This is a genomic window from Streptomyces sp. NPDC046925 (assembly GCF_040644915.1).
Lineage (GTDB): Bacteria > Actinomycetota > Actinomycetes > Streptomycetales > Streptomycetaceae > Streptomyces.
On sequence record NZ_JBEYWZ010000003.1, the window covers coordinates 336,907 to 394,577 of the forward strand.

A 57,671-nucleotide genomic window follows, 5' to 3' on the forward strand; every position below is an offset into this window, starting at 1 on the left:
GGTTGTTGGGCGTGGTGATGAAGACGACGTCGGGCCGGTTGTCGGTGACGGCCCGCGCGGCGGCGTCGGCGTCGATGGTGAAGCCCTCGCCGCGGGGCCCGGAGATCCAGCCCGTGCCGGTGCCGCGCGCGATGAGGCCGTGCATCGAGTACGAGGGCTCGAAACCGATGGCGGTGCGTCCCGGCCCGCCGAAGGTCTGGAGCAGCTGCTGGATGACTTCGTTCGAGCCGTTGGCCGCCCAGACGTTGGCGAGGGAGACCTCGTGGCCGCCGGTCTTGGTGAGGTAGCGCGCGAGCTCCGTGCGCAGCTCGACGGCGTCGCGGTCGGGGTAGCGGTTGAGGTCGCGGGCGGCCTCGCGGACCCGCTCGGCGATGCGCTCGACGAGTGCGTCGGGGAGCGGGTACGGGTTCTCGTTCGTGTTCAGCCGTACGGGTACGTCGAGCTGGGGCGCGCCGTAGGGGGACTTGCCGCGCAGTTCGTCGCGTACGGGGAGGTCGTCGATCCGGACGTTCACTGGGTGGGTACCTTCCATCCGAACCGCGCCTTGACGGCCGCGCCGTGCGCGGGCAGGTCCTCGGCCTCCGCCAGCGTCACCACGTGCCGGGCGACGTCGGCGAGCGCGTCGCGGGAGTAGTCGACGATGTGGATGCCGCGCAGGAACGACTGGACCGAGAGGCCCGAGGAGTGGCAGGCGCAGCCGCCCGTCGGCAGGACGTGGTTGGAGCCGGCGCAGTAGTCGCCGAGCGAGACGGGGGCCCAGGGGCCGACGAAGATCGCACCGGCGTTCTTCACCCGGTCCGCGACGGCCGCGGCGTCCGCGGTCTGGATCTCCAGGTGCTCGGCGCCGTACGCGTCGACGACGCGCAGGCCCTCCTCCAGGCCGTCGACCAGGACGATCGCGGACTGCCTGCCCGCGAGGGCGGGGGCGATCCGGTCCTCGACGTGCTTGGTCGCCGCGACCTGCGGCTCCAGCTCCTTGACCACGGCGTCGGCCAGGGCGAGGGAGTCGGTGACGAGCACGGCGGCGGCGAGCGGGTCGTGCTCGGCCTGGCTGATCAGGTCGGAGGCGACGTGCACGGCGTCGGCGGTGTCGTCGGCGAGGACGGCGATCTCGGTCGGGCCCGCTTCGGTGTCGATGCCGATGCGTCCGGTGAAGTAGCGCTTGGCCGCGGCGACCCAGATGTTGCCGGGGCCCGTGACCATGTTCGCGGGCGCGCAGGTCTCGGTGCCGTACGCGAACATCGCGACGGCCTGGGCGCCGCCGACCGCGTACACCTCGTCGATGCCGAGGAGGGCGCAGGCGGCGAGGATCGTCGGGTGCGGGAGGCCGCCGAAGTCCTTCTGCGGCGGGGACGCGAGGGCCATCGACTCGACGCCCGCCTCCTGCGCCGGGACCGCGTTCATGATCACGGAGGAGGGGTAGACGGACCGGCCGCCCGGTGCGTAGAGCCCGACGCGCTCGACCGGCACCCACTTCTCGGTGACCGTGCCGCCGGGCACGACCTGCGTGGTGTGCGGGGCGCGGCGCTGCTCGGCGTGGACGATGCGGGCGCGCCTGATCGACTCCTCAAGGGCCTCGCGGACGACGGGGTCGAGGCCGGCCAGGGCCTCGGCGATGGCGGCCGCGGGGACACGGACCTGCGCCAGCCGTACTCCGTCGAACTTTTCCGCGTACTCGATCAGCGCCGCGTCGCCACGATGATGCACGTCCTCGCAGATGGGCCGCACCTTCTCCAGGGCGGCCGCGACGTCGAAGTCGGCACGGGGCAGCAGGGCGCGCAGGGCGGGACCCTCGGGGAGGGCGTCGCCGCGCAGATCGATTCGGGAGATCACATGGCCAATTCTCTCAGACCCGGATTCCCGGCCCGACCCCGTATCACTGGCTGATATAGACCCGCCCGTCACCCACCACCGCCCTACCCGAGACGCTTCGCGCCACCCCCTGCTTTTCGAAGACCACGTTCACCACTAGCGTTCAGCCCGTCACTGAACGGGCATGAAACAGGTGTACGAGACCAAGGCGCATCGCAGGACGAGAACGCGGTACGGGATCGCGGTACGGGGAGGACAACAGCAGTGGTCGACGACACCGGCATCGGTGACCCGCCGGACGGACTGACCGCCGCCGAGATCGGCATGTGGCAGGCCTTCCGCAACGGCAGCGTCTACGACCTCCGGTCGGGGGACCCGATGGCGGACGATCCGCACGGCGGCCACCCCTGGGGCCCGGAACGCAGCGTCCGCGCGCGCATCGTGTGCTGGCTGCTCCTGGAGGGCCCGCCCGCCCTCTCGGGCCGGGTCTCGTCGCTGAAGCTCTCCGGACTCCAGATCACGGACGTACTCGACCTGGCGGGCGGCGAGATCCTTCCCTACGCCGAGCTGAAGCACTGCCGCTTCGAGAAGGAAATACTGGTCCCCGAGGCCAAGTTCACCACCCTGCGCCTGGTCAACTGCTCGATCCCGCGCGTGGAGGCGGCCCGCGTGCACACGGAGGGCGACCTGCATCTGCCGCGCTGCCGGATCCACAACGGCATGCGGCTCACGGACGCCCAGATCGGCACCGACCTCCTCATCAACCAGGCCGTGATCTACCGCGACCGGCGCGGCAACTCGATCATGGGCGACGGGCTCTCGGTCGGGCAGGACCTGCAGGCCGAGATGATGGAGTCGCACGGCCAGCTGAGCCTGCGCGGCGCGAAGGTCGGCGTCTCCTTCAGCCTCCGCGGCAGCAAGCTCGCCAATCCGTACGGCCAGCGGGCGCTCAACGCCCCGCAGATGACGGTGGAACGCACGCTGTACATGACGCCCGCCGCGCTCGGCGATCCGCCCATGACCAGCGGCACGACTCCCCCGCGCGGCACCCGCGTCCAGCGCTTCGAGTGCCAGGGCGGCATAAGGCTCGACGACGGGCGCTTCGGGGACGCGGTCGACCTGGCCCAGGCGCGCTTCACCCTGGAGAACGACCAGGAGGTCTCGCTGCGCCGCGTCCAGACCCCCGAGCTGCGCTTCCTCGGCGAGGCCCCACAGCGCGGCAAGGTCATCCTGTCCGGCATGAAGGTCGTCAACCTCATCGACAAGTCGACGAGCTGGCCGGGCCCTGGCGGCCTCCAGATGGGCGGCTTCAGTTACGAGAACCTGGTCCCGCTCGGCAGTTTCCCGCTCTCCCGGCGGCTGAGCTGGGTGGCGGCCGCGACCGCCGAGTACAACCCGGAGCCGTACGAGAAGCTGGCCACCGTCCTGCGCAACGGCGGCGAGGACGCCGACGCCCGCGAGGTCCTGCTCGCCAAGCAGCGCCGCCGCCGCGAGACCCTGCCGCTCGCGGCCAAGCTCTGGGGCTTCGCCCAGGACTGGACGGTGGCGTACGGCTACCGGCCGGGCCGGGCCGCCCTCTGGATGGCGGTGCTCTGGGCGGTGAGCGCGGTGGCCTTCGCGCACTCCGAGCACCCGGCGATCAAGCCGGGCGAGCACCCGAACTGGAACCCCGCGCTCTTCTCCCTCGACCTGCTGCTCCCGGTGATCAATCTCGGCCAGGACAGTTACTGGCAGCTGAGCGGCGGCTGGCAGTGGTTCGCGGCGATCCTCATCCTGCTCGGCTGGGTCCTCGCGACGACGGTCGCGGCGGGGGCGACGAGGCTGCTGCGCAGGAACTGAGGACGGCCTCGGAGCCCGCCCGGTCCCACCCCGGGCGGATATTTTGCCATCCCTTGACCATGTGTCAGGCAACCGGACGATCGATGCGAAAGCTTCACCGGCTCTCCTCTGGCACTGCCCCGACCTGCGGTTTTCAATAAACGCACCATGGCACTCCTGCGCGCCCTGATCCGTACCGCACGAATGGTCAGGAACACACCGCTCCTCGCCGCCGGTCTGACCCCCGACGACGAGGTGCTCCTCGACGCACCCGACGACCGGCTCGGCCCCGCGCTCGTCGCCGCGGGCCGCGGCGACTACGACCCCGCGGCCAAACTGCTCGCCATGACCCGCGAGGGCAACGAGTGGGAGAACCGCGACCGCTACACCACACGCCTCGCCGCCTTCGCCCGCTCCCGCCCCGAGTGGTTCGACGACTGGCAGTGCGCGGCCCCGCACGATCCGGACGCGCTGCTCGTCAAGGCCGAGCTCGCGGTGGTCCGCGGCTGGGAGTCGCCCGCCCGCGCCGAGCTGCTCCGCGAGACGTCGCCCCTGATCGCCGCCGCCGCCGAGGCGGACCCGCGCGACCCCGTGCCGTGGCGGATCGCCCTGGACCATGCGCGCGGCACCCACGCCCCGCACTCGGTCTTCGACACGATCCGGGCCGAGGCGGAGCACCGCTCCTCGCACCACTACGGCTGGCACGCCTCGGCGCTCCAGTACCTCTCGGCCGCCTGGTACGGCTCGCACCGCCAGTGCTTCGACTTCGCCGAGCAGGCCGCGCGCGACGCACTGCCCGGCTCGCTGATCCAGGCGCTGCCCGCGCGGGCCGCGTTCGCGTATCTCACGAGCGCGTCGGGAAGCGTGCCGCGCGAGCGCCTGGACGCCGCGGCCGACCTCGGGATCGCCCTTTCTCGTGAGTACGAGGCCGGGGACCCCTGGCCCGCGGAGGTCCGCAACGTCCTCACGTACGTCCTCGTGCGCCTGGAGCGCTGGCGCGATGCACTCGAACAGATGCGCCTCATCGGGCCGCACGCGACGTCCTTCCCCTGGGACCGCATGTCCGACGACCCGCTCGGCCAGTTCCTGGAACTGCGCGACGGCATCCGCATCGAGGTGGCCTCGGTGACCCCGCTGGGCACCGGTGGCGGACGCCGGGACTCGGACGACCATTAGGCTTCAGGCTCGTGACCACCGTCCGGCTTCCGCTCTTCCCGCTCAACTCGGTGCTGTTCCCGGGGCTCGTACTCCCGCTGAACGTGTTCGAGGAGCGTTATCGCGCCATGATGCGCGACCTGCTCAAGACCCCCGAGGAGGAGCAGCGCCTCTTCGCCGTCGTCGCGATCCGCGACGGCCTGGAGGTGGCGCCGAGCGCGCCCGGCCTCCCCGACCCCACCGCGCAGCCCGAGCAGGGGCCGACCGCCGGCTTCGGCGACGACCCGCTCAAGGCCTTCCACGCGGTGGGCTGCATCGCGGACGCGGCGACGATCAGGGAGCGGGCCGACGGCGGCTTCGAGGTCCTGGCCACCGGCACCTCACGCGTGCGCCTGCACTCGGTGGACGCCTCGGGCGCCTTCCTGACCGCGGAGGTCGAGGAGCTGCCGGAGGACCCGGGCGAGGAGGCCGGCACCCTCGCCGAGGGCGTCCTGCGGGCTTTCCGCTCCTACCAGAAGCGCCTCGCCGGGGCGCGCGAGCGGTCCCTGTCCACGGGCGCCGAACTGCCGGACGACCCGTCCGTGGTGTCGTATCTGGTCGCGGCGGCCGCCGTCCTGGACACCCCCACCAAGCAGCGGCTCCTGGAGGCGCCGGACACGGCGTCGCGCCTGCACGACGAGCTGAAAGTCCTTCGCGCCGAGACCGCGATCATCCGTAATCTGCCGTCGTTGCCCGCGACGGACCTCACGCGCGGCACCACGAGCCTCAACTGACACGAAGCCGCAACTGACGTAAGGCGCGAGCGCTTTGGCGAAGAAGCAGAAGAAGCAGTCGGGTACGGGCGGCACCCCCGCGACGGTCGCCCTCACGGCGGCGGGCGCCGACTACACGGTCCACGCCTACGAACACGACCCCGCGCACCCCTCGTACGGCGAGGAGGCGGCGCAGGCCATGGGCGTCTCGCCCGACCGGGTCTTCAAGACCCTGGTCGCGGAGGTCGACGGCGAACTGACGGTCGCCGTGGTCCCCGTGGCGGGCACCCTCAACCTCAAGGCCCTGGCCACGGCGGTCTCCGGCAAGCGCGCGGTGATGGCGGACCCCGCCGCCGCCGAACGCACCACGGGCTACGTACGGGGCGGCATCTCGCCCCTCGGCCAGCGCAGGAAGCTCCGCACGGTCCTGGACGACTCGGCCTCCTCGCACGCCACGATCTGCGTGTCGGCGGGCCGCAGGGGCCTGGAAGTGGAACTGGCGCCCGGCGACCTGGCCCGCCTCACGGCCGCGGTACTGGCGCCGATCGGGCGTGAATAGGCCCTCGACGGGGTCCTCCGGCTCGACTAGTACCACCCTCATGTCGAAGAAGACGCGCAAGAGGAAGTGGCGGGTGCGCAAGGGCAAGGCGAACCACGGGAAGCGCCCCGCCTGACGGCGGTCGGGCGCCGGACCGTGTCCGGGGGGCCGGAGCGTCCTGAGTGTCCGGGGGCGTTCTCACGCCCCGGCGGAGTCCGAGCGGCCGTCGGCCCGGCCGGGCTCCCCGTAGGGCGCGGCGTCCCCGTACGGAGCACCGCCGCCGTAGGGCGCGGGATCTCCGTAGGGCAGGGGGTACGGCTCGGGGTCGCGCGGTCCGAAGAGCCCGGTCAGGCCCAGGTGCACGAGGAGCGCGGCCACGGGCCAGGCGAGGAGCGCGCCCTTCGCCTTGAGCTCCAGAGGGGCGTCGAACGCGACGCCCTCGCCCACGGCCTTGGCATGGGCGGCGACATTCGTCTCGGGCCCGAGGAAGACGCCCAGACGCCAGGCGAGCACGGCCCCGAGGAGACCTCCGGCCGTGAGGCCGAGGACCAGCGGGATCCCGCCCCGCTTGCGCAGCAGGAACACCACGGCACCGGTCACCGCGCCGAAGGCGAGCGCGAGCAGGGCGAACGATCCGTCGACCCCGATCGCCTGCTCCCCCTCGGTGTCCTTGAGGTACACCGCCTTGTCGTCGGCCACCAGCGGGACCCGCGGCGCGAGCCACAGCCACAGGAGGCCGAGCAGGATGCCGCAGACAGCGACCGCGACCATGATCACTACGGCCTGCCGCACTTCGGTCTTCATGCCGGGACCGGCCTCCTCGTCCGCCGGAGAGAGAACGGCTCCGGACGGCTGGGCAGTCTGCTGCCAGGTGTCGTGCGGGGGACGGCCGTGGGGCGGCTGGGAGGGCGTCAGCGGTGCAGTCACCCACACATGGTGCCAGTACTACCTGATTACCGCTTCACCGCACAGGCGGTGCCGCGTCACCGTACGGCCGCGCGGCGGTACGCCCAGGTGGCGATCGCCAGCGAGGCGACGCCGACCCCCGCGCAGACCGCGAGATCCAGGGCGACGGCCGCCCAGTCCGGATGCGGCCCGAACGTGCGGGCGAACGCCTCCACCCCGTACGTCGAGGGCAGCAGGTCGCGCGCGTACTGCAGGAAGCCCGGCATCCGCTCGGCCGGGAGCACGCCGAGCAGCAGCGCCGCCGACATGCCCAGCTGGCCCAGCAGCGTGGCCAGTTCGGGCCGCGGTGCGAGCAGCCCGAGTGCGGCGCCGAGCCCGGCGAGCGCGGCACCGGCCAGCGGGATCACCGCGGCGAGCACCCACAGGTGCCCCAGCGGAAGCCCGAAGAGGCCGCAGCCGACGATCGCGGTGACGACGGTGCCCGGCACGGTGAACGAGGCGTAGGCGGCCGCGGCGCCGAGGACCACGGCGGCGGGCGGCACGGGCAGCGTGGCGTAGTGGTCGAGGCCGCCGTCGGCCCGCAGCTGCCCGAAGTACTGCGCGAGCAGGTTGAGCGCGACGAAGGCGACGACGAGCACGGAGGAACCGGCGACGACGGCACGCGCCTCGCCGCCCCCGTCGACGACGCCCCGCATCAGGATCATGATCCCGACGGACTGGAAGGTCGCCACGAAGAGCAGCGGAATCCGCGCGACCCGCGCCCGGGACAGCTGCGCCCGGTAGACGGCCGCGAGCGCGGGAAAGAGCCGCGCGCGGGGTCCCAGGGGCGCGGCGGCTTCGGCCTGCCGCTCGCGGTCGTCGGCCCGCACCGCGGCTTCCAGGGGAACGGCACTCACCGAACGACCCTCCTGCTGTTGCTGTTCGTCCGCCTGTTGCTGTTCGCCCGTCCGGCGAAGGTCATGCCTTCACCAGCCCTTCTCCGTTGCCGCCCAGTGCGAGATACACGTCCTCCAAGCTCGGTGTGGCCAGTGTGAAGTCGTCCAGGGCGGCGAAGGCCTCGCCGCCGGTGACCGCGGCCACGGCGGCCCGTGCCTCGTCCGGGGCGAGCCGCAGGGACCACCGCCGCCCGGATTCCACCGCGGAGGAGCGCAGCGCGGCGACCTCGGGGACGTCGAGCGGTGCCCGCTCCCGCCACACGAGCTCCACCCGCACCTCGCCCGCCACCTGCTCCTTCAGCCCCACGGGGCTGTCGCAGGCGATGACCTTGCCGTGGTCGAGCACGGCGACGCGGTCCATGACCGTCTCGGCCTCGATGACGTTGTGGGTGACGAGCAGGACCGTCGTGCCGCGCTCGGCCCTGCGCCGGTCGACGGCGCCCCAGACGGCGCGCCGCGCGATGGGGTCCATGCCGGTCGTCGGCTCGTCGAGGACGAGCAGCGGCCGCTCCCCCACCAGGGCGGTGGCGAAGCAGGCGAGCCTGCGCTGGCCGCCGGAGAGCTTCTTCAGGGGCCGTGAGGCGAGCGGGGTGAGCGCCAGCTCTTCGAGTACGTCGTCCCGCTCGGCCCGCGCCGCGCGCACGTCGAGGCCGCGAAGGCGCGCGGTCGTCTCGACGGCGAGCGAGACGGTCAGCTCGTCGAGCGCGGTGGACTCCTGCCCCAGATACGCGAGGATCCGCGCGGCCCGCTCGGGGTGGCGCAGGATGTCGTGCCCGAGGATCTCGACGCTCCCGCTGTCGGGCCGCATCAGGCCGGTCAGCTGGCGTACGAGGGTGGACTTGCCGGCGCCGTTGGGCCCGAGCAGGCCGAAGATCTCGCCGCGCCTGACCTCCAGGCTGATGCCGTCGGTGGCGCGCACCTCGGGCGTCGCGGGCGTGCCGCGCCTGCCGCGGGCGGCCGGATATGTCTTGACGAGGTCGCGCACCGCGCAGACGGCATCGCTGCCGTGACCCTGTCGGAGCCCCTGTCGGACTCCCTGTGCCGAGCGCGTACTCACGAAGGACGAGGGTACGGGGTCCGGCGCCCGGTCCGGCGCCCGGGGCGCCCCGTACGCCCCGTATCAGTCATCTGGGGTGGTCTTCCGTCACCCGTTGGCGTGCAGGTGCCCTCACTCGCCGGAGCGGTCGCCCACCGGCGCGTGCTCGACCGCCGTGTGGACGTCGATCTCGCGCCAGAAGCCCGCCCTGATCGCGTACCGGTCGTGTTCGTCGATCTGGTCGTCCTTGTGGGCGAGCAGTCCGAAGCGGGCGGCGTAGCGCAGGAGCTCGCCGTCGACGCGGTGCGGGATGCGCGGGTACATCGTCGAGAGTTTCTGCAGGTTGTGCTGTTCCGGCAGGCGGGCCATCCAGCGGCGCGCGAACACCTGCCCGACCTCGAAGGGGTCACCGCCGACGGTGGTGATGTCCTCCTCGCGGTCGGCCCAGCGCTGTTCGGCCGTCGTCAGCTGGGCGAGCGTCGGCAGGGCGGCGGCCTCGGGGCTCTCGGCGGCGCCGCCGGGGCGCTCGACCCAGCCCTTGTCCGAGGACCAGCGCAGCGTGGCGTTCGGGGGGTGCTGCGCGGCCTGCGTGCCGGGGCCGCGCAGGGCGGCCAGGTCCTTGGGGGTGGGCACGCCCTTGCCCGGCGGGATGTGGTGGGCGGCCGCGCCGTCGCCGTTCGTGCCGGCTTCGGCGTGCTGGGCGTGTTGGTCGTGCTGATTGGGGTGCACCCCCGCTGCCTCGTCGGCGGCCCGCTGGGCGCTGGCCGCGAGCGCGGACTCCGGCAGGGGCGCGGAGAGGATCGCGGCGATCTCGGGGCGCGGGACGGGCGAGGGGGCGCAGACGCCGGTGAGTTCCTTGGGGCGTACGGCTTTGGTGATCCAGGCGCGGTCGAGGACGCGGCGCTCGTCGGCCTCGGCCACGAGATCCTCGGACTGGTTGTAGTCGCCGTCGGCGGCCTGCACGGCCCACAGGTGGACGGCGACGCCGTGCTCCTTGGCGGCCATCATGCCGGGCAGCAGGTCCCCGTCGCCGGTGACGAGCACGATGTCCGAGCAGGCGCGGTTGCGGGCCAGCTCCGTCAGCTCGGCGTGCATGGCGGCGTCCACGCCCTTCTGGGCCCACCGCCCGTCGCTGCGGGTCAGGGCGCCGAGCCGGACCGTCACGCGCGGCATGACCCGCAGCCTGCGGTGCTCGGGCTGGGGCACGCGGTCGGGGGCGCCGTCGAACCAGTAGATCCGCAGGAGAGGGCGCTCGGTGTCGGATTCCGCGCGCTCACGGATGCCCTGGATCAGGGCGGTGTGATCGACGGTGATCCGGGACCGGGACGGCTCGCCCGCGAGGAGACTCGCGGCGGCACCCAGCAGATACCCGGCGTCCACCAGGACGATGCAGCGGTCCACGCGATCCACCCTCTTTCCCTGGAGATTCCCTGGAAGCAATGGTTCGGGTTTTCCTTCGAGTCTGCCCGACCCTGCGGAGGTTAACGGCCGGAACTCGATCTTCGGCGTGGCGTATCGGGACTTCACTCTCGGGCAGGGCGCCGACAGGGCTTATTACGCACGGTAATTCTCTGAAATGCGCAGCTTGTCGCCATATGTGAATCTGGTCGCGTCCTGGCCCCCAGATTTCCTTCAGGAGGAAGATCACTATGGCCAAGAACAAGAACCGCAAGCAGGGCGGCGAGCAGAACCGCGCGTCGGCCGCGGAGCAGGCGCAGGAGCAGGCCAAGTCGTCCGCGGAGCAGGCCGAGCAGCGGGTGCAGTCCGCGGTTCAGTCGCAGGGCAGCCCGGCAGAGGTCGCCCGCAAGCATCAGCGACGCTTCGGTCACAACTGACGGGCGCACAGGCGTATATGCGTGAAGGGGCGCACCCGGAAATCCGGGTGCGCCCCTTCCTGTGGGTCTGAACCTATCCGGCCAGGCAGGACGCTCCGAGCAGCACCTTCAGATCGCCGAAGAGGGCCGCGTCCGGTTGCACGCGGTGACGGTCGAGCCGGAGCAGGGTCGTCTTCTGCGCCCCCTGGAGCTTGATCCGCACCTCGCTGTTGCCCCGGTGATGGCTGAGAATCTCACCGAGGCGGCTGACCATCGGCGGGGTCACCCGCACCGTCGGGATGGTGATCAGGACGGGCGCGTTGGTGCCCGCGTTCGACAGGTCGGGGACCTGCATCTCCATGGCGACGAGCCGCGGCACGTCCTCGCGCTTGTCGAGTCGGCCCTTGACGAACACCACGGCGTCCTCGACGAGTTGCGTCGACACCAGCTGGTAGGTCGCCGGGAAGAACATGCACTCGATGGAGCCCGCGAGGTCCTCGACGGTCGCGATCGCCCAGGCGTTGCCCTGCTTGGTCATCTTGCGCTGGAGGCCGGAGATGATGCCGCCGATGGTGACGATCGAGCCGTCCGAGTAGTCACCGCCGGTGAGCTGGCCGATGCCCGCGTCGGCCTTGTCGGACAGGACGTGCTCCAGGCCGAAGAGCGGGTGGTCGGAGACGTACAGACCGAGCATCTCCCGCTCCTGGGCGAGGAGATAGGTCTTCTCCCACTCGTCGGTGGAGAACTCCACGTCGAGCCCGAAGCCCGGCTCGTCCCCGCCGCCCTCGTCGCCCATCCCCCCGAAGAGGTCGAACTGCCCTTCCGCTTCCTTGCGCTTGACCTGCACGACGTTGTCGATCATCGGCTCGTACTGCGCGGTGAGGCCCTTGCGGGTGTGCCCCATGGTGTCGAAGGCGCCCGCCTTGATCAGCGACTCCGTGGTCCGCTTGTTGCAGGCGGCGGCCTCGACCTTGTCGAGGTAGTCCGGGAAGGAGGCGAACTTCCCCTTGGCCTTGCGGGAGCGGACGATCGACTCGACGACGTTCGTACCGACGTTGCGGACGGCCTCCAGGCCGAAGAGGATCACGTCGTCGCCCTGGGCGGCGAAGTTGTGCACGGACTCGTTCACGTTGGGCGGCAGGACCTTGATGCCCATGCGCCGGCACTCGTTCAGATAAATGGCCGACTTGTCCTTGTCGTCCTTCACCGAGGTGAGCAGCGCGGCCATGTACTCGGCGGGGTAGTTCGCCTTGAGGTAGGCCGTCCAGTACGTGACGAGGCCGTACGCGGAGGAGTGCGCCTTGTTGAAGGCGTATCCGGCGAAGGGGACCAGGACGTCCCACAGGGCCTGGATCGCGGTGTCCGAGTACCCGTTCTTCTTCGCTCCCTCCTGGAAGAGGACGAAGTTCTTCGCCAGCTCGTCGGGCTTCTTCTTGCCCATCACACGGCGCAGGATGTCGGCTTCGCCCAGCGAGTAACCGGCGATGATCTGCGCGGCCTTCTGCACCTGCTCCTGGTACACGATGAGGCCGTAGGTCAGGCCGAGCGTCTCCTTCAGGGGCTCTTCGAGCTCCGGGTGGATCGGCGTGATCTCCTGGCGGCCGTTCTTGCGCTCCGCGTAGTTGATGTGCGAGTTCATGCCCATCGGGCCCGGACGGTACAGGGCCGAGACGGCGGAAATGTCCTCGAAGTTGTCGGGCTGCATCTGGCGGAGCAGCGAGCGCATCGGTCCGCCGTCGAACTGGAAGACGCCGAGCGTGTCGCCGCGGCAGAGCAGTTCGAAGGTCTTCGGGTCGTCGAGCGGGAGCGAGAGCATCTCCAGGTCGATGCCCTTGCCCGCGCGCACCATCTTGACCGCGTCGTCCATGATGGTGAGGTTGCGCAGGCCCAGGAAGTCCATCTTGAGCAGGCCGAGCGACTCGCACTGGGGGTAGTCCCACTGCGTGATGGTGACGCCGTCCGTGTGCCGCGTCCACAGCGGGGCGTGGTCGACGATCGGCTCGCTGGACATGATGACGCCGGCCGCGTGCACGCCCATCTGCCGGACCAGGCCTTCGACGCCCTTGGCGGTGTCGATGACCTTCTTCACGTCCGGTTCGTTCTCGTACATCCCCCGGATCTCGCCCGCTTCGCTGTAGCGGGGGTGCTTGGGGTCGGTGATGCCGGAGAGGTCGATGCCCTTGCCGAGGACGTCGGCGGGCATCGCCTTGGTGAGGCGGTCGCCCATCGCGTACGGATATCCGAGCACGCGCGCGGAGTCCTTGATGGCGTTCTTCGCCTTGATCTTTCCGTACGTGCCGATCATGGCGACCTTGTCGGCGCCGTACTTCTCGGTCACGTACCGGATCACTTCGACGCGCCTGCGCTCGTCGAAGTCGATGTCGACGTCGGGCATGGAGACGCGCTCGGGGTTGAGGAACCGCTCGAAGATCAGGCCGTGCGTGATGGGGTCGAGGTCGGTGATGCCCATGGCGTACGCGACGATCGAACCGGCCGCGGAGCCTCGGCCGGGGCCGACCGCGATGCCGTTGTTCTTGGCCCACATGATGAAGTCGGCGACGACCAGGAAGTACCCCGGGAACCCCATCTGGATGATGATGTCCATCTCGTACTCGGCCTGCTTCTGCCGGTCGTCGGGGACACCGCCCGGGTAGCGGCGGTCCATGCCGACCCGGACCTCCTCCTGGAACCAGGTGACCTCGGTGAAGCCCTCCGGAATCTCGAACTTCGGCATCAGGTCGCGCTTCTCGAACATCCCGGTGGTGTCGATCTGCTCGGCGACCAGGAGGGTGTTGCGGCAGCCCTCCTGCCAGGCGTCCGAGGAGTCGATGGCGTACATCTCGTCCGTGGACTTCAGGTAATAGCCGGTGCCGTCGAAGCGGAAGCGGTCCGGGTCCGAGAGGTTCTTGCCGGTCTGGATGCAGAGCAGGGCGTCGTGCGCGACGGACTCATGGGAGTACGTGTAGTGCGAGTCGTTCGTCACCAGCGGCGGGATGCCGAGCTTCTTGCCGACCCGCAGCAGGTCGTCGCGGACCCGGCGCTCGATGTCGATGCCGTGGTCCATCAGCTCCAGGAAGTACCGGTCCTTGCCGAAGATGTCCTGGTACTCGGCGGCGGCCTTCACCGCCTCGTCGAACTGGCCCAGGCGCAGCCGAGTCTGGAGCTCTCCGGAGGGGCAGCCGGTGGAGGCGATCAGGCCCTCCGACCACTGGGAGATCGTCTCCTTGTCCATGCGCGGCCACTTCTGCAGCCAGCCCTCGGCGTACGCGTCCGAGGAGAGCCGGAAGAGGTTGTGCAGGCCGGTGCTGTTCGACGCCCAGATCGTCTTGTGGGTGTAACCACCCGAACCGGACACGTCGTCGCGCTTCTGGTGCGGCTGGCCCCACTTGATCTTCCGCTTGTTGCGGCGTGACTCGGGGGCCACATACGCCTCGATGCCGATGATCGGCGTGACGCCCGCCTTCTGCGCGGAGTGGAAGAAGTCGTACGCCCCGTGGAGGTTGCCGTGGTCGGACATGGCGACGTGCGTCATGCCCATCTCATTACAGGCGTTGAACATGTCCTTGAGCCGCGCGGCACCGTCCAGCAGCGAGTACTGGGTGTGGACGTGGAGGTGCGTAAAGGGCGGCTTGGTCACGGCGGGAGGCCTCCGGAGAACATCGGGCAACGGACTGCGGGCAGTCTGGGGGGACAGCGTGGAAGTCTAATCCGGAGCGCTGACAACCGACGGGCACTCGGGGGTACCGTCGTGCGTTGGACAGGTCGGAACACCTGTCCCAAATGTTCGGAACACCCGTCCCACAGGTCGAGCACGACCCTGTACCAGGAGGCACCCCGCGATGTCGGACCCGCAGCCCACCGCTGAGCAGCGCGGCGAGCAGATCCTCTCCGTCTTCGACACCGCGTTCGGCGAGCTGCTGGCCGCGGACCCCGCCGCGTTCCGCGTGAAGTTCCGGAAGATGGCCGCCTCCGCCTTCGCCTTCTACCGCGGCACGGCCTGCCTCTTCTACGGGGACCTGGAGCGCGAGCAGCACGGCGGTCCGTACCTGGACGAGCGCACGGGACGGGTGTGGATCCACGGCGACCTGCACGCGGAGAACTTCGGCACGTACATGGACGCCCAGGGCCGCCTGATCTTCAACGTGAACGACTTCGACGAGGCCTATGTGGGCCCCTTCACCTGGGACCTCAAGCGCTTCGCCGCCTCCGTGGCCCTGATCGGGTACACGAAGGCGCTCAGCGACGAGCAGATCACCGACCTCGTCCGGATCTACGCGACGGCGTACCGCGAGCGGATCCACGACCTGGCGACCGGCGCCAAGAGCGACGAGGTGCCGCCCTTCACCCTTGACACCGCCCAGGGCCCGCTCCTGGACGCGCTGCGCGACGCGCGCTCGCTGACCCGCTTCGGGCTCCTGGAGTCCATGACGGAGATCCGCGACTTCGAGCGCCGCTTCGCGCCCGGCGGCGGCTCCATCGAGCTCGACGCGGCCACGCGCTACAAGGTGCTCGCCGCCTTCGACGGCTATCTGGAGACGCTCCCGGAGTCCTCGCTCACCCGCCCCGACTCGTACCGCGTCAAGGACGTCGTCGGACGCCGCGGCATCGGCATCGGCTCCGCGGGCCTGCCGTCGTACAACATCCTCCTCGAGGGCAACAGCGACGCCCTGGAGAACGACGTCGTGATCTACCTCAAGCAGGCCCAGACCCCGGCCGTCTCGCGGCACATCACCGACGGGGCCGCCCGTGACTATTTCCGGCACGAGGGCCACCGCACGGTCATCTCGCAGCGCGCGCTCCAGGCGCACGCCGACCCGTGGCTCGGCTGGACCGAGCTGGACGGCGCCGGTCAGCTGGTCGCCGAGGTCTCTCCGTACGCGGTGGACCTGGACTGGTCGGACATCGACGACTGGGACGAGATCGCCGCGGTCATCGCCGACCTGGGCCGCGCCACCGCCACGATGCACTCCGCCGCGGACGACGAGAGCGGCCACTCGGACCTGGTCCCGTTCTCCACGGAGCGCGCCATCGACGCCGCCATCGCGGCGGACGAGGAGGGCTTCGCCGACCTGCTCGTCGACTTCGCCCACGAGTACGGCGCACGGGCCCGCAGGGACCACCAGATCTTCGTCGACCTCTTCCGCAACGGCCGGATTCCGGGTCTGTAGGCACGAAGAGGACGCCGTGTGACTCATAGGCACCCTTTAGGGCTGCCTTACGGGAGCACATGGCACACTCGGCTTCGCGATGGACATATCCGGGACCCAGCTCAGAGCCGTGCGCGCGGCGCTCTTCACGACGCTCGTCGTGACGCTCTCCGCCGCGTCGCACGTGCTGCTCTCGCGCGCCCCGCTGCCGCTGCCCACCGTCGCCGTGATCGCCGCCGCGGTCTTCGTCATCGCGTACGCCCTTGCGGGGCGCGAGCGCGGTTACGGCCGCATCGCCGCCCTGCTCATCCCGCTCGAGCTGGCCGCCGACACCGTGTTCACCACGGGGCAGCACGTCTGTTACGGCCAGGCGGGCGGGCCCGTCGCGGGTCCGCTGCGCTCCGTCGGCTTCGACGTGCTGTGCGGCGGCGGCAGCGTCGGCACACCGCTGGCCCAGATGACCGGCGGCGACGGACACCGCGCCGCCGTGCTGCTCGCCGACGCCGAGCCGGGCGCCGCCTGGCTGCTGCTCGGCGCGCACATCGGGGTCGGCCTGCTCGCGGCGTTCTGGCTGCGGCGCGGCGAGCGTGCCCTGGCCCAGCTGCTGCGCGCGGTGGGGGCCTCCACCTTCCGGCCGCTGCTCGTGGCGGTCGCCGCGGTGAGCATCCGCCCGCGGCCCGTCCGCCGCGCTCCGCGGCCCGCCCGCCGGGTGCGGACCGCGCGGACCCGGCTTCTCGTGCACTTCGTGGGACGGCGTGGACCGCCGTGCTCGGCCGCCTTCGCCTGAGCACCACCGTCCCCACGCACGTCATTCCTACGGAGAACATCATCATGAGCAAGCGCAACAGCCAGGCGGCCAAGTCGGCGGCCCGCGAGCGGATCCGCGCCCAGCAGGAAGCCGAGCGCAAGCGGCAGAAGCGGAAGCGGTCGATGATCGTCGGCGTATCCGTCGTCGCGGTCCTGGCGATCGCGGGCGGCATCGGCTACGCCGTCATGCAGGCCAACAAGCCCGGTCACTGGGAGGCCGCCGCCGACGAGAAGCTCGTCAAGCCGGCGAACTCCGAGGGCACGCAGGGCACGACCGTCGTCCTCGGCAAGGACAGCGCCAAGAAGACCCTCAAGGTCTACGAGGACCCGCGCTGCCCGGTCTGCGCCAGCTTCGAGCAGACCGTCGGCCCGACGGTCGAGAAGGACCTGAAGGACGGCAAGTACAAGATCCAGTTCATCGGGGCCAGCTTCCTCGACCGCAACCTCACCGGCGAGGGCTCCAAGAACGCGCTCAGCGCGCTCGGTGCCGCCCTGAACGTGAGCGACCAGGCCTTCCTCGACTACAAGAAGGCGCTGTTCTCCAAGGAGAACCACCCCGAGGAGACCACCGACAAGTTCAAGGACGACTCGTACCTGACCAAGATCGCGGACCAGGTCCCCGAGCTCAAGAAGAGCAAGACCTTCGCGAAGGACGTCAAGAACGGCACGTACGACCGCTGGGCCCTTGAGATGTCGAAGAAGTTCGACGACAACAAGGACGGCGTGGAGGGCACCCCCTCCTTCGTCATGGACGGCAAGAAGCTGACCGGCCCCGACAAGAAGAACGCTCCTTCGACCGTCGAGGACTACAAGACGGCGATCGACGCGGCGCTCAAGGGCTGACGCACTTCACCGAAGAGCGGGCGAACGTTTCACCGTTCGCCCGCTCTTGGCGATTACCGATCAGTAAGGTGATCGCCCGTGACCAGTCGAAACAGCGCCCACAGATCGCTCAACTCCGCGGCTCCGCGCCGCCGTACGGTCGTCAAGGCCGCTGCCGCCACCGCGGCCCTCGCGCCGCTCGCCGCAGCTCCCCTCGCCCATGCCGCCGAGGGGCCCGCGTTCCACCACGGGGTCGCCTCGGGCGACCCGCTGCCCGACGGCGTCCTGCTGTGGACCCGCGTGACACCGGTACCGGAGGCCACGCCGGGTTCCGGCACGGGCCCCGACACCGAGGTGCGGTGGGAGGTCGCCGAGGACAAGGGCTTCACCCGCGTCGTCGGCAGCGGCAGCCTCACCGCGCGGGTCGCTGCCGACCACACGGTCAAGGCGGACGTAAGGGGCCTGAGCCCTGCCACCACCTATTACTTCCGCTTCTCCGCGGGGGACGCGCACTCCCCCGTCGGCCGCACCCGCACCACGCCCGCGCACGAGGCGTCGGCCCCCGGTGTCCGCTTCGGCGTGGTGTCCTGCGCCAACTGGGAAGCGGGCTACTTCTCCGCCTACCGCCATCTCGCCGCCCGCACCGAGCTCGACGCGGTGCTGCACATCGGCGACTACATCTACGAGTACAAGAGCGGCGAATACCCGGCCGCCGAGTACGGGGTGCGGCAGCACGAGCCGCGGCACGAGATCATCAGCCTCGCCGACTACCGCGTCCGGCACGGCGTCCACAAGACCGACCCGGACGCGCAGGCGATGCACGCCGTGCACCCCCTGATCGCGATCTGGGACGACCACGAGTTCGCCGACAACACCTGGTCGGGCGGCGCGGTGAACCACTCCCCCGAGACCGAGGGCGGCTGGGCACAGCGCATGGCGGCCGCCAAGCAGGCGTACTTCGAGTGGATGCCCGTACGCCCGTCCACCGAAGGGACCGTCTACCGCCGGCTGCGCTTCGGCAAGCTGGCCGATCTGCACCTGCTCGACCTGCGCTCCTTCCGCTCCCAGCAGGCGGGCTTCGGCAGCGGTGACGTGGACGACCCGGACCGTACGATCACGGGCCGCGCCCAGCTCGACTGGCTGAAGGCGGGGCTCGCCGCGTCCGACGCCTCCTGGAAGCTGGTCGGCACCTCGGTGATGATCTCGCCGGTCGCGTTCGGCTCCGTACCGGCCCATCTGCTCGAACCCATCGCGGAGTTGCTCGGCCTGCCCAAGGAGGGCCTGGCCGTCAACGGCGACCAGTGGGACGGCTACACCGACGACCGCAAGGAGCTCATCGCGCACCTGGTCGACAAGGCCGTCCGGAACACGGTCTTCCTCACCGGCGACATCCACATGGCCTGGGCGAACGACGTGCCGGTACGGGCCGCCACGTACCCCGGATCGCCCTCCGCGGCGACGGAGTTCGTGGTCACCTCCGTGACCTCGGACAACGTGGACGACCTCCTGCACGTGGCCCCGCACACCCTCTCGCTGGTCGCGGTGGGCGCGGTGAAGGCGGCCAACCGCCACGTGAAGTGGCTGGACATGGACTCGCACGGCTACGGCGTCCTCGACGTCACCGCCGAGCGCTCGCAGATGGACTACTACGTCCTGTCCGACCGCAAGGACCCGAGGGCGACGTCCAAGTGGGCCCGTTCGTACCGCACCCTCAGCGGCACCCAGAAGGTCGAGCGGGCGTCCGCCCCCGTGCGCTGACCGGGTCACATGCGCGGCTCCCTGGGGCGCCCTCTACTCTGACGGCATGAGCGACCCGGGGGATGTGGTGGACGGCCGTTTCGAGCTGCTCGAACGGCTCGGCAGCGGGGGCATGGGCACGGTGTGGCGGGCGCGCGACACCGTGCTGCACCGCGAGGTGGCCGTCAAGGAGGTGCGGCCCGCGCGGCACGAGCTGACGGACGAGCAGTCGCGCGTCCTGCGCGAGCGGGTGCTGCGCGAGGCCAGGGCGCTCGCCCGCCTCAACCACCCGCATGTCGTGACGATCCACCACATCGTGGACGCGGGCCCGCACCCGTGGCTGGTGATGGAGCTGCTCCCGGGGCGCACGCTGCAGGATCTCCTGGAGCAGGGCACGTTGACGCCGCGAGAGGCCGCGCGCATCGGCCGCCAGCTGCTCTCGGCGCTGCGCGTCGCCCACGCGGCGGGCATCCTGCACCGGGACGTGAAGCCCGCGAACGTGCTGCTGCGGGACGAGGTCCATGGCGGCGGGGGCCCCTCCGTGGTCCTCACCGACTTCGGCATCGCCTCGCTGCTCGGCGCCGACCAGCTCACCGCGACCGGCGACCTGATCGGCTCACCGGAGTACATGGCGCCCGAACGCATCCGCGGCACGGACCAGGGCGCGGCGGCCGACCTCTGGTCGCTCGGCATCGTCCTCTACCTCGCCGCGGAGGGCATCAGCCCGCTGCGCCGCGCCACGACCCTCGCCACGCTCGCCGCCGTCCTCGACGACCCGGTGCCGCCGCCCGCCCGCTCGGGGCCGCTCACTGCGGTCCTGGCCGCGCTCCTGGTGCGCGACCCGGCGCTGCGAGCGGACGCCGAGCGGCTCGACGCGATGCTCGCCGCGGTGGCCGACGGCATCTCCCGGCAGCCGACCGAGATCACGGACCGGCCGGTGGTCCCGACGTCGGTGGTCCCGCCGTCGCACGCCGTGCTCCCGCCGTCCGACGCCGTGGTACCGCCGCCCGCCGCGCCCCGAAGACGTGCGCCCGCCATCGTCGCGGCGGTCGCCGTGGCGCTCGCCCTGGTGGCCGGGGGCGCGCTGTTGCTCGCGCTGCGCGACGGATCGGGGAAGGACGGCGCGGAGGGCAAGGGCGGCGGGGCCGCGTCGCCCGGGGCGTCGGCCAAGGCTTCGCCGGACCCCATCAAGGCCCCCGAGAGCCCGGACGGGAACAAGAGCCCCACCACGTCGCCTTCCCCCGGCGCACCGCCCGCTTCGGGCAGCTGGATCGCCCAGCTCTCCTCCGAACCCGTCAGCTCGGGCACGGACGTGCGCGACCACAGGCTCGCGGTCGTGCGCGAGGACGTGCCCGGCGCGCGATACCTGCGCAGCGACGACTACGGCTCGCTGCGGGCCGGCTTCTGGGTGATCTACGCTCCCGGGCCCTTCGCGGACGGCCGGGCCGCCCTGCGGTTCTGCGCCGAGCACGGCAGGACCACCGACGACGACTGCGCCGGGCGCTACATCAGCTCCAGCGGCGACGACTTCGGCCTGCTGTGCAAACCGCCCGCGAGCGCCCCGGTGGGACGCTGCACGCGCCCGTGAGCGACGGCTCCCGCCGCTGCCGCTACAGCGTCTCCAGGAAGCCGATCGCGGTCCGCCATGTCGCCTCCGCCGCCTCGGCGTCGTAGTCGTCCAGGTCGGGGTCGGTGTAGATGTGGCCCGCGCCCGCGTAGCGGTAGACCTCGACGTCGGCGCCGGCGCGGCCCATCTGGAGGTACCACGCGCTCAGCCAGTCGTCCGTCTCGAACGGGTCCGGCTCGGCGACGTGCAGCTGCACCGGCAGCTCGTCCACCGTCGCGCTCTCCGCGATGTCCGACGTGCCGTGCAGGAGCAGCAGGCCGCGGGCCTTGGCGTCGCCGAGCGCGAGGGTCTGCGCGGTCGCCGCGCCGAACGAGAAGCCCGCGTAGACCAGACCCCGCTCGGAGTAGGGCGCGGCGGCCAGAATCGCCCGCTTCAGGAGCTCGTCCTTGCCGAGCTCGTCCTTGAAGGCCATGCCTTCCTCGACGGTGTCGAACGTGCGCCCTTCGAACAGATCGGGCGTCCACACCTCGTGGCCCGCCGCGCGCAGCCGGTCGGCCGCCGCGTGCACCGCGGGCCGCAGCCCGTGCGTCGAGTGGAAAAGCATGATGTCCATGGGGCCATCGTGCCACTTACCCTCGGGGGCATGGAGAACGTACTGCGTCCGTTGATCGTGGTCGGCGGCTCGGTCGTGATCACGCTGGCCGTCGTCTGGCTGGCCGATGTGCTGTTGCGCCGTGCCGATGACCGCCACCCCGACAACCCACTGTGGGGTCTGCTGCGCCGCTGCCGGCTCCCCTTCCAACTCGTCATGTGTGCCGCCCTGCTGCGCGGCTCCTTCGAACAAGCAAAGATCGCCAAGGATCACTCCGCGGGAATCGCACAAACCCTGACCCTGGTCCTCATCGGGTCCGTGGCCTGGCTCCTGGTCCGTATCGCGACGGCCATCGTCGAGTCCACGTACGCGCGCTACGCGGGCGCCCACCGCGATCCGGCCCGGGTCCGCCGCGTGCGTACGCAGGTCACCCTCATCCAGCGGGTGGTGACCGCGATCGTCGGCGTCGTGGCCGTCGGTGCGATGTTGCTCACCTTCCCGGCCATGCAGGCCGCCGGAACCTCACTGCTCGCCTCGGCCGGTGTTCTCGGCATCGTCGCCGGTGTCGCCGCCCAGTCCACGCTGTCCAATCTCTTCGCGGGCCTGCAGATCGCCTTCGGCGACATGGTGCGGATCGGCGACACGGTCGTCGTGGACGGCGAGTGGGGCACCGTGGACGAGATCACCCTGACCTTCCTCGCCGTGCGGACCTGGGACGAGCGCCGGATCACGATGCCGGTGTCGTACTTCGTCTCCCAGCCCTTCGAGAACTGGTCGCGCGGCGGCTCCCAGATGACCGGCACGGTCTTCTTCCAGCTGGACCACACCGCGCCCATCATCGAGATGCGCGAGAAGCTCCAGGACATCCTGCGCGAGTGCGCCGCCTGGGACGGCAGGGACTGGGGCCTCGCGGTCACGGACACGACGCCGAACACGATCCAGGTCCGCGCCCTGGTGACCGCCAAGGACGCGGACGACATCTGGACGGTGCGGGTCACGGTCCGCGAGCAGCTGATCCGCTGGCTGACCGAGCACCACGCGTACGCGCTGCCGCGGGTCAACACCGCCTGGGCCGAACTGCCGCCGGAGGACGACCACCCGCATCCGCCGCCGCCGATCGTGCCGCGCACGGGCCGCGGCTGAGCCGTCAGGACCGCAGGCTGCGTACGTCGAGATGGTGCAGGACCCGGTCGACGATCTCCGGATCGGCGCCGGGTTCGCTGCGTGCGGCGAGGATCTCGTGGCGGGCGGCCGACATCATGTCGCGCTGGATGCGCTGGACCGCCTTGAGACGCGTCGCGCGCTTGGAGTACCGCTCGCGGCGCTCGTCGTCCACGATGTCGGGGCTGATCCTGGCCCCGATGTCGAAGGCCCCGCGCAGCAGCCGCTCCGAAAGATCCTCGGGCAGCTCCTCGACCTCTTCGATCTCCTTCAGGCGGCGCTTGGCCGCCTTGGCCGCCCTGATGGCGAGTTCGCGCTCGATGGCCCGCTCGGCGTCGGTGTCCGCCCGCACGCCGAGCTTCCTGACCAGCCAGGGCAGGGTCAGGCCCTGGACGACGAGGGTCGCCATGATGACGCAGAAGGCGATGAAGATGATCTCGTCGCGGGCCGGGAAGGGATCGCCGTTCTCCGTCTTGAGCGGAATGGCGAGGGCGAGGGCGACCGACGCCACGCCCCGCATCCCGGACCACCACATGACGACGGTCTCGCGCCAGGTCGTCGGGATGTCCTCGTCGTAGTCCCGCAGTTTGTGCAGCCGCTTGGCGAGCCAGGTGGCGGGCAGCAGCCACATCAGGCGTACGCCGACGACGACCGCGACGACCGCACCGCCCCAGCCGATCATCTGCAGCTCACGGCCGTTGGCCGTGCCGAAGACGTTGTGCAGTTCGAGCCCGATGAGCCCGAAGGCGACACCCGTGACCAGGGTGTCGACGATCTGCCAGAACGTCTGTCCGGTGATCCGGCCGAGCACGTCGTCGGCGTCGGCGCCGTTCTCCGCGAGGTAGAGCGCGGTGGTCAGTACGGCGAGCACGCCGGAGCCCATCAGCTCCTCGGCGAGGACATAGCTCACGAAGGGCACCAGGAGCGTCAGGCCGGTCTGCAGGGTGGCCTCGCCGAGCAGCCCCATGAGCTTGTTGGTGAGCCAGCCGAGCGCGATTCCTATGGCGACGGCGACCACCCCGGAGAGCACGAGCTGCCCCACCGCGGAGGGCCACGAGAACGTCCCGCTGACGGCCGCCGCGATCGCCACGTGGTAGAGCACGATCGCCGTGACGTCGTTGAAGAGGCCCTCCCCCTCCAGGATCGACACGAGCCGCCGCGGAAGCCCGAGCGACCCCGCAACGGCCGTCGCGGCGACCGGGTCGGGCGGCGCCACGAGCGCGCCGAGCGCCACGGCCGCGGCAATCGGCAGGCCGGGGACGACGGAGCCCGCCATCGCGGCGACCGCCGCGGTCGTCACGAAGACGAGGGCCACGGCGAGCAGGAAGATGGGGCGTCTGTTGGCCGCGAACTGCCGCCAGGAGGTGCGCTGGACCGACGCGTACAGCAGGGGCGGAAGGACCAGCGGGAGGATGTAGTCGGGCGGCAGCTCGATGTTCGGGACCCAGCTGACGAAGGCCAGGGCGATCCCGGCCAGCGTCATGAGGATGGGCGCGGGCAGGCCCAGCCGCTCGCCCAGCGGCACCGTCACCACGGCGCCGAGCAGCAGAATGAGCAGCAGCGCCAGTTGATCCACGGTGCGTCCTCCGGCGGTTCGGGACTCGGACGATCAAGACCTCAACCCTGCCACGCGTCACCGCATACCGGGTCAATGCCCCTCCGGCGCCCCGCCCGGCCGGTCCTGTGTCTCCGCTGTCTCAGCCCAGCGTCTTGCGCATCGCCCGGTGCGCGATCCCGGCGTCCTGGAACTCGGGGCCGTAGGCCGCGTAACCGAGCCGTTCGTAGAAGCCGAGGGCATGTGTCTGGGCGTGCAGGTCGACCGCGGTGAGCCCACGCGCGCGTGCCGCGTCCTCGATGGCCCCCACCAGGGCGGCGCCGATGCCCAGTCCGCGCGCGGCCCGGGTCACCGCGAGACGGCCGAGCGCGCCCACCCCGGGGTCGCCGCCGTTCTTCGCCGCGGCCGCCTCGCCGGTGAGCAGGCGGCCCGCGCCCAGCGGAAGCCCGTCGTCGCGGACCGCAAGGACGTGCACCGCCCCGGCGTCGTACGCGTCGTACTCCAGGTCCTCGGGGACCTGCTGCTCGACGACGAAGACTTCCTTGCGGACCCCGAAGCAGGCCTCCAGGTCATCGGGCCCGGCCGCGACCCGGCAGGTGACCCCGGTGCTCATGAGCTCTCTGCCCGCACCCGGTCGAGCGCCTGCTGGAGGTCGTCCGGGTAGGTGCTCTCGAACTCCACCCACCGCCCGTCACCGGGGTGCTCGAAGCCGAGCCGCACGGCGTGCAGCCACTGGCGGGTGAGGCCGAGCCGCTTGGCGAGCGTGGGGTCCGCGCCGTACGTCAGGTCGCCCACGCAGGGGTGCCGGTGGGCCGCCATGTGCACGCGGATCTGGTGCGTGCGGCCCGTCTCCAGCTTGATGTCGAGCAGCGAGGCGGCGCGGAAGGCCTCGATGAGGTCGTAGTGCGTGACGGAGGGCTTGCCCTCGGCCGTGACCGCCCACTTGTAGTCGTGCTGCGGGTGGCGGCCGATGGGGGCGTCGATCGTGCCGCTCATCGGGTCGGGGTGGCCCTGCACGAGCGCGTTGTAGCGCTTGTCGACCGTGCGCTCCTTGAACTGGCGCTTCAGCGACGTGTACGCCCGCTCCGACTTGGCGACGGCCATGAGACCGGACGTGCCCACGTCGAGGCGGTGCACGATGCCCTGGCGCTCGGCGGCTCCGGAGGTCGAGATGCGATACCCGGCGGCGGCGAGGCCGCCGATCACGGTGGTGCCGGTCCAGCCGGGGCTCGGGTGCGCGGCCACGCCCACCGGCTTGACGATCACGACGATGTCGTCGTCGTCATGGATGATCTCCATGCCCTCGACGGGCTCGGCGACGATCTGCACCGGGGCGGGCGCCTGCGGCATCTCCACCTCGAGCCAGGCGCCGCCGTGCACGCGCTCGGACTTGCCGACCACGCTGCCGTCGACCATCACCTTGCCTGCGGCCGCGAGCTCGGCGGCCTTCGTGCGGGAAAAACCGAACATGCGGGAAATGGCGGCGTCGACGCGCTCGCCCTCCAGGCCGTCCGGCACGGGCAGGGTACGGATCTCGGGAATCGTGCTCACCCATTGAGTATGCAGGAGGCCACCGACACTCCCGCACCACGAGCCCCCTGCCGGGGACCCGGCCTCAGTCCTTGTGGACGGTCCCGTCCGGGTCGAGGCCGCGGAACGACAGGATCACGATCAGGAAGCCGCCGCACACGATCGCCGAGTCCGCGAGGTTGAAGACCGCGAAGCCCTTCGGCGCGATGAAGTCGACCACCGCGCCCTCGAACACGCCGGGGGCCCGGAAGATCCGGTCGGTGAGGTTGCCCAGGGCGCCGCCGAGCAGCATGCCGAGCGCGATCGCCCAGGGCAGGCTGTAGAGCTTGCGGGCCAGGCGCGCGATCACCACGATCACGGCCGCCGCGATGACGGTGAAGATCACGGTGAAGGCCTCGCCGATCCCGAACGCGGCGCCCGCGTTACGGATGGCGTTGAACTGGAGCCAGTCGCCGATGATCTCGATCGGCTCGTGGTGCTCGAGCTTCGCGACGACGATCATCTTGCTGACGAGGTCCAGGGCGTACGCGAGGACGGCCACCGCGAACAGGACGAGGATCTTGCGCTTGCCCTTGCCCGGCTTCTCGTCCGGCGAGGCGTGCTCGTCGGACTCGCCGGCCGGGGTCCGCCCGTCCTTCGAGGCCGACTCGTCCCCGGCCTCGTCCTGCCCAGCCGCCTCGGGGATGTCCGGCGTACCGATGATGCGCTCCGCCTCTGCCACGTGAGTCCCTCAACCTAGGTACCTGACTGGGGACGAGGGTACGGCACATACGTACGGCAGCAGGTGGTCAGGCCGCCTTCAGTAGCGCCGTTCCTGCTTCTGCTTGCAGTCCATGCACAGGGTCGCCCGGGGGAAGGCCTGCATCCGCGCCTTGCCGATCGGATTGCCGCAGTTCTCGCAGATGCCGTACGTCCCGGCGTCCAGACGCTCCAGGGCGCGCTCGGTCTGGTCGAGCATCTCGCGCGCGTTGGCGGCGAGGGACATCTCGTGTTCCCGCGTGATGTTCTTGGTGCCGGTGTCCGCCTCGTCGTCGCCCGCGCCGTCCCCGGAGTCCCGCATCAGACCCGCCAGGGCGTCCTCGGAGGAGGAGATCTCGGCCCCGAGCCGCAGCGCCTCGCTCTGGAGCTCAGCGCGGGCCTCCGCGACCTCATCCGGGGTCCAGGGGTCCTCGCCGGGGCGGACCGCGAGCTCACCGGGCTCCGCGGCCGCGACACGTGCCTTGGGCACCGCCGTCGGCTGCTCCGCTGCCGTCGCCGTGCCCGGAGTCTTCTTCGTAACCACTGTCGTGGCTCCTGTCGTCTCCGCGGCCTGAGCCGCACCCTCGGCCGCCGTGGCAGCCGTCTTCTTGGCCGTGCTCTTGCCGGCCGTGCTCTTCTTGGCGGCTGTCTTCGCGGCTGTCTTCTTCGCCGGGGCCTTCTTCGCCGCGGGTGCCTCCTTCGCCGCGGTGGACTCCTCGGCCGCGGTCTCCTTGGCCGCGTCCTGCCCGGCCGCTGTCTTCCTGCCGGCGTCGGCGACCTTGGCGACCGCCTTCTTGGCGACGGCCTTCTTGGCCGCCGCCTTCTTCACCACGGCCTTCTTGGCGGCCGTCTTCTTCGTGGTCTTGGTCGTCTTCGTCGTCGTCTCGGCCGCGGCCTTCTCGCCCGTGGCTCTGCCCGACGCCGAACGCTGTACGGCGGTCTTCTTCGCCACCATGGCCGCGGCCCCTTCACATATTGTGATCTTGCTCGCGCAATCGTGCTGGGACGATAAATCGACTCGGAGCCCGCGGCAACGGGGCACGCCGCCTCATCCGCCCGCCTGACGGGTGCCGCGCGGCGAGCATGCATGCGTTGTGCCCAGCTCCCCGCCCGGTAATCCGCCGGGCGCGACGGCCCGGGATCCCGGCGCCGCGCATGTCGCCATTCGGGTCAGTCCCCGCCGTCCCGGCCGCCTCGCCCGAAGCGCGCTCCAGGGCCCCGCGGGACCGCCGGAAAACCGGTCGGCCCGGCCCGCCCCGGCCCCGTACACTGGGCGCAGCGAGAAGCGTGGATGGGGACGAGTAGCGGCGTACGCGGCCATGAGCGACCCGGGGACGGTGTGAGCCCGGGGGCAGGCACGACGCGAAGATCACCCCGGAGCCGCCGGAAGAACCGCCGGCAGTGGACCCCAGGGTCCGCAGCAGGCCAGTAGACCCGGCATCGCGACCCCAATGAGGGGGCTTTTCCGTGCGCCACACGCGTCGGGGAGGCCAAGGAGGGTGGTACCGCGGGAGCGCGACAAGGGCTCTCGTCCCTCCGACGGAACGGAATCGTCCGCCGGAGGAAGCGCGTTGAACACGCAGCCGTTGAATACGCAGCCGCAGTACCGCCAGGTGCCCGCCCAGGTCGACCTGCCCGCCCTCGAGCATGCCGTGCTCGACTTCTGGCGCGAGCAGAAGATCTTCGCCAAGAGCCTCGAGCAGTCCGAGGGCCGCCCCGAGTGGGTGTTCTACGAAGGCCCGCCCACCGCCAACGGCATGCCGGGCGCCCACCACATCGAGGCCCGCGTCTTCAAGGACGTCTTCCCGCGCTTTCGCACCATGCGGGGCTATCACGTCGCCCGCAAGGCCGGCTGGGACTGCCACGGCCTGCCCGTCGAGCTCGCGGTCGAGAAGGAACTCGGGTTCAACGGCAAGAAGGACATCGAGGCGTACGGCATCGCCGAGTTCAACGCCAAGTGCCGCGAGTCCGTGACCCGGCACACCGACGCCTTCACCGACCTCACGACCCGCATGGGGTACTGGGTCGACCTCGACGACGCGTACCGCACGATGAACCCCGAGTACGTCGACTCGGTCTGGTGGTCCCTGAAGGAGATCTTCAACAAGGACCTCCTGGTCCAGGACCACCGCGTCGCCCCCTGGTGTCCGCGCTGCGGCACCGGCCTCTCCGACCACGAGCTCGCGCAGGGCTACGAGACGGTCGTCGACCCCTCCGTCTTCGTCCGCTTCCCGCTCACCGGCGGCCCCCTCTCGGGCGAGGCGGCCCTCCTGGTGTGGACGACCACCCCGTGGACCCTCGTCTCCAACACCGCGGTCGCCGCGCACCCGGACGTCACGTACGTGGTCGCGACGAACGGCGAAGAGAAGCTCGTCGTCGCCGAGCCGCTCGTCGAGAAGGCGCTCGGCGAGGGCTGGGAGACCACAGGGCAGACCTTCACGGGCGCCGAGATGGAGCGCTGGACCTACCAGCGCCCCTTCGAGCTCGTCGAGTTCCCCGCCCCCGCGCACTTCGTGGTCAACGCCGACTACGTCACCACCGAGGACGGCACGGGTCTGGTCCACCAGTCCCCCGCCTTCGGTGAGGACGACCTCAAGGTCTGCCGCTCGTACGGCCTCCCGGTCGTGAACCCGGTGCGTCCCGACGGCACCTTCGAGGAGGACGTCCCGCTCGTGGGCGGCGTCTTCTTCAAGAAGGCGGACGAAAAGCTCACCGAGGACCTCCAGGACCGCGGTCTGCTCTTCAAGCACATCCCGTACGAGCACAGCTATCCGCACTGCTGGCGCTGCCACACGGCGCTCCTCTACTACGCGCAGCCGTCCTGGTACATCCGCACGACGGCCGTCAAGGACCGCCTCCTCCAGGAGAACGAGAAGACCAACTGGTTCCCGGACTCGGTCAAGCACGGCCGCTTCGGTGACTGGCTGACCAACAACGTCGACTGGGCCCTCTCCCGCAACCGCTACTGGGGCACCCCGCTGCCCATCTGGCGCTGCGAGGAAGGCCACTTGACGTGCGTGGGCTCGCGCGCCGAGCTCTCCGAACTGACGGGCACCGACCAGTCGGACCTCGACCCGCACCGCCCGTACATCGACGCGGTCACCTTCCCCTGCCCGACCTGCCAGGAGACCGCGACGCGCGTCCCCGAGGTCATCGACGCCTGGTACGACTCCGGTTCGATGCCGTTCGCGCAGTGGGGATACCCGCACAAGAACAAGGAGCTCTTCGAGTCGCGCTACCCGGCGCAGTTCATCTCGGAGGCCATCGACCAGACCCGCGGCTGGTTCTACACGCTGATGGCCGTCGGCACCCTGGTCTTCGACAAGTCGTCGTACGAGAACGTGGTCTGCCTCGGCCACATCCTCGCCGAGGACGGCCGCAAGATGTCCAAGCACCTGGGCAACACCCTTGACCCCATCCCGCTCATGGACCAGCACGGCGCCGACGCGGTGCGCTGGTTCATGGCGGCCGGCGGCTCCCCGTGGGCGGCCCGCCGGGTGGGCCACGGCACGATCCAGGAGGTCGTCCGCAAGACGCTCCTCACGTACTGGAACACGGTCGCCTTCCAGGCCCTGTACGCACGTACGTCGAAGTGGGCCCCCAGCGACGCCGACCCGGCGCCCGCCGACCGCCCGCTCCTGGACCGCTGGCTGCTCAGCGAGCTGCACGCGCTCACCGACCAGGCCACGCAGGCCCTGGAGGGCTACGACACCCAGCGTGCGGGCAAGCTCCTGTCCACGTTCGTCGACAACCTCTCCAACTGGTACGTACGCCGCTCGCGCCGCCGCTTCTGGCAGGGCGACAAGGCGGCCCTGCGCACCCTGCACGAGGTCCTGGAGACGGTCACCCGCCTGATGGCCCCGCTGACGCCGTTCATCGCCGAGCGCGTCTGGCAGGACCTGGTGGTGCCGGTCACCCCTGACGCCCCGGAGTCGGTCCACCTGACGTCCTGGCCCGAGGCCGACCTGTCGGCGATCGACCCGGACCTCTCCCGGCAGATGGTGCTCGTGCGCCGCCTGGTGGAGCTGGGCCGCGCCACGCGCGCCGAGTCGGGCGTCAAGACCCGCCAGCCGCTGTCGCGCGCCCTGATCGCGGCCACGGGCTTCGAGACCCTCAACCCGGAGCTGCACGCCCAGATCACCGAGGAGCTGAACGTCTCCTCGCTCGCGTCGCTCTCCGAAGTCGGCGGCTCACTGGTGGACACCACCGCCAAGGCCAACTTCCGCGCGCTCGGCAAGCGCTTCGGCAAGGGCGTCCAGGCGGTCGCCAAGGCCGTCGCCGACGCGGACGCCGCCGCGCTGTCCCTGGCCCTGCGCGAGGGCACGGCGTCGGTCGAGGTCGACGGCGAGAAGATCACGCTGGCCCCGGACGAGGTCATCATCACGGAGACCCCGCGCGAGGGCTGGTCGGTGGCGTCCGACTCCGGTGCCACGGTCGCCCTCGACCTGGAGATCACGGAGGAGCTGCGCAGGGCGGGCCTGGCCCGTGACGCGATCCGCCTGATCCAGGAGGCCCGCAAGAACAGCGGCCTGGACGTCGCGGACCGGATCGCCCTGCGCTGGACCTCCACGGACCCGGCCGTGATCACGGCCCTGTCCGAGCACTCCGAGCTCATCGCGGACGAGGTCCTTGCCACGGACTTCGAGCAGGGCGAGGCGGACGACGCGTACGGCGAGACGTTCACGGACGAGTCCCTGTCCCTGACGTTCCGCCTCCGCAAGGCGTAACCGCACCGGACAGCAGCGAAGGCCCGGCCCCGCCAGAAAACCTGGCGGGGCCGGGCCTTTTGCGTTGTGTGCTGACGCACAAAAGGTACTGACGCACAAAAGGGCGAGGCCCCCAGGAGTACTGGGGGCCTCGCCCTGAACGCTGCCGACGCCTAAGGCGTGGAAACGGCCGTCAGTTGTCGTCCTCGTCGATGAGGAAGCCACGCATCGGCGACGGAGCCTGCTGCATGGGCTGCGGGGCCTGCGGCCGCACCGGCGCCATCGGCTGGGTCATCGCCGGCGACATCTGCTGCTGGCCGCCACCGTAGGACGGACCACCGGTGGGCTGGTTGCCGCCCATCGACTGGTTGCCGCCGTACGACGGGGCGCCCGCGCCGGCCGGTGCCATGGAAGGCGCCGGGGACGGCGGAAGGGAAGCCGTCGCCGGGGTCCGCGGCGGAGCCAGCGAGTCGTCGGCCTGGGTCTCCAGCTGACGGAGCTGCGACTCCAGGTACGACTTCAGACGCGTGCGGTACTCGCGCTCGAAGCCGCGCAGGTCCTCGACCTTGCGCTCGAGCGTGGCGCGGGCGGACTCCAGGGAGCCCATCGCGACGCGGTGCTTCTCCTGCGCGTCCCGCTCCAGGGCGTCGGCCTTGGCACGGGCGTCACGCTCAAGGCCTTCGGCGCGCGAGCGGGCCTCGCCGACGATCTTGTTGGCCTCGGAACGGGCCTCCGCGATCGCCTGGTCGGCGGTCTGCTGGGCGAGGGAGAGCACACGTGCGGCGCTGTCGCCACCGGGGCCCTGGCCGGGCTGGGGCATCTGCGGGCCACCCATGGGACCGCCGCCCATGGGACCACCCATGGGGCCGCCCATCGGACCGCCCTGACCCATCGGGCCGGGACCCTGCGGACCACCCTGCGGGCCGTGCCCACTGGGGCCCGCGGGCAGCTGGGGCGCGCCACCGGGCAGCTGCGGCGGACCGCCCATCTGCTGGTGCTGCGGATGCTGCTGCGGGTGCTGCTGCTGCGGCGGCACCGGCTGCGGGCCCGATATTGCGGCGGGCACCGGTGCTCCCGGACCGCGCTGGTCCTGGGGTTCCGGAGGCTTGCGCATACCGCCCTGCTGCTGGTTCTGCGCGGCGGCGCGGGTGGCAGCGGCCAGTTTGGCGCGCAAGTCCTCGTTCTCGCGGAGCAAGCGAGTCAGTTCGGCTTCGACCTCATCGAGGAAGGCATCGACCTCGTCCTCGTCATAGCCTTCTCGGAGGCGGACGGTCGTGAACTGCTTGTTCCGCACGTCCTCGGGGGTCAACGGCATCTCTTCACCTCAACGTAGTCGTCGGCATTCGGCAAGACCGTATCGTTCACAAGCCGCTCACGACGGTGATCAGGATGTAGACGATGATCATCAGTACGAAGAAGGACAGGTCGAGCGCCACGCCCCCGAGACGCAGCGGCGGAATGAACCGCCGCAGAAGCTTGAGCGGTGGATCAGTGACAGTGTAGGTGGCCTCCAGAACGACCACCATCGCCTTGCCGGGTTGCCATGAGCGTGCGAACTGGAAGACGTAGTCCATGACCAACCGGAAGATCAGCACGATGAGGAAGCACATCAGCGCGATGTAAAGCACCTGCAAGACCACGCCCATGTCGGCGGTTCCCTCTCCCCTGTTGCTCGTGCTGCGTTTGCCGGTTCTGCGTTACTGCGTCACTTACGTCTCAGCTCTGGTTGAAGAACCCGCCCTCTGCGATGCGAGCCTTGTCCTCCGCCGTTACATCGACGTTAGCAGGCGACAACAGGAACACCTTCTGCGTCACTCGCTCAATGCTGCCATGGAGGCCGAAGACCAGACCGGCGGCAAAGTCGACAAGTCGCTTCGCATCCGTGTCGTCCATCTCGGTCAGATTCATGATCACCGGAGTGCCCTCGCGGAAGTGTTCCCCGATGGTACGGGCCTCGTTGTACGTCCGCGGGTGCAGCGTGGTGATGCGGTAGGGCTCCCGCTCGGACACGACCTTGGGCATGATCACCGGTGCGTTCTTCTCCAGGCTCTGGCGTTCAGGTGTGATAGATGCCACGGGGGCGATTCGTGCCGGACGTCCGGATTCCGCGCCTAGCGAAGCGGAATGGGCGACCGGCTCACGCTGTGCGGGGGGCTGTACCACTCGTACCGATTCGTCCCTTTCAGACACGTGTGCCTGACGGGACTGGTGGGACTGGTGGGGCGGCTCGTGCCGCCGGCGGTCCCGCTCGGGCTCCGGCTCGGGTTCGAACTCGTCATCGGGGTCGAACCCCGGACCGTCATACCCGTCGTCCTCCACGAGGCCGAGGTAGACCGCCATCTTGCGCATCGCGCCGGCCATGCTCTGAGTCCTCCGCTCTGTGGTGGATCGGCTGTCGTCACCAACTGCCCGCGATCCACGAGGCCTCCCCGCCCAACAGCGAGAATGACCATATTTTCTGCTGTGGTCCGACTTCTTGGCGACGTTACCCGAGCCCGGGTCGGACTCCGAGTACCGCCGTACCGACGCGCACATGTGTCGCACCGGCCGCCACGGCCTGTTCGAGGTCCGCACTCATCCCTGCCGACACCATGTTCGCAGCCGGATGAGCCGCGCGCATGAGGGTTGCGAATTCCATCAACCGCTCGAACGCCGCCTGTTGCCGTCCCGCGTACGGACCGGTGAGCGGCGCCACGGTCATCAGACCGTCGAGCCGCAGCCCCGGGGCCTGCGCCACGAGCCCGGCCAACTCTTCGATTCCGCCGGGGCCCACGCCCCCGCGCTCGCCCCGTCCGTTCTCCTCGGCGTCGAGGGCGACCTGGATCAGACAGCCGAGTTCCCGCTCGGCGCGCACGGCGCCCGCCGACAGGGCCGTGACGAGCTTGGGGCGGTCCACGGACTGGACCACATCGGCATAACCGACCACAGAACGGACCTTGTTGGTCTGCAATTGGCCGACAAAGTGCCAAGTAAGGGGAAGATCCGAGCACTCGGCGGCCTTGGGGGCCGCGTCCTGGTCGCGGTTCTCGGCGACATGGCGCACGCCGAGATCCGAGAGGATCCGCACATCGCTCGCGGGATAGGTCTTGGTGACCACGATCAGGGTCACCTCGTCGCGCTTGCGCCCGGCCGCCGCGCACGCCGCGGCGATGCGCTCTTCGACCTCCGCCAGATTTGCGGCGAGTTGAGACTTACGGTCCGTCATGCCCTATCAGTCCAGCCAGACATAGCCCGCGAGACGACCGGTGGTCCGGTCGCGGCGGTACGAGAAGTGGTCACCGGATTCCAGGGTGCACACCGACGACTGCTCCCGGTCGCGCACCCCGAGCCGCTCCAGCTGGGCGTGCACCCCCGCGGTCACGTCGACCGCCGGCGTACCCCAGCTCGTCTCGGCGTACGCCGCGGGCTCGACCGCGGCGACCTCGGCGCGCATCGCTTCCGGAACTTCGTAGCAGCGGCCGCAGACGGCGGGGCCGGTGCGGGCGATGACACGGGCCGGGTCGGCGCCCAGCTTCACCATCGCCTCGACCGCGGCGGGGACGACCCCCGCCAGCATCCCCGGCCGCCCGGCGTGCGCCGCCGCGGCGACCTTGGCCACCGGGTCCGCGAGCAGGACGGGCGTGCAGTCCGCGGTGAGCACCGCGAGGGCAAGGCCCCGGCGGGCGGTCACCACGGCGTCGACCGCCGGGATCTCGTCGTCGGAGCCCCAGGGGCCGTCGACCACGGCGACGTCGGGGCCGTGCACCTGGTTCATCCAGACGACCCGCTCGGCACCGATGCCGAGGGAGTCGGCGGCCAGCGCGCGGTTGTTCCGCACGGCCTGCGGGTCGTCGCCGACCGCACCGCCGAGATTGAGCTCTTCGTACGGAACGGCGCTCACCCCGCCCCACCTGTCGGTGAAGGCGAAGTGCGCGCCGCTCCGAGTGCTGTGCCCGCTTATCACTTCAGGAAGTCCGGCACGTCCAGCTCTTCGGCCTGGCTGTCCGAGTAGGGACGGGCCGGCGGAACCTGCGGCGGGGCCACGGGCGCCGACGGGGTCTCGCTGACCGGAGTCACCTCGACGGGCTCCGGAGCCGAGGGCTCCTCGTGCGGCGTGACGCTGCCGAGGCCGCCGTAGGGCGAACGGGACTCGGCGGGACGGCTCGCGGCCGCCGGCTGCTCGTCGCGCTGCTTGGACGCAGGCGTCGAACCGAGGACGGTGTCCCGCTTGGACGGCGGCTGCCCGCCGTCGAAGCCCGCCGCGATGACGGTGACCCGGACCTCGTCGCCCAGGGCGTCGTCGATGACGGCGCCGAAGATGATGTTCGCCTCGGGGTGGGCCGCCTCGCTGACCAGCTGGGCCGCTTCGTTGATCTCGAAGAGGCCGAGGTCGGAGCCGCCGGAGATGGAGAGCAGGACTCCCCGCGCTCCGTCGATGGACGCCTCCAGGAGCGGCGAGGAGATCGCCATCTCGGCCGCGGCCACCGCGCGGTCGTCGCCGCGGGCCGAGCCGATGCCCATGAGGGCCGAACCGGCCTCGGACATGACCGACTTGACGTCGGCGAAGTCGAGGTTGATCAGACCCGGCGTCGTGATGAGGTCGGTGATGCCCTGGACACCGGAGAGCAGGACCTGGTCCGCCGACTTGAAGGCGTCCAGAACGCTGACCTGGCGGTCCGAGATGGACAGGAGCCGGTCGTTGGGGATGACGATGAGGGTGTCGACCTCTTCGCGCAGCTCCGCGATCCCGTCCTCGGCCTGGTTGGCGCGACGACGGCCCTCGAAGGTGAACGGACGGGTGACGACGCCGATGGTCAGGGCGCCCAGGGAGCGGGCGATGTTGGCGACGACAGGTGCGCCGCCGGTGCCGGTGCCGCCGCCTTCGCCGGCGGTGACGAAGACCATGTCGGCCCCCTTGAGGACCTCCTCGATCTCCTCGCGGTGGTCCTCGGCCGCCTTGCGGCCGACTGCCGGGTTGGCTCCGGCGCCGAGGCCGCGGGTGAGTTCACGGCCCACGTCGAGCTTGACGTCGGCGTCGCTCATCAACAGGGCTTGCGCGTCGGTGTTGATGGCGATGAACTCGACGCCCTTGAGACCGACCTCGATCATCCGGTTGATGGCATTGACACCACCGCCGCCGACACCGATGACTTTGATGACTGCGAGGTAGTTCTGCGGTGCTGCCACGTCGAAGGCCTCTCGCCTCGAGTTACGTGTCGCCGCCTCGCGGTCAAGCGCCGCGACGACTGATGCCGAATGGGACGGTCCGAACGCCGACCCGAACCCTAACGCTGAAGTTTAGGGTTACCAGTGTGTCTGTTCCTTGGACTCTTCCGAACAGGACACTAAGTCGACAAGTGGCGCACGTTCAACGAACACGCCGAACCTCCCGTTTTTCTTTTCACCCTATGTGATCAGCCGTAGCGCTGCCGAACCAGGGTGCTGGCCTGCGACGATATGCGTCAACTCGTCGATGATGCAGGGGCGGTGGGGACACTCACGTCGAAGTGCCGCGCCTTGGGGGCGGCTTTCATCAGGGCGGTGAGTGTGCTTGCCTTCGTCCGTCCCATCTCGCTGCTGCCCCACGCTACGGTGCGTCCGCCGCTCAACTCCAGCGAGATCGAGTCGTATGAACGGACCTTGACGGTACGTGTATCGCGGGCCACCGCGGCCGGAAGCGCACCCGCGACACTTACCGACTCGCGCCGCAGGCGGTGCGAGTCGAAACGGCGCAGGCTCGATGCCGCGTTCTCCCGGTCAGGCGTCAATTCCAGGAGCGGAACACCCTTCGGCGCCTGTCCGACCGTGGCGAATCGCACTCCCTTGGCGTCCACTTCGACGAACTTTCCGCCCTTTTCGATAAGCAGAACGGGCTTGCGTTCGGTCACCTTGAGACCGATTTCGTGTGGCCAGGAACGCTCGACGTCGACCGAGTCGATACGCCGGAGTTTCTTGCGCAGCCGGTCCTCGAGAGCATCGGTGTCGACCGAAATCAGCGGCGCCCCGATGGGGGCCGCCGCTGCTTCGCGCACCTCTTCGGGCGTCAGGATCCCGGTCCCCGAAACCGTCACGCGCTCCACGCGCAGCCACTGCGAGCCGTAGAGCAGCCAGACGCCTCCGGAGCCGAGCAGCACGAGCGCGATCAGCGAGAGGATCAGGGTGCGCGGCCGCGGCCTGCGTACGCGGGAGCGCAGCAGGCCGGGAGGGCGGGGCGGGCGGGACCCACCAGAAGCAGACTTCTGCCGTTCGGCGGTGGTCGGTCCGGCCACGGTCCCCTGCCTTCTGTGTGCCTATCTGTGCCGTCTCACCCGTTGCGGCGCGACGCGATCGCCTCGTACACCATGCCGACGAGCAGGTCGTCGGCATCCCGGCGGCCGAACTCCGAGGCGGCACGGGACATCTCGTACAGCCGGTGCGGGTCGGCGAGCACCGGGAGTACGTTGCCCTGCACCCACTCGGGCGTCAGTTCGGCGTCGTCCACCAGGAGTCCGCCGCCCGCCTTGACCACCGGCTGGGCGTTCAGCCGCTGTTCGCCGTTGCCGATGGGCAGCGGGACGTAGGCGGCCGGCAGCCCGACGGCGGAGAGTTCGGCGACGGTCATCGCGCCCGCGCGGCAGAGCATCATGTCCGCCGCGGCGTACGCGAGGTCCATCCGGTCCACGTACGGTACCGGGATGTAGGGCGGCATACCGGGCATGTTCTCGACGTACGGCATTTCGTTCTTCGGGCCGACCGCGTGCAGGATCTGGATTCCGGCGCGCTGGAGGACCGGAGCGACCTGCTGGACGACCTCGTTGAGGCGCCGCGCGCCCTGCGAACCGCCGGAGACCAGCAGCGTCGGCAGGTTCGGGTCGAGGCCGAAGGCGGCGCGCGCCTCCGGGCGGACCCTGGCCCGGTCGAGCGTGGCGATGGTGTGGCGCAGCGGGATGCCGATGTAGCGGGAGTTGCGCAGCTTGCTGTCGGGCGTGGCGACGGCCACCCCGGCGGCGTACCGCGAACCGATCTTGTTGGCGAGGCCGGGGCGCGCGTTGGCCTCGTGCACGACGATCGGCGTCCCGGTCCGCTTGGCCGCGAGGTAGCCCGGCAGCGCGACATAGCCGCCGAAGCCGACCACGCAGTCCGCCTTGGTGCGCTCCAGGATCTGCTCGGCCGCCTTGATCGTGCCGCGCAGCCGTCCCGGCACGGTGATCAGCTCGGGGGTGGGCTTGCGCGGCAGCGGTACGGCCGGGATCAGCGCGAGTTCGTAGCCCCGCTCGGGCACGAGCCGGGTCTCGAGTCCGCGCTCCGTGCCCAGGGCCGTGATGCCCACGGTCGGGTCCTGCCTACGCAGGGCGTCCGCGAGGGCGAGCGCGGGCTCGATGTGGCCGGCGGTCCCCCCACCGGCGAGTACGACATGCACCGAAATTCACCGCTCTCCGGACGAACGCGCCTTGACGCGCCGTCTCATCGTGTTCCATCTCACCCGAGGTTGCCGCATGGCCAGGGCCGCCTTTGCCGCCGGGTCCTCCCGCGCGAAGGCGATGAGGAGTCCGATGGCGAACATGGTCGGCAGCAGGGCGGAGCCCCCGTAGGAGAACAGCGGGAGCGGGACACCGGCGATCGGCAGCAGACCGAGCACCGCACCGACGTTGATCACGGCCTGCGCCGTGATCCAGGTGGTCACGCCTCCCGCGGCATACCGTACGAAGGGGTCCTCCGTGCGTCCGGCCACGCGGATACCCGCATAGCCTAGAGCCGCGAACAGGGCGAGCACCGACAGCGTCCCCGCCAGGCCGAGTTCCTCCCCCGTGATGGCGAAGATGAAGTCGGTGTGCGGTTCCGGCAGTTGACCCCATTTTTCCACACTCGCGCCGAGGCCGGAACCGAAGAATCCGCCGGAGGCCAGGGCGTAGATACCGTGCACGGCCTGCCAGCACTGGTCGCCGGGGCCCGGATCCGTGGCGCCGATGCAGGCGAGCCTCGCCATGCGGTTGGGGCTCGTCTTGATGAGGATCACGCCGAGCAGGGCGGCGATGGAGAGCACTCCGGCGAAGAGCCGCGTCGGCGCACCCGCGAGCCAGAGCAGGCCGAAAAGGATCGCCGTGAGAATGATCGCCGTGCCCATGTCGCCGCCCAGCATGATCAGTCCGAGCAGCATGAAGGCGACCGGGACGAGCGGCACCAGCATGTGCTTCCACTGGGTGAGCAGCCGCTTGTCCTGTTTGCGGGCGAGCAGGTCCGCGCCCCACAGGACGAGGGCGAGCTTGGCGAACTCGCTCGGCTGGAGCTGGAACGGACCGCCCAGATAGATCCAGTTCTGGTTTCCGTTGACGCTGCGCCCTATCCCGGGGACCTGCACGAGCACCATCAGGAAGACGGTCACCGCGAGGATGGGATAGGCGAGTGCCCGGTGCAGCTTGAGCGGCATCCGCATGGCCACGAACAGCAGGATCGACCCGAGTACGGCCGCGGTGAACTGCTTGCGGAAGAAGTACGCGGCGGGCAGGTCCAGCTGCAGCGCCTGGATCATGGACGCCGAGTAGACCATCACCAGGCCGAGCACGGTGATCAGCAGGCTGCTGCCGAGGATGAGGTAATAGGCGGTCAGCGGCCGGTCCCAGGCGCGCTTGAGCCGGGTGTGGAACCGCCGTACCGCGTTCTCGCTCGGCGGGCGCGGTACGCGCGCGGGACGGACCGGTGCGGGCCGCCTGGCGAGGCGCGTGGGCGCGCGTCCGCTACTGCCGGCCATCGAGGCCCCCGTCAAGACACCACGACGCTGCCACGTGCCCTCCTAAGGGTGTGCCGGGCGCCCCCGGACCACAGGGGCCCGCGTCAGGCGCTCGCGCCGAGTTCGCGGACCGCGTCCGCGAACGCGTCACCACGCTTGTTGTAGTTGGTGAACATGTCCATCGAGGCACAGGCCGGAGCCATCAGTACGGTGTCCCCCGGCTCGGCGAGCCGTGCCGCCTGCCGTACCGCCTCGGACATCGCCCCAGTGTCCGTCCGGTCGAGGTCGACGACCGGGACCTCGGGGGCGTGTCGCGCGAGGGCTTCGCGGATCAGCGCGCGGTCTGCGCCGATCAGGACGACGGCCCTCAGCCGCTTCGCCGACTTGGCGACGAGCTCGTCGAAGGTGGCGCCCTTGGCGAGCCCGCCCGCGATCCAGACGATCGATTCGTACGCCGCCAACGAGGCTTCCGCGGCGTGGGTGTTGGTGGCCTTGGAGTCGTCGACGTACGCCACTTCGGCCACGTCGGCGACGTGTTCGATGCGGTGGGCGTCCGGACGGAAGGCGCGCAGACCGTCGCGTACGGCCGTCGCGGGCACTCCGTAGGCGCGCGCGAGAGCGGCCGCGGCCAGGGCGTTGGCGATGTTGTGCGGGGCGGGCGGCTGCACGTCGGAGATCTCGGCGAGCTCCTGCGCCTGCTTCTGGCGGTCCGGCACGAAGGCACGGTCGACCAGAATGCCGTCCACGACGCCCAGTTGCGAGGGCGCGGGCGCATTCAGCGTGAAACCGATGGCGCGGCAGCCCTCTTCGACGTCGGCCTCGCGGACCAGGTCCTCGGTCGCCTTGTCGGCCGTGTTGTAGACGCAGGCGATCTGATTGCCCTCGTAGACGCGGCCCTTGTCGGCGGCGTACGCCTCCATGGAGCCGTGCCAGTCCAGGTGGTCGGGCGCGAGGTTCAGGACGGCCGCGGAGTGGGCGCGCAGCGAGGGCGCCCAGTGCAGCTGGTAGCTGGAGAGCTCGACGGCGAGGACGTCATACGTGTCGTCGCCGGTGACGACGTCGAGGAGCGAGACCCCGATGTTGCCGACGGCGGCGGTACGCAGGCCCGCCGCCTGAAGGATCGAGGCCAGCATCCGTACGGTCGTGGTCTTGCCGTTCGTGCCGGTGACCGCGAGCCACGGCGCGGCGTCGGGGCCGCGCAGGCGCCAGGCGAGCTCGACGTCGCCCCACACCTCGACGCCGGCTGCCGCGGCGGCCGCGAAGAGCGGCTTGCCGGGCTTCCAGCCGGGCGTGGTGACGACGAGTTCGGTGCCTTCGGGCAGGGTGTCTCCGTCACCGAGGCGGACGGTGACGCCCAGGGCCTCGAGGTCGGCGGCCTGCGTGCGGGAGCGCTCGTCGTCGCCTTCGTTGACGACGGTGACGACGGCTCCGAGGCCGTGCAGCACGCGGGCCGCCGGGATGCCCGAGACGCCGAGCCCCGCGACAGTGACGTTCTTTCCTGCCCAAGTCATTACTTCTTGGCTGCCCATCCTGCGTAGAAGAGGCCGAGTCCGACGATCACGCACATGCCCTGGATGATCCAGAAGCGGACCACCACAAGGACTTCGGACCACCCCTTGAGTTCGAAGTGGTGTTGCAGCGGTGCCATGCGGAAGACGCGCTTCCCGGTCAGCCGGAAGGAGCCGACCTGGATGACGACCGACATCGTGATGAGGACGAAGAGGCCGCCGAGCAGGGCGAGGAGCATCTCGGTGCGCGAGCAGATCGCGAGTCCGGCGAGCGCTCCGCCGAGGGCGAGCGAACCGGTGTCACCCATGAAGATCTTGGCGGGCGAGGTGTTCCACCACAGGAAGCCGAAGCAGGCACCCATCAGGGCGGAGGCCACGACAGCCAGGTCGAGTGGGTCTCTGACCTCGAAACACGCCTGCGGGTTGGTCAGCGTGACCGCGTTGGCGCAGGACTCCTGGTACTGCCAGACACCGATGAAGGTGTACGCGCCGAAGACCATCACCGAGGCGCCCGTGGCGAGGCCGTCGAGACCGTCGGTGAGGTTCACGCCGTTCGACATCGCGAGGATCATGAACAGCGCCCAGACGACGAAGAGCACCGGGCCGATCGACCAGCCGAAGTCCGTGACGAACGACAGCTTGGTGGAGGCCGGGGTCTGGTTGCGGTTGTCCGGCCAGTTCAGCGCGAGCACGGCGAAGCCGATGCCGACGATCAGCTGTCCGGCCATCTTCGCCTTGGCGCGCAGGCCGAGCGAACGCTGCTTGACGATCTTGATGTAGTCGTCGAGGAAGCCGACGAGGCCCATGCCCGCCATCAGGAAGAGCACGAGCAGGCCGGAGAGCGTCGTCTCCGTACCCGTGATGATCTTCGTGAGGAAGTACGCGATGAGCGTGGCCAGGATGAAGGCGATACCACCCATGGTCGGCGTACCGCGCTTGCTGTGGTGCTCGCGCGGGCCGTCGTCCCGGATGAACTGCCCATAGCCCTTGCGGGCAAGGAACTTGATAAGGAGCGGGGTTCCGACCAGGGTCAGGAAGAGCCCGATCACACCCGCGAAGAGGATCTGCCTCATCGGCCGGCGACCTGCCCCTCGGACGACGCGGAGTCATCGAGCAGGGCCGTGGCGACCCGCTCGAGACCGACCGATCTGGAAGCCTTCACCAGCACGACGTCTCCCGGGCGCAGCTCGCTGCGCAACAGGTCGATCGCCGCCTGTGCGTCGGACACGTGCACCGACTCCTCACCCCACGAACCCTCGTTGTATGCGCCCAGTTGGAGCCAGGACGCTTCCCTGCCCCCGACTGCCACGAGCTTGCTCACGTTCAGCCGGACAGCGAGCCGTCCGACCGCGTCGTGTTCGGCGAGCCCCTCGTCACCGAGCTCGGCCATATGACCGAGCACCGCCCACGTACGACGTCCCTTGGCCATGGCCGCGAGCGCACGCAGGGCGGCTCGCATGGACTCGGGGTTCGCGTTGTAGGCGTCGTTGACGACCGTCACGCCGTCCGGGCGCTCGGTGACCTCCATCCGCCAGCGGGACAGCGTGCCCGCATCGGAGAGCGCGCGGGCGATCTCGTCTGCGGACATGCCCAGCTCATGGGCGACGGCGGCCGCGGCAAGCGCGTTCGACACGTGGTGCTCACCGTACAGCCGCAAGGTCACGTCGCTGCACCCGGAGGGTGTGTGCAGCGTAAAAGCAGGCTGTCCGTTGTCGGTGAGCCGGACATTCTCGGCACGTACGTCGGCGTCGGCGGACTCTCCGAAGAGCAGGACGCGCGCCTTCGTGCGTGAAGCCATGGCGCGGACGAGCGGGTCGTCGGCGTTGAGGACGGCGGTGCCGTCGGCGGGCAGGCTCTCGACGAGTTCACCCTTCGCCACTGCGATCTGCTCGCGTCCGCCGAACTCGCCGATGTGGGCGGTGCCGACGTTGAGCACGAGGCCGATCTTCGGCGGGGTGAGGCCGGTGAGGTAGCGGATGTGGCCGATGCCGCGGGCGCCCATCTCCAGGACGAGGAACTGCGTCTCGTCGGTGGCGCTGAGGGCGGTGAGCGGCAGGCCGATCTCGTTGTTGAGCGAGCCGGGCGTGAAGACCGTGGGCGCCTTGCTCCGCAGGACCTGGGCGAGCAGGTCCTTGGAGCTGGTCTTGCCGACGGAGCCGGTGAGCGCGACGAGGGTCGCGCCGAGCCGCTCCACGACGTGCCGCGCCAGGGCTCCGAGGGCCGCCTGCACGTCGTCGACGACGATGGCGGGCACGCCGACGGGGCGCGAGGCCAGGACGGCGGCGGCGCCTGCTTCGACCACGGCGGAGGCGTAGTCGTGGCCGTCGACGCGCTCGCCCGCGAAGGCGACGAAGAGGCTGCCGGGCTCCACTTCTCGGGAGTCCCTGACGACCGGTCCGGTGACCTGGACGGACGGATCCGGTATGTCGTAGGTCTGCCCGCCGACGACGGTGGCGATCTCGGCGAGGGAGAGGGCGATCACAGATTCATCCCTGGGTTTGCTGGATAGCTTCGCGAAGTACCTGGCGGTCGTCGAAGGGACGTACCACCCCGGCGATGTCCTGCCCCTGCTCGTGGCCCTTGCCCGCGACGAGCACCGTGTCGCCCGGCTCGGCCCTGGCGACGGCGGCGCGGATGGCGGTGGCGCGGTCCTCGAAGACGGCGACGTCGCCGCGCTCGTGGATCGGCACGTCGGCGGCGCCGGCGAGCATCGTGGCGAGGATCGCGAGGGGGTCCTCGCCGCGGGGGTTGTCGGCGGTCAGTACGGCGGTGTCGGCGAGCCGTGCCGCCGCGGCGCCCATCGGCATCCGCTTGGTCTTGTCCCGGTCGCCGCCGCAGCCGAGCACGATGTGCAGCTTGTTCTCGGTGACCTTGCGCAGGGCGCGCAGGACCGATTCGACGGCGTCCGTCTTGTGGGCGTAGTCGACGACGGCGAGATAGGGCTGGCCCTCGTCGATGCGCTCCAGGCGGCCCGGAACGCCCGGCACCGCCGCGACGCCGTCGGCGGCCTGCTGGGGATCGATCCCGGCGACGGCGAGCGAGACGATCGCGGCGAGCGTGTTGGCGACGTTGAAGGGACCGGCCAGCGGGGACCGCGCGGTGATCCGCTCCCCCTTCGGGCCGACCGCGACGAACGTGGAGTCGAACGCCATGACCTCGACGTCCTCGGCCCGCCAGTCCGCGTCGGGGTGTCCCTCGGCGGAGAAGGTGGTGACGGGGACCTCGGACTCGGTGATGAGCCTGCGGCCGTACTCGTCGTCGAAGTTGACCACTCCGAGCCGGGAGCGCTGTTTGGTGAACAGCTGCGCCTTGGCCTGGAAGTAGTCCTCCATGTCGGAGTGGAACTCCATGTGCTCCGGGCTGAGGTTGTTGAAGACGGCGACGTCGAAGACGCAGCCGTCCACCCGGCCGAGCACGAGGGCGTGACTGGAGACCTCCATGACGACGGCGTCGACGCCGCGCTCGCGCATCACCGCGAACAGCGCCTGGAGGTCGGTCGCCTCGGGGGTCGTGCGTTCGGACTTGATGCGCTCCTCGCCGATGCGCATCTCGACCGTGCCGATGAGGCCGGTCGCCCGTACGCCCTTGAGGCCGCCCTCGACGAGATACGCCGTGGTGGTCTTGCCGGACGTTCCGGTGATGCCGATCTGCAGGAGATCGCGCCCCGGATGGCCGTAGATCGTGGCCGCGAGCTCCCCCATGGAGTCGCGCGGCGCGGGCACGACGAGGACCGGCAGGCCCGTGACCGAGGCGCGTTCGGCGCCCGTCGGGTCGGTGAGGATCGCGGCGGCGCCGAGATCGGCCGCCTGCGCGACGAAGTCGGCGCCGTGCAGCCGGGCGCCGGGCAGCGCGGCATAGATGTCGCCGGGGCGCACGGCGCGGGAGTCGTGCGTGATGCCGCTGACCTCCCCCGTGCCCGGGGCGGCGACCCCCAGCTGATCGGCGATCGTGGCGAGCGGCGTCGCGGAGACCTGGACCGGCCGCGGCGGCCCCGGATATGTCACGGGAACGCCCTTCTGGGTGGTTTGGGACTGATCAGCGTGTGGCACGGCGGTGAGCGTACCGGGCTCACCGGGCTCAGGGCGAAGCGGGCGGTGTGGCGGGGGCTGGTTCCCCGGCGCCGGAGTGATCGTTGTCACGGGTTTGTCCTGGTAGGGCTCAGGGCTTGCGGGGCTCAGGGTTCGAAGGTGACGGGCAGCCTGGCCGCACCCTTGCCGGTGGGCGGGACCTGGAGCGTCTTGAGGGCGAACTGCATGACTTCCTTGTAGATGGGACCGCAGATCTGGCCGCCGAAGTAGCTGCCCTTGGTGGCGTTCTGGATCGCGCAGTAGACGGTGACGCGCGGTTTGTCGGCGGGCGCGAACCCGGCGAACGACGAGGTGTAGCCCTTGTACTTGCCGGTCTGAGGGTCGACCCGGTTGGCCGTACCCGTCTTGCCCGCGATCCGGTAGCCGGGGATGCGGGCCTTGGTGCCCGTGCCCTCTTCGTCGTCGACGACGGACTCGAGCATGTGCGCCACCGTCTTGGCGGTCTTCGCGCTGACCACACGGGTCTTCTTGGGCTTCTTCGCGGGCGTGAAGCGGCCGTCGGGACCCTTTATGCCGCGCACCAGCGTGGGCGCGACGCGTACGCCGTCGTTGGCGATGGTCGAGTAGACGGAGGCCGCCTGCATGGCGTTGATCGAGAAGCCCTGGCCGAACGGGATCGTGTACTGCTGCGAGGTGGACCATTTGTCGGACTTCGCGAGGATGCCGGACGTCTCGCCGGGGAAACCGAGCCCGGTCTCCCTGCCGATGCCGAACTTCCGCAGGTACGAGTAGAGCGACCTGTTGGCCTCGCGCTGGGTCTTGCCCAGCTCGCCGGTGGCCAGGATCGTGCCGATGTTGCTGGACTTGGCGAGCACGCCGTTGAGCGTGAGGTGCCAGGTCGGGTGGTCGATGTCGTCCTGGAAGAGCCGGTCGCCGCGGTGCAGCCGGTTGGGGACCGTCACATGCGTGCCGGGTGTGGCCGCGTTCTCCTCGAGGACGGCGGCCATCGACATGACCTTGGCGGTCGAACCCGGCTCGAAGGCGTCCTGGAGCGAGGCGTTGCCAAGGGCCGTGCCGTCGGCCTGCGAGAGGTCGTTCGGGTCGAAGCCCGGCGAGTTCGCCATCGCGAGGATCTGGCCGGTCTCGGTGTCCTGCACTATCACGTAGCCGCGATCCGCCCGGGACTTCTTCACCTGCTCGGAGATCGCGCTCTGCGCGGCCCACTGGATGTCGCGGTCGATGGTCAGCTCGACGTCCGAGCCGGGCACCGCGGGCGTCTCCGTGCTGCCCGCGGTCGGCACCTGGTGGCCGCCCGACTGGGCGTACCTGATCTTGCCGTCCTTGCCCGCGAGCTCCTTGTCGAGCTGCTGCTCGACACCGCCCGCGCCCTTGCCCTCGGCGTTGACCCAGCCCAGTATCCCGGCGCCCAGGGTGTCGTTCGGGTACACGCGCTTGCTGCTGGGGTCCTGGAAGACGCCCGCGAGGACGTTGGCGCTCTTCTTGTCGGTCTGCGCCTTGTCCTCGAGCGCGCCGCGCAGGTCCTTGATCTGCTTCCAGACCTGCGGGGTCTGCCGGCGGGCGAGCAGGACGTAGCGCGTCTTGGGGGTCTTGAGCTGTTCGGTGAGCCGGTCGACGTCCTTGTCGAGGATCGGGCCGAGGAGCGCGGCGGCCTGCTCGGGCCCGTCCTTGATGCCCATCTCCTTCGGCGTGAACATCGTCGGGTCGGCCGTGATGTCGTACGCGTCCACGCTGGCGGCCAGTTCGACGCCTCTGCGGTCGGTGATGCCGCCGCGCTCGGCGGTCAGGACATGGCTGAAGTAGCGGTTCTTCTCCGCCTTGGTGGTGTAGACGCTCGCGTCGACCGCCTGCACCTGGAGGAGGCGTACGACGAAGGCCAGCATCACCAGGGTCAGGCCCAGGCTCACCATGCGCAGACGGGGCCGCGGGCTGCCGAGCCGGATCGTGCGGGCCTTGGAGGCGGCGGGGCGCGGGCGGCGGGCCGCGGGGCGGGCCCCCGATCCCGGGCGGCGCTGCTGGCCGGGGCGTGCGGGGCGCGAGGGCCGCGCGGGTGCCGGGACCCTGCGTCGCGGGGGTTGGCGGTCCGTCACTTACGTCACCTGCCGGAGGTCGAGGGGCCGGGCTTCGCGGAGGGGAGGGGCACGGTCGGGGCCTCTGAAGGCGCTGCGGGGGCCCCTGAGGGGGCTGTGGGCACTGCGGGGGCCGCCGAGGGGCCCGGGGGCGGCGTCGGCGGGGGCGAGGAGGGCGGCACCGGGATCGAGACCGAGGGCGCCGGGGAGGCCACCTCCTGCGGCCGCGGCTCGGGCCGCACGAAGGAGGACTTGGCGGCGGCTCCGGGAACACCGCGCACGGTGCCGTCCGGGTTCAGGAAGGCCGGGTCGCCGCCCGGCACCATGCCGAGTTCCTGTGCGCGGCGCTGGAGTGCCTCGGGAGCGGCGTAGGCGTCCACGTCCCGCTGGAGTTCCTGCTCCTGGTCGGTGAGCTCCGTCGTCTCCTTCTTGAGCTCGCTCAGCTGGAACGAGCCTTCGTTGAGCGAGGAGTTCAGGATCAGCAGGCCGATCAGACCGCCGCCGAGCAGCAGCACGACGAGCAGTACGAAGGGCGTGCGGGCGGCCTGGTTCGGCCCCGAGGGAAGGAGCCGCGCGAGCCGGGCGGCCCGTCCGCGCAGCTCGGGCTTCTTGCTCATGGGGCCTCCTCGCGGATGCGCTGCGCACCCCGCAGCCGTGCCGGGGCGGCCCGGCGGTTCTCGGCGATCTCTTCCTCGGTGGGGAGTTCCGCGCCGCGTGTGAGCAGCTTGAGGCGGGGCTGGTAGCGCTCGGGGACGACGGGCAGGCCGGGCGGCGCGGTGGTCGCGGCGCCGGCCGCGAGCACCTGCTTGACCAGGCGGTCCTCTAGCGAGTGGTACGACAGGACGGCGATGCGGCCGTCGACGGCGAGCGCCTTCACGGCCGCCGGGATGGCCTCCTCCAGGACGCTCAGCTCGCCGTTGACCTCGATGCGCAGGGCCTGGAAGGTGCGCTTGGCGGGGTTGCCGCCGGTGCGCTTGGCGGCCTGCGGCAGCGAGTCGCGGATCAGCTCGACGAGCCGTGCGCTGTTGCTGAACGGCTCCTTCTCGCGCTCGCGCACGATGGCGCCCACGATCCGCTTGGCCTGCTTCTCCTCGCCGTACTGGCGCAGGATCCGGACCAGTTCGCCCGGTGCGTACGTGTTGAGGACCTCGGCCGCGCTGACCCCGGTCGTCTGGTCCATGCGCATGTCGAGGGGCGCGTCCTGCGCGTAGGCGAACCCGCGGTCGGCCTCGTCGAGTTGCATGGAGGAGACGCCGAGGTCGAAGAGGACGCCCTGGACCTTCGGAATGCCGAGCCGGTCCAGGACCTCCGGCAGCTCGTCGTAGACCGCGTGCACCAGCTCGGCCCGGTCGCCGAAGGGCGCGAGCCGCTCTCCGGAGAGCCGCAGCGCCTCCTTGTCGCGGTCGAGGCCGATGAGGCGGGCCGACGGGAAGGTGGACAGCAGGGCCTCGCTGTGGCCGCCGAGTCCGAGGGTGCAGTCGACGACGACCGCGCCCGGCTGGGCGAGCGCGGGGGCCAACAGGTCCAGGCATCGCTGGAGCATCACCGGGACGTGTCGGGTCTGGCTCAAAGGGCCCTCTCAAATCCGGCGCGGCGTCACACGCACGGCCGGGTCCCCGCCCGCTCTCGAAGGGGAATGGCCTGCTGGCGCCGGGGAAGTGGCGTCAGCCGACCGGGAGCGGGAGGAGGCCGAGCCGTACGTACGCGCCGCGTACGCGGGGGACTCAGAAAATCCCCGGGTGAACAGTCCAGCGGGGAGCAGGTCACGGCCCTCCCACTTCGCGTCACTTTAGTCCACCCTGTCGCCCGGTCAATCAACTGGCCTGCGCGTCGCGGACGGGTCCTCGAAGGAGTCCCGAATCGTGCTCCGTCACCCGTTCGGGGGCATCCCGTCCACCCCTGTGGGTTAGCTCACAACAAGACTCATTGACGTTCTTTGTCCCTTCTCACAGCGGGCCCCGGCGATCAGCTCCGACTACCGTCATAGCCATGTCGACTTCCGCATCCCCCACGGACAGCTTCCCCGCCGAGCCGGGTGGCATAGCCGCCGGCGGCACCGTCACGGACCGCCTCGTCGAAGCCAACCGGCGCTACGCCGAGGGCTTCACCGACCCCGGCATGGACGCCCGGCCCGTCCTGGGCGTGGCGGTGGTGTCCTGCATGGACGCCCGTATCGACCTGCACGCCGCGCTCGGCCTGGAACTGGGTGACTGCCACACCATCCGCAACGCGGGCGGCGTGGTCACCGACGACGTCATGCGCTCCCTGACGATCAGCCAGCGCGCCCTCGGCACGCGCAGCGTCGTGCTGATCCACCACACCAAGTGCGGTCTGGAGAGCATCACCGAGGAGTTCCGGCACGATCTCGAACTCGAGGTCGGCCAGCGGCCCGCCTGGGCGGTGGAGGCCTTCCGCGACGTCGATCAGGACGTGCGGCAGTCGATGCAGCGCGTGCGGACCTCGCCGTTCCTTCTGCACACGGACGATGTGCGGGGATTCGTCTTCGATGTCACCACGGGCCTGCTGCGGGAGATCGACCCTGCGTGACCGGCTGCGGACCGGACCTTTCCGGTCCGGCCCGGCCGCCAAAAGCCCGCAAGACCCGACATATCGCCGCCAGTTATCCGCGGGCGAGTGACACAACCCGGTATGCCCAACAAGAATGCGGGTGTGGCATCGCGCTGAACCATTCGGGCGCGGTGTCCGTGTTTCGGGGTGGGCCGGGCCGCACACACGTGCGTCGGCCCGGAGAACGTGTCCGAGGAGGGCCGGGTGACGACCTATGACGATCGAGCGAGCCTCACAGATCTGACCGCCACAGCGGAGCGTGTCCGCAGGTCGGTCGAGGGTGTGATCGAAGGCAAGCCAGAGGTCGTACGGCTTTCGCTGACCGTGCTCCTCGCCGAGGGGCACTTGCTGATCGAAGATGTACCGGGCGTGGGCAAGACCATGCTCGCCAAAGCGCTCGCGCGGTCCATCGACTGCTCCGTGCGGCGCATCCAGTTCACGCCGGATCTGCTGCCGTCGGACATCACCGGTGTGTCCATTTTCGACCAGCAGCGCCGGGACTTCGAGTTCAAGCCCGGCGCGATCTTCGCGCAGATCGTGATCGGCGACGAGATCAACCGCGCGTCTCCCAAGACGCAGTCCGCGCTCCTGGAGTCCATGGAGGAGCGCCAGGTCACCATCGACGGACAGACGTACGAACTGCCGAGCCCCTTCATGGTGGTCGCGACGCAGAACCCCGTCGAGATGGAGGGGACCTATCCGCTGCCCGAGGCGCAGCGCGACCGCTTCATGGCGCGCGTCTCGATCGGCTATCCGAACGCGGAGGCCGAGTTGCAGATGCTGGACGTGCACGGCGGTGTCTCGCCGCTGGACGACCTCCAGCCGGTGGCGCACGCGCACGACATCGTGAAGCTCATCGACGCGGTCCGCACGGTCCACGTCGCCGACTCCGTGCGGCGCTACGCCGTGGACCTGGTCGCGGCGACCCGCAACCACCCCGAGCTGAGACTCGGGGCGTCCCCGCGCGCGACACTGCACCTGCTCCGCGCCGCCAAGGCCTCCGCCGCGCTCAGCGGCCGCGAGTTCGCGCTGCCGGACGACGTTCAGGCCCTCGCCGTGGCGGTGCTCGCGCACCGGCTGCTGCCCACGGCACAGGCCCAGTTGAACCGGCGTACGGCCGAGTCGGTCGTCCTGGAGATCCTCCAGCGCACGCCCGTACCGGCCGCCGCCCAGCCGAACACCGGTTACTTCAACCAGCAGCCGCCCGGCGCACGGAGGCTGTGATGGAGGCCGGGGGGCCGCAGCCCGCGCAGGCCGAGGAGGGCAAGGGCGGACTGCGGACCGCCCTTGCGGGCCTGACCACGCGCGGGCGTTCGTTCCTGGCGGCCGGGGTCGCCGCCGCCATCTGCGCGTACGTCCTGGGGCAGAGCGATCTGCTCCGGGTCGGGCTGCTGCTCGCCGTGCTCCCGCTGGTGTGCGCGACGGTGCTCTACCGCACCCGCTACCGCGTCGCGGGCAGCCGCAGGCTCTCCCCCGCGCGCGTGCCCGCCGGTTCGGAGGCCCGCGTCCATCTGCGGATGGACAACGTCTCCCGGCTGCCCACGGGCCTCCTGATGCTCCAGGACCGGGTGCCCTACGTCCTGGGGCCGCGGCCCCGGTTCGTGCTCGACCGGGTGGAGGCGGGGGGCCGCCGCGAGGTGTCCTACCGCGTCCGCTCGGACCTGCGGGGCCGCTATCCGCTCGGGCCGCTCCAGCTGCGCCTGACGGATCCCTTCGGGATGTGCGAGCTGACCCGCTCCTTCTCGACGTACGACACCCTGACGGTCATCCCGCGCGTGGAGGCACTGCCCGCGGTGCGTCTGTCCGGGGAGGCCAAGGGGTACGGCGACGGGCGCAACCGCTCCCTCGCCCTCGCGGGCGAGGACGACGTGATCCCGCGGGGCTACCGCCACGGCGACGACCTGCGCCGCGTCCACTGGCGCTCCACGGCCCGCTACGGCGAGCTGATGGTGCGCCGCGAGGAGCAGCCGCAGCGGGCCCGCTGCACGGTGCTCCTGGACACCCGGGCACACGCCTTCCGGGGCGCGGGGCCCGACTCGGCCTTCGAGTGGGCGGTGTCGGGCACGGCGTCCGCCCTGGTGCACATGCTGGAACGGGGCTTCTCGGTACGGCTGCTCACCGACACCGGCAACTCCGTGCCCGGCGAGGGCTCGGACGGGTTCGCGGGCGCGAGCCAGGAGTCGGCCGACGCGGCGGGACTGATGATGGACACCCTCGCGGTGATCGACCACTCGGACGGCGCGGGGCTCTCCCCCGCCTACGACGTCCTGCGCGGGGGCAACGAAGGGCTGCTCATCGCCTTCCTCGGCGACCTCGACGAGGAGCAGGCCACGGTGGCCGCCAAGATGCGGCAGCGCAGCGGGGCCGCGGTCGCCTTCGTCCTGGACAGCACGGCCTGGGCCCAGGGCCCCGGCGGCGCCCCCGGCCCCGGCGAGGAGCGGATCCGGATGCTGCGCGAGGCGGGCTGGACGGCCGTGGCGGTGCCTCCGGGGGTCGCCCTGGTGGACCTGTGGAAGCAGGCGGACCACATGCGTACGAGCTCGGGCCCGGCCCCGGCGGCGGGGACGACGACCGGGGGCTGGGGATGAGCGGCGACCGGTCCGTCGGGACCACGGGCACGAGGCGTACGGCACGCACGACGCGTACGACAACAGGGGGACGTTCATGAGTGGGCGCGCGCGACTCGCGCTCTGTGCCACGGCGGCGACGCTGATGGCGTCGGGGGCGCTGCTGCCGCTCGTCGATCCGGCGACGTGGTTCGTCCAGGCGGCGATCCTGCTCGCGCTGCAGAGCGGCGTGGGCGCGCTCACCCGGCGGGTCCCGCTGGCCCGGCCGGTGACGGTCGCGGTGCAGGCCCTGGTGACGCTCCTTCTGCTGACCCTGGTGTTCGCCCGTGAGCAGGCGATCGGCGGGGTGATTCCGGGACCCGACGTGATCCGGGAGTTCGGGCTGCTCCTGGAGGCGGGCGGCAACGACGTCGGGCAGTACGCGATACCGGCGCCGCTCAGCGACGGCATCCGCCTGATGCTGGTCGGCGGCGTCCTGGTGATCGGCCTCGCGGTGGACGCCCTCGCGGTGACGTTCCGTACGGCGGCGCCCGCGGGTCTTCCGCTGCTCGCGCTGTACTCCGTCGCCGCGGGACTCTCCGGGGACGGGGCGGGGTGGCTGTGGTTCCTGCTCGCGGCCGCCGGGTATCTGCTGCTGCTTCTGGCGGAGGGGCGGGACCGGCTCTCCCAGTGGGGGCGGGTCTTCGGGGGCGCGGCGCGCGCTCCCGGCCGGATCTCGGGGGGCCTCGAGACCGACAGCGGTGCGATCGCGCCGGTCCGCACGGGGCGCCGCATCGGCGCGGTCGCTCTCGGCATCGCCCTGGTGGTGCCGCTCGCGCTGCCCGCCCTGGACGGCGGGCTCCTGGACGGCTCCGGCGGTGCCGGGGGGTCGGGTTCCGGCGGTGGCGGCACGATCTCCGCGGTGAATCCGCTGGTCGCGCTCCAGGACAGCCTGAACGAACCGGACGACCGCGAGGTCATCTCGTACAAGACCAACGCCAAGGACACCGCGAACCTCTATCTGCGGATCGTCTCCCTCGACCAGTTCGACGGGACGGCCTGGAAGACCACCGTCCGGAGCATCGAGGACGTGCCATCGCGCCTTGATGACCCGCCGGGGCTCTACCCCGACGTCCCCCGCAGCGAGATCCAGACGAACATCTCCGCCGCCGACAGCTACGCCCAGAACTGGCTGCCGATGCCCTACCCGGCGAGCGAGGTGAAGATCAACGGCCGCTGGCGTTACGAGCCGGTGGGGCGCGCCCTGGTCGGTGACCGCGGCCAGACCACGCGCGGCGCGCAGTACGAGGTCAAGAGCCTCGTCGTGCAGCCGACGGCGGAGCAGCTCGCGAACGCTTCCGAGCCGCCCAAGCAGCTCGCGGACGAGTTCACGAAGGTGCCCGACACCCTGCCGTCCGTGGTGGCCACGGAGGCCCGCCGGATCACCAAGGGCACGGCGAACGACTACGAGAAGGCCGTCAAGCTCCAGGACTACTTCGCCTCCGAGGGCGGCTTCACGTACAACACGCAGGTACGGGCGGGCAGCGGCCCGGCGGCGATCGCGCGCTTCCTCCAGCAGAAGGAGGGCTTCTGCGTGCACTTCTCGTTCGCCATGGCCTCGATGGCGCGGACGCTGGACATCCCGGCGCGCGTCGCGGTGGGCTTCACGCCCGGTGCCGCGCAGGCCGACGGTTCCATGTCGGTCGGTCTGCGGGACGCGCACGCCTGGCCCGAGCTGTACTTCGAGGGCGTGGGCTGGACCCGCTTCGAGCCGACCCCGAACCGCGGCACGGTGCCCGAGTACACCCGCCCGGACACTCCGTCGGACGGTGCGAGCGACCCCGCGGTGCCCGAGCCGAGTTCCTCTTCGGCTCCTTCCGACGAGCCATCGGCCTCCACGAGCTGCCCGCCCGACCAGCAGAAGCAGGGCGGCTGCGCGAGCTCGGCCCCGGCGATCGCGGGCGGTTCGGGTGACGACGGGTTCCCGCTCGGCATGATCATGCTGGTGGCCCTGGGGGCGCTCGTGATCATCGGCGTGCCCTTGCTGCCGATGCTGTGGCGCAAGCGGATCCGTGCCGTGCGCCTGGGTTCCCCCGGCCGCACCGAGGCCGACGCGGCCGCGCGGACCCTTGCCGCCTGGCTCGAAGTGACGGATACGGCCTGGGACCACGGGATCACGCCGGACGAGTCGCAGACGCCGCGCAAGGCGGCGGCCCGGATCGTCCGCATCGGGCAGCTTCCGGCGGCGCCCGCGGAATCCGTCCAGCGTCTTGCCGCCGCGGTCGAGCAGGTGCTCTACGCGCCACGGCCGCAGCCGACGGCCGGTCTGACCGACGACGTGCGCCGGGTGTCCGACGGTCTGTGGGCCACGGCGAGCCGTCCGGCCCGGCTGCGGGCAACGCTCGCGCCTCGTTCGGCCGCTCGGGTGGTGTGGGCGGTCTCGGACCGCTGGACGGCGCTCAAGGAGCGGTCGTCCGAGTGGCTCGCCGGACGGTGGGCGGCCCTGCGGAAGCCGTCGGGGACGTCACCGCAGCAGGAGGGCTGAGCCTCGGCCCCCCGGCCGGGGGGGCGAGGACATGCGTAAGGGGTGACCGCTCAGGCGGTCACCCCTTACGCGTGTGGCGCCTTACGCATGCCACCCCTTACGCGTGTCAGCCGTCGACCTCGGTGAGGCCGACGGCTGGGGTGTTGCTGAAGAGCTGGAAGCTCACTGGCCCTGTTCGTCGCGGCGGCGCTGCCAACGCTGCTCGATCCGGTCCATCATCGACTTCCGCTGCCGGGTCTGCCGACGGGCCTGGGCGGTGCCCGGAGCCGCTGGCGTACCGGAAGCCGGCTGTTCACCTGGCTTGGGCGCTTTGCGCCATCCGGTGACGGCGAGCACCGCACATCCCAGCATGACGAGGAATCCCACCACGCTCACCCAGATCTGCTGGGCGACCATTCCGGCCATGAGAAGGGCGATACCCACAAGGAAGCCCGCGACCGCTTGGTAGACCCGTCGCCGGGTGTACGTACGCAGCCCGCTTCCCTCGAGCGCTGTCGCGAACTTGGGATCTTCGGCGTACAGCGCTCGCTCCATTTGCTCGAGCATGCGCTGCTCGTGCTCCGAGAGCGGCACGGAGTCCTCCTCATCGTGCAGTCGCCGGGGCGACCGGGGGTCCCCTTCAGGATAGGCAGGGAATCGCCCCCGTGAAACCCGCCCCTCTGCGCCAACTTCGCCAAACCGGACCGCCCTGCCGCTCCGGCTCGCTGAAGCGTGCATTCCCCAGCGGCCGACCCGGCATGCCGGACGGTCTGCCTCGATCATACGGCGCCCATAGCCCGTTCGGGGGGTATGTGCCGTACTCCATGTGCGGCTGCGCTGCTGATCAGCGGGGCAGCCAGGGCGGATGTCAGCCCTCTTCGGCATCCCTGGTCTCACCCAGCACATGCAACTGGGTGGCCACGGAGTGGAAGGCGGCGAGCTCGGCGGCGGCCGCCTCCAGCTTGAGGAGCGCCTCCAGAGCACCCGGTTCGGTGTCCACGAGGACGCCCGGAACGAGGTCGGCGAAGACCCGCACCCCGTGCACCGCGTCGACCCGGACGCCCGTGCCCTCGACCAGCTCGGTGAGCTGGTCGGCGGTGAAACGCCGCGGTACGGGGTCGCCCTCGCCCCAGCGTCCCTGCGGGTCGTCGAGGGCCTGCCTGGCCTCCGTGAAGTGCCCCGCGAGCGCCCTGGCGAGCACGGCTCCGCCGAGCCCGGCCGCGAGCAGGCTGAGGGTGCCGGAGGGGCGCAGCGCGCCGACCGCGTTGCGCACGCCCTCGGCGGGGTCGTCCACGTACTCCAGGACGCCGTGGCACAGGACGGCGTCGAATCCGGCCCGCTCCACGACGTCGAAGAGGCCGTGCACGTCGCCCTGGACTCCGCGCACGCGGTCGGCGACGCCCGCCTCGGCCGCCCGGCGCTCCAGCGCGAAGAGGGCGTTCGGGCTGGGGTCGACTACGGTGACGCGGTGGCCGAGGCGCGCGACGGGCACGGCGAAGTTGCCGCTGCCGCCGCCGGTGTCGAGCACGTCGAGGGATGGGGACTCCCGGCCCGTGACCTTGACCCGGCGGTCGAGGGCGTCCTTGAGGACCTCCCAGACCACGGCGGTACGGAGAGAAGCGCGGGGGCGCATCGGGTCCGACACGGCAGTTGACTCCTCGGCGCGTCCGCCGCACTTCCGCGGCGGAGCTAGGGGGTTCCCTCCGCCGGCCTGTACGGCGGCGAGGAGGGAGCGGGCGCCCCCACCCTATTGCCTTCGGCCGACTGCCCGGTCACCCCTCCCGCCGTCTCCCGACGCCTCCCGTCACCCGTCGCGGCTCGCGTCCGACGGCTCCTGCCGGGGCTGGGGCAGCACGGGTTGTAGGACGAGCATCCGCTCGACGAGGCGTAAGAACATCGCCACGTCACGCAGCAGGTCGTCCGCGTCGCGGTTGCTGGCCGCGCCCCGTATGCCGGCCTCCGCGCGGGCCCTGCGCGGCGCGCCGGAGGCGAACAGGGCGCTCCATTCGGTCAGTTCGGGCGCTATCTCGGGGAGCACTTCCCAGGCGCTGCGGATGCGCTGCCTGCGTCGCGGGGTCTCTTCGGGGCGGCCGCGGGCGGCGAGGACGGCGGCGGCGGTGCGCAGGGCCGCGAGGTGGGCGGTGGCATAGCGCTCGTTCGGAGTCTCCAGGTGCGCGGCCTCGTCGATGCCGGCGCGGGCCTGGGCGAGCAGTTCGAGTGCGGCGGGCGGGGCCGTGGCCCGGCGCAGGACGGGGTGCACGTCGCTCGCGGGGCCGGTCAGTGAGGGGGCAGGGCCGACGGGGCGGTGCCGACGTGCGGCTGCTGCGGAAGTGCTGGCCATGACGAACCTCCTGTCGTCGCGTAACGGCTATGTGGCCGTATGTGCACATCGTGTAGTACGCCACTGACAATCGGCTCTGACCTGCGGCTTTGCCCCGATCGCGGGTTCGCGTTAGTTTTTGCACTGACCAGTCAGTTCAAAAGTGGGTGCACGATGAGAACGCGAGGGGGAACTGTGGACGGGCCGAACGACGGCGCGCGGGGAGCCGCCGTCACAGCGCAGGGGTTCGGGCTCAAGGGGCCGCGGGGCTGGGCG

The 57,671-nt window shown here is 70.8% G+C and carries 49 protein-coding genes (2 of these 49 only partly in view); 17 read left to right on the plus strand and 32 right to left on the minus strand.

Features of this window, described 5'->3' with window-relative positions; all coding sequences use genetic code 11:
- A protein-coding gene (locus ABZ906_RS14770) for a histidinol-phosphate transaminase (RefSeq protein ID WP_361381979.1) crosses the window boundary here: on the minus strand, window positions 1-514 show its 5' portion. 605 nt of this gene lie to the left of the window's left edge; 514 of the gene's 1,119 nt are visible here — the first part of the coding sequence; it begins with the start codon at window positions 512-514; its stop codon lies beyond the left edge, outside the window.
- Window positions 511-1,833: a histidinol dehydrogenase gene (hisD, locus tag ABZ906_RS14775; protein WP_361188747.1), complete on the minus strand. Its 1,323-nt coding sequence runs from the start codon at window positions 1,831-1,833 to the stop codon at window positions 511-513. Before hisD ends, ABZ906_RS14770 begins: the two co-directional genes overlap by 4 nt.
- A gap of 243 nt (window positions 1,834-2,076) precedes the next feature.
- Between hisD and ABZ906_RS14780 the strand changes: the two genes are divergently transcribed.
- The 4 genes from ABZ906_RS14780 (at window position 2,077) to ybaK (ending at window position 6,096) form a co-directional block, all read left to right on the plus strand.
- Complete coding sequence (locus ABZ906_RS14780; RefSeq protein ID WP_361188750.1) at window positions 2,077-3,651, plus strand: oxidoreductase; 1,575 nt, start codon at window positions 2,077-2,079, stop codon at window positions 3,649-3,651.
- A 147-nt stretch (window positions 3,652-3,798) separates the two neighbouring features.
- Window positions 3,799-4,806 carry a hypothetical protein gene (locus ABZ906_RS14785; protein ID WP_361381982.1) on the plus strand — a complete coding sequence of 336 codons (1,008 nt, stop codon included), beginning with the start codon at window positions 3,799-3,801 and terminating at the stop codon, window positions 4,804-4,806.
- Between the two features lie 11 nt (window positions 4,807-4,817).
- The gene (locus ABZ906_RS14790) at window positions 4,818-5,558 is read left to right on the plus strand and encodes an LON peptidase substrate-binding domain-containing protein (protein WP_361381985.1); all 741 of its coding nucleotides are present in this window, start codon (window positions 4,818-4,820) and stop codon (window positions 5,556-5,558) included.
- Between the two features lie 34 nt (window positions 5,559-5,592).
- Entirely contained in the window at window positions 5,593-6,096 is a 504-nt protein-coding gene (ybaK, locus tag ABZ906_RS14795; protein ID WP_361381988.1) for a Cys-tRNA(Pro) deacylase, read from the plus strand.
- A gap of 177 nt (window positions 6,097-6,273) precedes the next feature.
- Here the strand turns inward: ybaK and ABZ906_RS14800 are convergent, their stop codons facing one another.
- The 4 genes from ABZ906_RS14800 to ABZ906_RS14815 all read right to left on the minus strand — a co-directional run bounded on the left by ABZ906_RS14800 (window position 6,274) and on the right by ABZ906_RS14815 (window position 10,353).
- Window positions 6,274-7,002, minus strand: a complete 729-nt coding sequence (locus ABZ906_RS14800; protein ID WP_361381991.1) for a DUF2567 domain-containing protein — start codon at window positions 7,000-7,002, stop codon at window positions 6,274-6,276.
- Window positions 7,003-7,058: 56 nt separating this feature from the next.
- Complete coding sequence (locus ABZ906_RS14805; protein ID WP_361383170.1) at window positions 7,059-7,862, minus strand: ABC transporter permease; 804 nt, start codon at window positions 7,860-7,862, stop codon at window positions 7,059-7,061.
- 76 nt (window positions 7,863-7,938) lie between these two features.
- Window positions 7,939-8,901 carry an ABC transporter ATP-binding protein gene (locus ABZ906_RS14810; protein WP_361188975.1) on the minus strand — a complete coding sequence of 321 codons (963 nt, stop codon included), beginning with the start codon at window positions 8,899-8,901 and terminating at the stop codon, window positions 7,939-7,941.
- Between the two features lie 183 nt (window positions 8,902-9,084).
- Window positions 9,085-10,353 (minus strand): NYN domain-containing protein, encoded by a 1,269-nt coding sequence (locus ABZ906_RS14815; RefSeq protein ID WP_361188763.1) that lies wholly within the window; start codon window positions 10,351-10,353, stop codon window positions 9,085-9,087.
- Between the two features lie 248 nt (window positions 10,354-10,601).
- On the opposite strand from ABZ906_RS14815, the gene ABZ906_RS14820 reads away from it, so the two are divergent.
- Window positions 10,602-10,787: a hypothetical protein gene (locus ABZ906_RS14820; RefSeq protein ID WP_361188766.1), complete on the plus strand. Its 186-nt coding sequence runs from the start codon at window positions 10,602-10,604 to the stop codon at window positions 10,785-10,787.
- A gap of 73 nt (window positions 10,788-10,860) precedes the next feature.
- On the opposite strand, the gene dnaE is transcribed toward ABZ906_RS14820, so the two are convergent.
- Window positions 10,861-14,403, minus strand: coding sequence for a DNA polymerase III subunit alpha (gene dnaE / locus ABZ906_RS14825; RefSeq protein WP_361188768.1), 3,543 nt, complete (start codon window positions 14,401-14,403; stop codon window positions 10,861-10,863).
- A gap of 202 nt (window positions 14,404-14,605) precedes the next feature.
- Here dnaE and ABZ906_RS14830 point away from each other — a divergent pair, with 202 nt between their 5' ends.
- The 5 genes from ABZ906_RS14830 to ABZ906_RS14850 all read left to right on the plus strand — a co-directional run bounded on the left by ABZ906_RS14830 (window position 14,606) and on the right by ABZ906_RS14850 (window position 20,867).
- Window positions 14,606-15,934: a DUF2252 domain-containing protein gene (locus ABZ906_RS14830; RefSeq protein WP_361188771.1), complete on the plus strand. Its 1,329-nt coding sequence runs from the start codon at window positions 14,606-14,608 to the stop codon at window positions 15,932-15,934.
- Between the two features lie 79 nt (window positions 15,935-16,013).
- Window positions 16,014-16,700 carry a hypothetical protein gene (locus tag ABZ906_RS14835; protein ID WP_361188774.1) on the plus strand — a complete coding sequence of 229 codons (687 nt, stop codon included), beginning with the start codon at window positions 16,014-16,016 and terminating at the stop codon, window positions 16,698-16,700.
- A gap of 44 nt (window positions 16,701-16,744) precedes the next feature.
- Window positions 16,745-17,563 (plus strand): thioredoxin domain-containing protein, encoded by an 819-nt coding sequence (locus ABZ906_RS14840; protein ID WP_361188776.1) that lies wholly within the window; start codon window positions 16,745-16,747, stop codon window positions 17,561-17,563.
- A 78-nt stretch (window positions 17,564-17,641) separates the two neighbouring features.
- Window positions 17,642-19,300, plus strand: a complete 1,659-nt coding sequence (locus ABZ906_RS14845) for an alkaline phosphatase D family protein (RefSeq protein WP_361381994.1) — start codon at window positions 17,642-17,644, stop codon at window positions 19,298-19,300.
- A gap of 46 nt (window positions 19,301-19,346) precedes the next feature.
- Window positions 19,347-20,867: a serine/threonine-protein kinase gene (locus ABZ906_RS14850; protein WP_361381997.1), complete on the plus strand. Its 1,521-nt coding sequence runs from the start codon at window positions 19,347-19,349 to the stop codon at window positions 20,865-20,867.
- 22 nt (window positions 20,868-20,889) lie between these two features.
- Here the strand turns inward: ABZ906_RS14850 and ABZ906_RS14855 are convergent, their stop codons facing one another.
- Complete coding sequence (locus ABZ906_RS14855; RefSeq protein WP_361188783.1) at window positions 20,890-21,459, minus strand: dienelactone hydrolase family protein; 570 nt, start codon at window positions 21,457-21,459, stop codon at window positions 20,890-20,892.
- A gap of 30 nt (window positions 21,460-21,489) precedes the next feature.
- On the opposite strand from ABZ906_RS14855, the gene ABZ906_RS14860 reads away from it, so the two are divergent.
- Complete coding sequence (locus tag ABZ906_RS14860; protein WP_361188786.1) at window positions 21,490-22,581, plus strand: mechanosensitive ion channel domain-containing protein; 1,092 nt, start codon at window positions 21,490-21,492, stop codon at window positions 22,579-22,581.
- 4 nt (window positions 22,582-22,585) lie between these two features.
- Here the strand turns inward: ABZ906_RS14860 and ABZ906_RS14865 are convergent, their stop codons facing one another.
- From ABZ906_RS14865 to ABZ906_RS14885, 5 genes are all read right to left on the minus strand, one after another.
- Window positions 22,586-24,175: a Na+/H+ antiporter gene (locus ABZ906_RS14865; RefSeq protein ID WP_361188788.1), complete on the minus strand. Its 1,590-nt coding sequence runs from the start codon at window positions 24,173-24,175 to the stop codon at window positions 22,586-22,588.
- Between the two features lie 121 nt (window positions 24,176-24,296).
- Window positions 24,297-24,767 carry a GNAT family N-acetyltransferase gene (locus ABZ906_RS14870; RefSeq protein ID WP_361188791.1) on the minus strand — a complete coding sequence of 157 codons (471 nt, stop codon included), beginning with the start codon at window positions 24,765-24,767 and terminating at the stop codon, window positions 24,297-24,299.
- Window positions 24,764-25,705, minus strand: a complete 942-nt coding sequence (locus ABZ906_RS14875; RefSeq protein WP_361188794.1) for an RluA family pseudouridine synthase — start codon at window positions 25,703-25,705, stop codon at window positions 24,764-24,766. The genes ABZ906_RS14870 and ABZ906_RS14875 overlap by 4 nt, the downstream gene beginning before the upstream one ends.
- A gap of 64 nt (window positions 25,706-25,769) precedes the next feature.
- Complete coding sequence (gene lspA, locus ABZ906_RS14880) at window positions 25,770-26,405, minus strand: signal peptidase II (RefSeq protein ID WP_361382000.1); 636 nt, start codon at window positions 26,403-26,405, stop codon at window positions 25,770-25,772.
- Window positions 26,406-26,483: 78 nt separating this feature from the next.
- The gene (locus ABZ906_RS14885; RefSeq protein WP_361382003.1) at window positions 26,484-27,377 is read right to left on the minus strand and encodes a TraR/DksA family transcriptional regulator; all 894 of its coding nucleotides are present in this window, start codon (window positions 27,375-27,377) and stop codon (window positions 26,484-26,486) included.
- 631 nt (window positions 27,378-28,008) lie between these two features.
- Here ABZ906_RS14885 and ileS point away from each other — a divergent pair.
- Complete coding sequence (ileS, locus tag ABZ906_RS14890) at window positions 28,009-31,149, plus strand: isoleucine--tRNA ligase (protein WP_361383173.1); 3,141 nt, start codon at window positions 28,009-28,011, stop codon at window positions 31,147-31,149.
- A 172-nt stretch (window positions 31,150-31,321) separates the two neighbouring features.
- Here the strand turns inward: ileS and ABZ906_RS14895 are convergent, their stop codons facing one another.
- The 16 genes from ABZ906_RS14895 to rsmH form a co-directional block, all read right to left on the minus strand.
- On the minus strand, window positions 31,322-32,443 hold the full coding sequence (locus tag ABZ906_RS14895; protein ID WP_361188801.1) for a DivIVA domain-containing protein: 1,122 nt from the start codon (window positions 32,441-32,443) through the stop codon (window positions 31,322-31,324).
- 46 nt (window positions 32,444-32,489) lie between these two features.
- Window positions 32,490-32,774 (minus strand): YggT family protein, encoded by a 285-nt coding sequence (locus ABZ906_RS14900; RefSeq protein ID WP_361188804.1) that lies wholly within the window; start codon window positions 32,772-32,774, stop codon window positions 32,490-32,492.
- Window positions 32,775-32,844: 70 nt separating this feature from the next.
- The gene (sepF, locus tag ABZ906_RS14905) at window positions 32,845-33,489 is read right to left on the minus strand and encodes a cell division protein SepF (protein WP_361188807.1); all 645 of its coding nucleotides are present in this window, start codon (window positions 33,487-33,489) and stop codon (window positions 32,845-32,847) included.
- Between the two features lie 124 nt (window positions 33,490-33,613).
- On the minus strand, window positions 33,614-34,333 hold the full coding sequence (locus ABZ906_RS14910) for a YggS family pyridoxal phosphate-dependent enzyme (protein WP_361382006.1): 720 nt from the start codon (window positions 34,331-34,333) through the stop codon (window positions 33,614-33,616).
- A gap of 6 nt (window positions 34,334-34,339) precedes the next feature.
- Complete coding sequence (gene pgeF, locus ABZ906_RS14915; RefSeq protein ID WP_361188811.1) at window positions 34,340-35,071, minus strand: peptidoglycan editing factor PgeF; 732 nt, start codon at window positions 35,069-35,071, stop codon at window positions 34,340-34,342.
- Window positions 35,068-36,294, minus strand: coding sequence for a cell division protein FtsZ (gene ftsZ, locus ABZ906_RS14920; protein WP_361188814.1), 1,227 nt, complete (start codon window positions 36,292-36,294; stop codon window positions 35,068-35,070). Before ftsZ ends, pgeF begins: the two co-directional genes overlap by 4 nt.
- A 275-nt stretch (window positions 36,295-36,569) precedes the next feature.
- Complete coding sequence (locus ABZ906_RS14925; protein WP_361188979.1) at window positions 36,570-37,304, minus strand: FtsQ-type POTRA domain-containing protein; 735 nt, start codon at window positions 37,302-37,304, stop codon at window positions 36,570-36,572.
- A 107-nt stretch (window positions 37,305-37,411) separates the two neighbouring features.
- Complete coding sequence (gene murG, locus ABZ906_RS14930; protein ID WP_361188817.1) at window positions 37,412-38,506, minus strand: undecaprenyldiphospho-muramoylpentapeptide beta-N-acetylglucosaminyltransferase; 1,095 nt, start codon at window positions 38,504-38,506, stop codon at window positions 37,412-37,414.
- Window positions 38,507-38,512: 6 nt separating this feature from the next.
- Window positions 38,513-39,835 carry a putative lipid II flippase FtsW gene (ftsW, locus tag ABZ906_RS14935; RefSeq protein WP_361188820.1) on the minus strand — a complete coding sequence of 441 codons (1,323 nt, stop codon included), beginning with the start codon at window positions 39,833-39,835 and terminating at the stop codon, window positions 38,513-38,515.
- Window positions 39,836-39,918: 83 nt separating this feature from the next.
- Entirely contained in the window at window positions 39,919-41,343 is a 1,425-nt protein-coding gene (gene murD / locus ABZ906_RS14940) for a UDP-N-acetylmuramoyl-L-alanine--D-glutamate ligase (RefSeq protein ID WP_361188822.1), read from the minus strand.
- Entirely contained in the window at window positions 41,325-42,395 is a 1,071-nt protein-coding gene (gene mraY / locus ABZ906_RS14945; protein ID WP_361188825.1) for a phospho-N-acetylmuramoyl-pentapeptide-transferase, read from the minus strand. The genes murD and mraY overlap by 19 nt, the downstream gene beginning before the upstream one ends.
- On the minus strand, window positions 42,392-43,804 hold the full coding sequence (gene murF, locus ABZ906_RS14950) for a UDP-N-acetylmuramoyl-tripeptide--D-alanyl-D-alanine ligase (RefSeq protein WP_361188827.1): 1,413 nt from the start codon (window positions 43,802-43,804) through the stop codon (window positions 42,392-42,394). Before murF ends, mraY begins: the two co-directional genes overlap by 4 nt.
- A gap of 4 nt (window positions 43,805-43,808) precedes the next feature.
- The gene (locus ABZ906_RS14955) at window positions 43,809-45,461 is read right to left on the minus strand and encodes a UDP-N-acetylmuramoyl-L-alanyl-D-glutamate--2,6-diaminopimelate ligase (RefSeq protein WP_361188829.1); all 1,653 of its coding nucleotides are present in this window, start codon (window positions 45,459-45,461) and stop codon (window positions 43,809-43,811) included.
- Between the two features lie 35 nt (window positions 45,462-45,496).
- Window positions 45,497-47,458, minus strand: a complete 1,962-nt coding sequence (locus ABZ906_RS14960; protein ID WP_361382009.1) for a penicillin-binding protein 2 — start codon at window positions 47,456-47,458, stop codon at window positions 45,497-45,499.
- Window positions 47,459-47,463: 5 nt separating this feature from the next.
- Window positions 47,464-48,054 carry a septum formation initiator family protein gene (locus tag ABZ906_RS14965; RefSeq protein WP_361382013.1) on the minus strand — a complete coding sequence of 197 codons (591 nt, stop codon included), beginning with the start codon at window positions 48,052-48,054 and terminating at the stop codon, window positions 47,464-47,466.
- Window positions 48,051-49,007, minus strand: a complete 957-nt coding sequence (gene rsmH, locus ABZ906_RS14970) for a 16S rRNA (cytosine(1402)-N(4))-methyltransferase RsmH (RefSeq protein WP_361382016.1) — start codon at window positions 49,005-49,007, stop codon at window positions 48,051-48,053. Before rsmH ends, ABZ906_RS14965 begins: the two co-directional genes overlap by 4 nt.
- Before the next feature lie 419 nt (window positions 49,008-49,426).
- On the opposite strand from rsmH, the gene ABZ906_RS14975 reads away from it, so the two are divergent.
- The 4 genes from ABZ906_RS14975 to ABZ906_RS14990 all read left to right on the plus strand — a co-directional run bounded on the left by ABZ906_RS14975 (window position 49,427) and on the right by ABZ906_RS14990 (window position 55,096).
- A complete protein-coding gene (locus ABZ906_RS14975; RefSeq protein WP_361188840.1) occupies window positions 49,427-49,984 on the plus strand; it encodes a carbonic anhydrase in 558 nt (185 codons plus the stop codon).
- 225 nt (window positions 49,985-50,209) lie between these two features.
- A complete protein-coding gene (locus ABZ906_RS14980; protein ID WP_361188843.1) occupies window positions 50,210-51,229 on the plus strand; it encodes a MoxR family ATPase in 1,020 nt (339 codons plus the stop codon).
- Entirely contained in the window at window positions 51,229-52,593 is a 1,365-nt protein-coding gene (locus tag ABZ906_RS14985; RefSeq protein WP_361382019.1) for a DUF58 domain-containing protein, read from the plus strand. The genes ABZ906_RS14980 and ABZ906_RS14985 overlap by 1 nt, the downstream gene beginning before the upstream one ends.
- Before the next feature lie 76 nt (window positions 52,594-52,669).
- On the plus strand, window positions 52,670-55,096 hold the full coding sequence (locus tag ABZ906_RS14990; RefSeq protein WP_361382022.1) for a DUF3488 and transglutaminase-like domain-containing protein: 2,427 nt from the start codon (window positions 52,670-52,672) through the stop codon (window positions 55,094-55,096).
- A gap of 162 nt (window positions 55,097-55,258) precedes the next feature.
- Here ABZ906_RS14990 and ABZ906_RS14995 read toward each other — a convergent pair whose 3' ends face one another.
- The 3 genes from ABZ906_RS14995 to ABZ906_RS15005 form a co-directional block, all read right to left on the minus strand.
- Complete coding sequence (locus tag ABZ906_RS14995) at window positions 55,259-55,669, minus strand: DUF3040 domain-containing protein (protein ID WP_361188850.1); 411 nt, start codon at window positions 55,667-55,669, stop codon at window positions 55,259-55,261.
- Between the two features lie 274 nt (window positions 55,670-55,943).
- Window positions 55,944-56,720 (minus strand): methyltransferase, encoded by a 777-nt coding sequence (locus tag ABZ906_RS15000; protein ID WP_361382025.1) that lies wholly within the window; start codon window positions 56,718-56,720, stop codon window positions 55,944-55,946.
- A 159-nt stretch (window positions 56,721-56,879) separates the two neighbouring features.
- Window positions 56,880-57,416 carry an SAV_6107 family HEPN domain-containing protein gene (locus tag ABZ906_RS15005; RefSeq protein WP_361188854.1) on the minus strand — a complete coding sequence of 179 codons (537 nt, stop codon included), beginning with the start codon at window positions 57,414-57,416 and terminating at the stop codon, window positions 56,880-56,882.
- 174 nt (window positions 57,417-57,590) lie between these two features.
- Here ABZ906_RS15005 and ABZ906_RS15010 point away from each other — a divergent pair, with 174 nt between their 5' ends.
- A protein-coding gene (locus tag ABZ906_RS15010; RefSeq protein ID WP_361382028.1) for an ATP-binding cassette domain-containing protein crosses the window boundary here: on the plus strand, window positions 57,591-57,671 show its 5' end (the start). Its footprint extends 741 nt past the window's final position; 81 of the gene's 822 nt are visible here — the first part of the coding sequence; the start codon lies at window positions 57,591-57,593; the stop codon falls past the right edge of the window.

What these genes read in the sequence shown, in the direction of transcription:
- ABZ906_RS14785 (WP_361381982.1), top strand. Translation starts at nt 3,799, where the DNA reads ATGGCACTCCTGCGCGCCCTGATCCGTACCGCACGAATGGTCAGGAAC.
- ABZ906_RS14820 (WP_361188766.1), top strand. Translation starts at nt 10,602, where the DNA reads ATGGCCAAGAACAAGAACCGCAAGCAGGGCGGCGAGCAGAACCGCGCG.
- ABZ906_RS14830 (WP_361188771.1), top strand. Translation starts at nt 14,606, where the DNA reads ATGTCGGACCCGCAGCCCACCGCTGAGCAGCGCGGCGAGCAGATCCTC.
- ABZ906_RS14835 (WP_361188774.1), top strand. Translation starts at nt 16,014, where the DNA reads ATGGACATATCCGGGACCCAGCTCAGAGCCGTGCGCGCGGCGCTCTTC.
- ABZ906_RS14840 (WP_361188776.1), top strand. Translation starts at nt 16,745, where the DNA reads ATGAGCAAGCGCAACAGCCAGGCGGCCAAGTCGGCGGCCCGCGAGCGG.
- ABZ906_RS14850 (WP_361381997.1), top strand. Translation starts at nt 19,347, where the DNA reads ATGAGCGACCCGGGGGATGTGGTGGACGGCCGTTTCGAGCTGCTCGAA.
- ABZ906_RS14855 (WP_361188783.1), bottom strand. Translation starts at nt 21,459, where the DNA reads ATGGACATCATGCTTTTCCACTCGACGCACGGGCTGCGGCCCGCGGTG.
- ABZ906_RS14860 (WP_361188786.1), top strand. Translation starts at nt 21,490, where the DNA reads ATGGAGAACGTACTGCGTCCGTTGATCGTGGTCGGCGGCTCGGTCGTG.
- ABZ906_RS14870 (WP_361188791.1), bottom strand. Translation starts at nt 24,767, where the DNA reads ATGAGCACCGGGGTCACCTGCCGGGTCGCGGCCGGGCCCGATGACCTG.
- ABZ906_RS14885 (WP_361382003.1), bottom strand. Translation starts at nt 27,377, where the DNA reads ATGGTGGCGAAGAAGACCGCCGTACAGCGTTCGGCGTCGGGCAGAGCC.
- ABZ906_RS14895 (WP_361188801.1), bottom strand. Translation starts at nt 32,443, where the DNA reads ATGCCGTTGACCCCCGAGGACGTGCGGAACAAGCAGTTCACGACCGTC.
- ABZ906_RS14900 (WP_361188804.1), bottom strand. Translation starts at nt 32,774, where the DNA reads ATGGGCGTGGTCTTGCAGGTGCTTTACATCGCGCTGATGTGCTTCCTC.
- sepF (WP_361188807.1), bottom strand. Translation starts at nt 33,489, where the DNA reads ATGGCCGGCGCGATGCGCAAGATGGCGGTCTACCTCGGCCTCGTGGAG.
- ABZ906_RS14910 (WP_361382006.1), bottom strand. Translation starts at nt 34,333, where the DNA reads ATGACGGACCGTAAGTCTCAACTCGCCGCAAATCTGGCGGAGGTCGAA.
- ftsW (WP_361188820.1), bottom strand. Translation starts at nt 39,835, where the DNA reads ATGGCCGGCAGTAGCGGACGCGCGCCCACGCGCCTCGCCAGGCGGCCC.
- murD (WP_361188822.1), bottom strand. Translation starts at nt 41,343, where the DNA reads ATGGGCAGCCAAGAAGTAATGACTTGGGCAGGAAAGAACGTCACTGTC.
- mraY (WP_361188825.1), bottom strand. Translation starts at nt 42,395, where the DNA reads ATGAGGCAGATCCTCTTCGCGGGTGTGATCGGGCTCTTCCTGACCCTG.
- ABZ906_RS14965 (WP_361382013.1), bottom strand. Translation starts at nt 48,054, where the DNA reads ATGAGCAAGAAGCCCGAGCTGCGCGGACGGGCCGCCCGGCTCGCGCGG.
- ABZ906_RS14975 (WP_361188840.1), top strand. Translation starts at nt 49,427, where the DNA reads ATGTCGACTTCCGCATCCCCCACGGACAGCTTCCCCGCCGAGCCGGGT.
- ABZ906_RS14985 (WP_361382019.1), top strand. Translation starts at nt 51,229, where the DNA reads ATGGAGGCCGGGGGGCCGCAGCCCGCGCAGGCCGAGGAGGGCAAGGGC.
- ABZ906_RS14990 (WP_361382022.1), top strand. Translation starts at nt 52,670, where the DNA reads ATGAGTGGGCGCGCGCGACTCGCGCTCTGTGCCACGGCGGCGACGCTG.
- ABZ906_RS15005 (WP_361188854.1), bottom strand. Translation starts at nt 57,416, where the DNA reads ATGGCCAGCACTTCCGCAGCAGCCGCACGTCGGCACCGCCCCGTCGGC.